Here is a 56172-nt window from a genome sequence, read left to right on the forward strand (position 1 = left end):
GTACGACCCGGACATCGCCAGCGACTGCTACCGGTGCCACCCGGGCAACAACGTGAACTGCTTCCGCGGCCACCACACCGGGAAGACCATCGACGGCCATCCCGTCTGGTGCACCGACTGCCACGGGGACCTCAACCAGCGGGTGGCCGAGGGCCAGCTCCTGGATCCATGGTCCGACCGGACCCTGCCCACCTGTTCCAAGTGCCACAGCTCCACGGGCGAGGGCGACGCCAAGGGTTACCTCAACATGGGGATCTTCGGGCAGTACCTCAACAGCCGCGGCCACCGGAACGACAAGATCCTCTGCTCCACCTGCCACGGCGAGCCGCATGCCCTCTATCCTTCCACCCTGCCGGCGGACAACGCGCAGATCGAGGCGCTCCAGAACGACCCGCGCCCCATCGGCGTCTGCGACACCTGCCACACCGGCAAGAGCAGCACCTGGGGCAAGCCGCCGCACTAGGGCTTGACGCCGGTCGCTCGACCGCGTAAGCAAGGGGGGAGGGTTCGCCCTCCCCCCTTTTTGGGTGCGTCCCGAACGGGTGCCGTCCTTCGGGTGTGCCTGCCCACCGCTTCGAACCGGTACGAGGCATGCCCGGCACCGGCACGCCGGTCATCCAGGAGTGAGCCGCCATGATCCGTTTCGTCCTCTTCGTTTTGTACTTGGCCTTCGCCTCGGCCGCCCCGTGTCCCGCCGCCGGGGGAGCGGCTCCGGCCCCTGACCTCGAAAAGACCGCCGCCCTGCTCGACCGGTGGGCCGCCCGCGACCGGTTCCCCGACTCCGTGAGCTTCGCCTACTACCACGTCTACTCGCGCACGGCCCTCGGCCGGCCCGTGCCGAAGGAGATGGCCGACCGGCTGGCGGCCTTCGTGGCCAAGTGCCAGGGGCCGGACGGGGGGTTCCGCTCCGAGCCGAAGTACGATCCCAGGTCCGGGGTGCTGGAGACCGACTTCGCCCTGCGCGCGCTGGACCTCCTGGGCCGCCGGGACGCCGTGGACGCCAAGAAGGCCGCCGCCTTCCTCGCCGCCATGGCGGACGACTCCGGGGGGCTTCGGCCCGAGCCCGGGGCGGCCCCGTCCCTCGCGGCCACCTGCCGCGGGGTGAGCGCCCTGGCCCGGCTCGGCGCCCTGGACCGCCTGGACCGGAAGCGGACCGCCGCCTTCATCCGGCGGCACGAGGCGGCCGGGGGCGGCTTCGCCATGCTGCCCGGAAAGCCCGCCTCCGTCCGGGCCACGGACCTGGCGGTATCGGCGCTCGCCGAGCTCGGCGCCCTCACGCCGGAGGTCCGCGCCCGTGCCGTGAAGTTCCTGAAGGGGACCCGCTATTCCGGGCTCGTCAAGGGGAAGAAGTTCCGGGGGCTGCCCTTCCTGGAGGCCATGGCGCAGGAGCTTTCGGCCCTGGCCCGGCTCGGGGCCCTGGCGGAGGTGGACACCGCGTCCATCCGCCGGTTCGTCCACTCGCTCTACGTGCCCTACAACGGCGGCTTCGGGCCGCGCCCGGGATACGGGACCACGCCGCCGGCCACCTTCCACGGCCTCTACTGCCTGGTGCGGCTCGGGGATCTTCCCGATCCCGAGGCCGCCGCCCGGCGGCGTTGAGCCGACCGCCGGCGCAAAAAAGATGGTCTCGTAAAAGGTCTTCTGAGTGGAGGCTCGGGAAGAATCGCCAAATGCAAGGCTCAAGAAAGCAGCGCGAGGCTGTAGAGAGGCTTATCAGAGTGGAGGCTCGGGAAGAATCGCCAAATGCAAGGCGCGAGGGAATGAGGCGTACTTGAGCTGCGCCGCAACGACGAGGGCATCCGAAGCAACACGGCAGCCCGCGACTCTTTGCGACGCCATCAGAAAAGGGCCGGGCGTTTCGCCCGGCCCCGTCGTTTCCTGGTGGGCCGTCAGGGTCTCGAACCCCGAACCTACTGATTAAGAGTCAGTTGCTCTACCAATTGAGCTAACGGCCCGATCGTCGGGCTTTACTTACCCACCATCGCGCCGGATGTCAAGGACGACGGCGGCCCGGGCATGCTCCCCGCTCGCGCCGCCTCGCCGCCCGGTTGCCCCGGCGGGCTCTCGGCCTACTTCTCCATGAAGCTCTTGAGGAGCCGGCTGCGGCTCGGGTGGCGGAGCTTTCGGAGCGCCTTGGCCTCGATCTGGCGGATCCGCTCCCGGGTGACCATGAAGTCGCGGCCCACCTCCTCGAGGGTGTGGTCGCACTGTTCCCCGATGCCGAAGCGGAGGCGGAGGACCTTCTCCTCCCGGGGCGTCAGGGTGGCGAGCAGCGACCGGGTCTTCTCCACGAGGTTCTGGGCGGCGGCGGCCTCCTCCGGCGGCGGGACGTTGGGATCCTCGATGAAGTCCGCCAGCATGCTGTCTTCCTCGTCGCCGATGGGCGTTTCGAGGGAGACGGGGTCGCGGGCGATCTTGAGGATCTGGGCCACCTTCTTCTCGGGCAGGTTGAGGCAGGCGGCGACCTCGTCCGGCCCGGGCGTGCGCCCGGTCTCCTGGGTGAGGATCCGGGTGGCCCGGATGACCTTGTTCATGGTCTCCACCATGTGGACCGGGATGCGGATGGTGCGCGACTGGTCGGCGATGGCCCGGGTGATGGCCTGCCGGATCCACCAGGTGGCGTAGGTGCTGAACTTGTAGCCGCGGCGGTACTCGAACTTCTCCACCGCCTTCATGAGGCCGATGTTGCCCTCCTGGACCAGGTCCAGGAGGTGGAGGCCGCGGTTTCCGTACTTCTTGGCGATGCTCACCACCAGGCGCAGGTTGGCCTTGATCAGCTGGTCCTTGGCCCTCTTGACCCGGCGTTCCCCCTCCTGGAGCTGCCGGTGGAAGAGGCGGAGCTGGCCGGTGGTGAGGCCGAAGGCGGCCCAGGTCTCCTCGTCGGGGGCCTCCCGGAATTCCTCGTAGACCACGCGGAAGGTCTCGCAGGCGCTCAGCAGCAGGGGGCGCTCGATCCGCCGTTCCTGGAAGGGGGCGATCATGTGGCGGCGGTTTCGGGCCATCTTCTTCTGGAGGCGGCGGAGCGTCCGCCGGTCGGGGGGGGTGTCGATCCCTTCCTTCCAGAGGGCGAGGTTGGCCGCGTGGCGCCGGGCCACGATCTCGAGGCAGCGGGCAAGGGCCCCGGCGGCGGCCGGGATCTCCCGCGCCTTCGTCCCGTCGTCTTCGGCGGCCTTCTTCCTGGAGGCGGCGGGCGGGCGGATGAGGTCCAGGCCCGTCATGAGGAAGTTCTCCACGGCCCGCGGGCAGCCGAAGGCGGCGGCCAGCATGCGCCGTTCCCCGGATTCCATGGCCTCGGCGATCCGGACTTCGTCGTCGCGGGTCAGCAGCTCCGTGGCCCCCATCTCCCGCAGGTAGATCCGGACGGGGTCCACCGATGGGCCCGCGGCGTGGACCACCTCCTCCGGATCGGGCGGGAGGTCGGCCTCGGGTGCCGCGTCGGCTTCCAGGGGGAAGGCGGGATCCCGGTCTTCCGCGGCATCGTCGTCGAGATGCAGGTCGGGTTCCACGTCGGTTTCGGCGGCCGCCGGGATGTGCTCCGGGGCTTCGCCGGGCAGGATGGGCGGCCGCCGTCTCGGCCGGGAGCGCCCGGCGGAGGCCGCCGGTGGGGTCTTCTCGTGCACCCCCGTGGAATCCTTGGTCGGGTCTCCCATGCTCCCCTCCTTTGGGCAGGGCCCCCCGGGCGCGGCGGGGCGTGTCATCGAAGCGCCTGGATCTGTTCCAGTATCCGGGCCGGATCGCCGGCGGGGTCACTCCGGATTCGGTCCAGGAGTTCCCGCCGAAGCGCCTTCTTCCTTTGTTCTCGGCAATACGTCAAGAGGCGGTGAACCGTCGCCTCGATGTCGTCGCAGGCAGGGGTCTCCTTGGCCAGGCGGGCGGCCAGGGCCTTGAGCTCGGGGAGGCCTTCCAGGCGGAGGAGGAAGGTGGCCAGGTCCAGGGGGCCACCGGCCTCCATGAGGTGGACGAGGCCGTTCCAGAGTTCCCGGTGGTCCGGGTCGTCCAGCCAGTTCTCGAGGCCTTCGCCCGCGAAGGCGGGCACGTGCTCCGGGTGGCAGAGGAGGAAGCCCACCAGGGATTTCTGCGCCGTGGCCTGGACGGCGCCGCCTCCGTGCGCCGCCGCCCGGCGCTCGCGCGGGGCGCCGCGGCGCTCCATCCGCAGGCGCTGGACGAGGCTGTCTTCCCGGAGGCCGGTCCGCCGGCAGACGTGGGCCACGTGGAGGGACTGGCGGACCGGGTCGCGGACGGCCTCGAGGAGCGGGACGAGGTCGTCCACGGCCCGGGCCGTGCCCTCAGGGGTGTCCCCGTGGAGTCGGCGTCCCTGGTCCAGGGCGAAGTCGATCCATGCCGGAGCCGCCTCCGCCAGGGCCCACCAGGCCTTCGGCCCCTCGCGCCGGACGAAGGAATCCGGGTCGTCTCCTTCCGGGAGACACAGGACCCGGACGTTGAGATCCTCCCGGAGCAGGAGGGGGATGGACCGGAGGGCCGCCTTGAGGCCCGCCGGATCGGCGTCGAAGACCAGGATCCATTCCCGGGCATAGCGGTGGAGGAGCCCCGCGTGCTCCGCGGTGAGGGCGGTGCCCAGGGTGGCGGCCACGGCCTCGATGCCGGCCTGGACCAGGGCCAGGAGATCCATGTACCCCTCCACCACGAAGCCCCGGCCGGCCCGCCGCACGGCCTCCCGGTTCTGGTGCAGGCCGTAGAGCACCTCGCCCTTCCGGTAGAGGGGGGTCTCGGGGGAGTTGAGGTACTTGGGCTGGCCGTCCCGGATGAGCCGGCCGCCCAGGGCCACCACGCGGCCGGAGAGGTCGAGGATGGGGAAGACGATCCGCCCGCGGAAGCGGTCGTAGCAGCCGGAACCGCTCCGACGCTCGGCCAGGAGGCCGGCGGCCATGCCGGTGGCCGCCGGGACCCCGGCGGCCTCCAGGCGCCGGGCCAGGAAGTCCCATCGGTCGGGGGCCCATCCCAGGCGGAAACGCCGCCGGATCTCGGGCGCAAGGCCCCGGCGGTCGAGGTAGGCGCGAGCCTCGGCGGCCTCGGGGGCCTTCTCGAGGGCCTCCCGGTAGACCTCGGCGGCCAGCTCGTTGGCTGCCGCCAGCTGCTCCCGCTGGTCCTTTACGGCCTGCTGACGGGGCGAGAGGGGGCGTTCCGGAACGGGGATGCCGTAGCGGGCCGCCAGGGCCTTGACCGCCTCCACGAAGGTGAGGCCCTCCACCTTCATGAGGAACTTGAAGACGTCACCGCCTTCCCCGCACCCGAAGCAGTGGAAGGTCTGGCGGTCTTCGTTGACGCTGAAGGAGGGATCCGTGTCGGCGTGGAAGGGGCAGACGCCCATCCAGCTGCGCCCGGCGCGCCTCAGGGGGAGGTATTCACCCACGATCTCGCGAATCCGGGCGGCCTCGCGGACGCTTCGGATGACCTCTTCCGGGATCATGCTCTCCTTGGCGGGCGGGTGTGGCCCGTTCGCGTCGGCATCCGTGGGTGTCTGAACGACCGGGGAGGAATCACCGGCCTCATATTAACAGCCGCCGTTGGCCTGTCAACGGGAGGGAGGGGCCTCCTTGCCGCCAGGACGGCCGGTTGCCGGTGTCCCGACCTCGAGGCACCGGCGCAGGGCCTCCGGCAAGGAGGTCAGACGGCCGTTTCGGTCCACGGCGGCATGGGTGGTGAAGGCCGCCGCCAGGAGCCGCCCGTCCGCCTCCCGGGTGATCTCGTAGTGGAACCGGAGGGTCACCCGGGTGTGGCGGGCCAGCGAGGTGGCGATCACCAGGTCGTCGTCGTAGCGGGCCGAGGCCTTGTACCGGCAGTAGACCTCGGTCGCCGGGAGGAGGATTCCTTCTTCCCCGAGCTGCCGGTAGGAGAGGCCGAACCGGTGCCGGAAGTATTCCGTCCGCCCCATCTCGAGGAGGCGGAGGTAGTTGCCGTAGTACACCACCCCGGCGGCGTCGGTGTCGCCGTAGATGACCCGGTACGAATGCCGGTGCACGGGCTCGCGGAGGGCGAGGTCCGGGGTGGGGCCTCCCCGGTTCCGGGCGGCGGCCGTCATCGCTTCTTGGGAGAGGGGTCGGCGTCCGCCGGAGGCCGGCCCAGGAGGCGGGGCAGGAGATGGTGCCCGGCCTCCAGGCGGATGCCGGTCTTGGCGGCCTCGGCCTCCGTGAAGGCCGCGCCCTGGTGCTCGGCGGGGTTCAGGCTGTCGTAGAGCACGAAGGGAACCGGTCCGGGGGCGTGGGTCCGGAGCCGGACGGGGGTGAAGTGGTCCGTCACCACCAGCAGCCGGAAGGGGGCCCCGAGGTCCTTGAGGCCCTCGAGGACGGGGAGCACCAGTTCCTTGTCGAAGCGCTCGATGGCGCGGACCTTGGCCTTGGCGTCCCCCATGTGGCCGGCCTCGTCCGGGGCCTCGAGGTGCACCACCACGAGGTCCTTTTCGCGGGCGGCCTCGAGGGCGGCCTGGGCCTTGCCGCGGACGTTGGTGTCGATCCAGCCGGTGGCCCCGGGGACGGAGATCCCCTGGAGGCCGGCCCAGGCGCCGAGGCCCTTGATGAGGTCCACGGCGGCCACCACCGCCCCCTCCACCCCGTAGAGATCCCGCAGGGGGGCGATCCGGGGCCGCCGCCCCTGGCCCCAGGGCCACAGGGCGTTGGCCGGGGGTTTGCCCTCGCGGCGCCGCCGCTCGTTGACCTCGTGGCGATGGAAGTAGGTGACCGCCTTGGTGAGGAGCTCGTAGAGGAGGGGCTCCTCCTCGTAGGCGTACCAGGCCTCCGTGACGTCCTGGCCGGTCACGTCGTGGGGGGGGACGGTGTCGAGGCCCTCCGGCCCGCCCCGCCAGACGAGGAGGTGGCGGTAGCTCACCCCCGGCCGGAGCTCGAAGGACCGGCCCGAGACCAGGGGGGCCAGGCCCGTGACGAGTTCCCGGGCCTCGTCGTCGGTGATGTGGCCGGCGCTGTAGTCCTGCATGACCACCCGGCCCTCGCGAAAGCCCAGGGTGACCAGGTTGCACCGGAAGGCCACGTCCTCGGGGTTCAGGGCCACCCCCATGGCCGCGGCCTCGAGGGGGCCGCGGCCCGTGTAGTGCCTTTCGGGGTCGTAGCCCAGGAGCGACATGTTGGCCACGTCGCTCCCGGGCGGCATGCCCTCGGGGATGGTGGTCACCAGGCCCATCTCGCCGAGCCGGGCCAGGGTGTCCAGGGTGGGGGTCCGGGCGGCCTCGAGGGCGGTCTTGCCGCCGAGCACCGCCTCCGGGTAGTCGGCCATGCCGTCCCCGATGAGGACGACGTACCTGGGCGACTTTTCGGCCGGTTCTCCGGCCCCTTCGGCCGGGGCGGCCGCCGTCTTCGGCTCGTTCATGCGGGTGTCACCTCCGCGTTGGCGGACGCCGCGAGGGTGGCGGGATCCTCGATGCGGATCACCGTGGTCGGGTCCGTCACGACGTCGAGTTCGTCGATGCGGGCGAGGGCCCGGCGCACCCGGGCCTCCTCCGCCTCGTGGGTCAGCATGACGATGGGGACCGCGGCCCGGCTCCGCCGGCCCTTCTGGATCACCGCGGCGATGCTGATGCCGTTGTCGCCCAGGATGCCGGCGATCCGGGCGAGCACGCCGGGGCGGTCCTTGGCGGAGAACCGGAAGTAGTACCGGCACACCAGGGCCTCCATTGGCCGAAGCGGCACGGGGGCCAGGGCCTCGAAGGGGCCGCCGCAGGGCGGAACGCCGGCGGCGATGCCCCGGGCGATGTCCACGATGTCCGCCACCACCGCGCTCCCGGTGGGCATCTGCCCGGCCCCGGGTCCGTGGAGGAGGACCTGCCCCACGGCGTCGCCCACCAGGTAGAAGGCGTTGGCCGCCCCCTCCACCCGGGCCAGGAGGTGGTCGGCCGGGATCATGGTGGGATGGACCCGGAGCTCCAGGCCCTCGGGCCGGTGCCGGGCGATGGCCAGCAGCTTGATCCGGTACCCGAATTCCGCGGCGAAGGTGATGTCCAGCGGGGTGAGGCGCGAGATGCCCTCGGTGGCGATGTCGGCCGGGCCCACCGGGGTGGCGAAGGCCAGCGCGGCCAGGATGGCCAGCTTGTGGGCGGTGTCGATGCCGTCCACGTCGAAGGTGGGGTCCGCCTCGGCGTACCCGAGGCGCTGGGCCTCGGCCAGGGCCTCGTCGAAGGCGAGGCCGTCGTCGGTCATCCGGGTCAGGACGTAGTTGGCCGTCCCGTTCATGATGCCGGCCACCGTCTCGATGCGGTTGGCCACGAGGCCCTCCTTGAGGGTCTTGATGACCGGGATACCGCCGCCCACGCTGGCCTCGAAGCCCACGGCGACCCCCGCCTCGGCGGCGGCCGCGAAGATCTCCGATCCGTGTTCGGCGAGCAGGGCCTTGTTGGCGGTGACCACGTGCTTGCCGGCCGCGATGGCCTGGAGCACCACGGAGCGGGCCGGTTCGATGCCGCCGATGAGCTCCACGAAGACCCGGATGGCGGGGTCGTCCAGGAGGTCCCGCACGTCGGCCGTCACCCGGCCCGGGTCCAGGGGGAGCCCCCGGAGGTCGTCCGGGTGCCGGTCGCAGACACGGGCGAGCTCGAGCCGGGAGCCGGCCCGCCGGGCGAGGAGCTCCGCCTGGTCAAGGAGGATGCGGGCCGTGCCGGTTCCCACGGTGCCGAGGCCGAAGAGCCCGATCTGGCAGACTTTGGTCATGGGGTCGCTCCGGGGGCCGGGGGGCGACGGCCTCGGGTCTCGAGGCGCCGGCCGGTCCCGGCTAATCTAAACACTTCGCCCGGCCTGGGCAAGCTCGGCGGCGATGCTTCCCATCGCCTCGTCGCTGCGGCGTACCATGAGTCCGCCTCGTTCCTCGCGATGGTCGGGCCTCGTCCTTGGTGATTCTCGCTGAGCCATCCTCGCGCCATTGGCTCGGGTGGTTCCCCGGGCCGGGACTTCCGGCGAGGCCGTCGTCAAGCCGACCGCTTCCCGGGAAACTGCGCCGAGGCACCCCGCCGCCTCAAGGGCGTTCCGGGATCGCCCGATAAGAGCGGTGGAATCGGGGCATCCCGCGGGCCGGCCGCCGGGACGCCCACAGGTCGTGCGCAACGAGAGGGGCACCAGGTCCGCCATGAGCCTCGTGGGAGAGGAGAAGATCTTCGTCACGCCGGACGAGGGGGCGGGGCTCGGCCGGCCGCGCCGGTTCGCGGCGGCCCTCCTGAGCTTCGGGGTCTTCGCGGCGGTCTGGCAACTCGGGGTGGCCGCCTTCCACGTCTCGCCCCTGACTCTGCCGGGGCCCGCGGACGTCGCGGCGGGGCTCTGGGAGCTCCTCTGGTCCGGCCGCCTCCTCGATCACGTGGTGGCGAGCCTCTTCCGGGTGACCTGGGGGTATCTCCTCGCCGTGGTCCTGGCCGTGCCCCTCGGGCTCGTGCTCGGGGTCTGGTCCCTGGGCTGGCGGCTCTTCAACCCCGTGATCCAGTTCTTCCGGCCCATCTCGCCCTTGGCCTGGATCCCGCTGGCCCTCACCTGGTTCGGCATCGGCGACCGGCCCGCCATCTTCCTGATCTTCCTCTCGTCCTTCTTCCCGCTCCTGGTCTTCACCATGAGCGGCGTGGCCTGCGTCAAGACCACCTACATCCGGGTGGCCCTCAACTTCGGCATCCGGGGGGTGGAGCTTCTCCGGCGGGTCATCCTTCCCGGTGCCCGGCCGAGCATCGTGGTGGGGCTCCGGATCACCCTGGGGACGGCCTGGCTGGTGATCGTGGCGGCCGAGATGATCGCCGTGAAGTCCGGGCTCGGCTACCTCATCGTGGACGCCCGCAACGCCTTCCGCATGGACCAGGTGGTGGGGGGAATGGTGGTGATCGGCGCCATCGGCCTCGGCCTCGACCTCGTCATCCGCCGCCTCGAGCTGCTGCCGAGCATCCGGTGGCACCAGATGGAGCGATGAGGGAGCTGCGCGCCGAGGGGCTGGTCAAGGCCTACCGGGAACGGCGCCGCATCCCCGGACGCCCGCGCCTGGGGGGCACCGGGGCGGACTACCTCGTCCTCAAGGACATCAACCTCCACCTCAAGGGCGGGGAATTCACTTGCATCCTCGGTCCCTCCGGGTGCGGCAAATCCACGTTGCTCCGCATCCTGGCCGGCTTCGACCGGCCCACCTCGGGCCGGGTCCTCATCGACGGGGAACCCGTCCGGGGCCCGAGCCCCCGCCACATCTTCGTCTTCCAGGAGGACGGGCTCTTCCCCTGGATGACCGCCCGGGAGAACGTGGCCGTCGGGGCCCGGTTCATCCCGGACCCGGCGGAACGGGAGCGCCGGATCCGCGAATACCTCGACCTCGTGGGCCTCGAGGGCTTCGAGGAGCACTACCCGCACCAGCTCTCCGGCGGGATGCGGCGGCGGGCGGAGGTGGCCCGGGCCCTCATCACCAACCCGGAGATCCTTTTCATGGACGAGCCCTTCGGGGCCCTGGACTTCGTCACCCGGCTCCAGATGCGGGAGGAGATGGTGAACGTCCACCTCATGTTCGAGACCACCCTCCTCTTCATCACCCACGACATCGACGAGGCCCTCCACCTCGGCGACCGGATCGTGGTCCTGAGCGACCGGCCGGCCGAGGTGAAGGCCAACATCTCGCTCCCCTTTCCCCACCCGCGGGACCTCGGCTCGGGGGAACTGGCCGATCTCCGCCGCGAGATCTACTTCCTCATGGGCCTCCACGCGGCCCTCTAGGCTCGATCCCGCGGCTTGCCCCCGTTGGGGCGACCGGGTAGTCTCCCTGGATCCGCGGCGGCTTGGAGAGGGCGTCGGGCCGAGTCGCGTGGAACTGCAGGTCATGGGGGTGTGCCCTCCCGCGGCGAGTGCCCCCGCCCTTCGGGACGCCCGATAACGGGCCGTCTGCGGCGTTGGCGACTCGTCGATAATTATGATGGCCTCGTAACAAGCCCCTGGGTGGAGGCCCGGCAAAGATCGCCGAATGCAAGGTGCGGGGATGTCGTGGAATGAGGCGTACTTGAGTTCCGCCGCAATGACGAGGCCCCCGGATCCGTGGCGGCTTTCAGCTCCATTGGGCCGGGGTGCCTGGAATCTCACATGGGCAGACATGATCCTCCGTAACGGACCCACCCCGCCGCCCTTCGGGGCGCCCGATAACGGGTCATCTGCGGTGCTGGCGACTCGTCAGGTATTATCGACATCGTCGCCGCCTTGTCTGGCCCGTTCTTGAACGCCACGGATCCAGGACACCTCCCCATGATCCTCGACGAGTTGCTCCCATCGGTCCGGGCCCCGGCCCGCTACCTCGGAGCGGAGACCAACGCCCGGCGAAAGCCCTGGGACGGCGCCCGGTGCCGCTGGGCCCTGGTCTTTCCGGATCTCTACGAGATCGGGATGTCGCATCTCGGCCTCCACGTTCTCTACCACGTCCTGAACGACCAGCCGGACCTCCTCGCCGACCGGGCCTACTGCCCCGACCTCGACATGGAGCGGCTGTGCCGCGAGCGGGGGGTCCCCCTCTGGGCCCTCGAGAGCCGCCGGCCCTTGGCCGAGTTCGACGTGGTGGCGGTGACGCTCCCCTACGAGCTCTGCTACGCCAACATCCTCACGGTGCTGGATCTCGCCGGCATCCCCCTGCGCGCCGCGGACCGCGGCCCCGGCGACCCCCTGGTGCTGGGCGGCGGCAGCGGCGCCGCCAACCCCGAGCCCGTGGCCCCGTTCTTCGACGCCGTCCTCTTCGGCGACGGCGAGGAGGCCGTGGTGGAGATCGCTCGGGCGGTGGCCGACTGGAAGGCCGCCGGCGGGCGGGACCGGCGGCGCCTCCTGGAGGCGCTCGCCGGCGTCGCCGGGCTCTACGTCCCCGCCTTTCATCCCGTCCGGTCCGACCCGGAGGGTCGTTTCCTGGTGCCGGTGGGGCCCCCGGAGGGGCCGGCCGGGGTGCCCCGCCGCGTCGCGGCCGACCTCGACGCCTTTCCCCCGCCGGCGGCCCCGCTGGTGCCCCTCGTCCGCATCGTCCACGACCGGCTCGGCCTCGAGGTGGCCCGCGGCTGCACCCGGGGGTGCCGCTTCTGCCAGGCCGGGGTGATCTACCGGCCCGTCCGGGAGCGGGACCCGGCCCTCCTCCTCGACCGGGCTGCGGCGGCCCTGGCGGCCACGGGGTGGGAGGAGGTCTCGCTCCTGTCGCTGAGCACCGGGGACTACTCCTGCCTGGAGCCGCTGCTCGCCGCGCTCATGCGCCGCCTCGGCCCCCGCCGGGTCGGGGTCTCGCTCCCCTCCCTCCGGGTCGGGACGCTGACCCCGGCGGTCATGGAGGAGATCCGAAGGGTCCGGAAGACGGGCTTCACCCTGGCCCCCGAGGCCGGGAGCGAGCGGCTCCGCCGGGTCATCAACAAGGGCATCACCGAGGCGGACCTCCTGGACACCGCGGCCCGGGTGTGGGAGATGGGCTGGCCCGCGGTGAAGCTCTACTTCATGATAGGGTTGCCCACGGAGACCCGGGAGGACGTGCTCGCCATCGCGGATCTGGCGCGGCGCGTGCGCGACGCCGGCGGGGCGGGGCGGCGCGGGCGCCAGGTCACGGTGAGCGTGGGGACCTTCGTTCCGAAGCCCCACACGCCGTTCCAGTGGGAAGCCCAGGTGGGGGAGGCGGTGTCCCGGGAGCGGATCGAAGAACTCCGGGCCGCCCTCCGGGGCCGCGGCCTCCGGCTCAAGTGGCACGACCCCCGGCAGAGCTTCCTGGAGGGGGTCTTCAGCCGGGGCGACCGGCGCCTCGCCGACCTGGTGGAGCGGGCCTGGCGCCTCGGGGCCCGGCTCGACGCCTGGTCCGATCACCTTCGGCCCGACCTCTACCGCCGGGCGGCGGCGGATCTCGGGATCGACCTCGAGGCCTATCTCGGCCCCCGGGCCCTCCACGGGCCCCTCCCGTGGGACCACCTCCTTTCGGGTGTCTCCAGGGAGTACCTCCACCGGGAGCGGGACCGGGCCTTCCGGCTCGAGCCCACCCCGGACTGCCGGCGGGGCGGCTGCACCAAGTGCGGCGTCTGCGACTTCCGCCGGGTGCGGCCCGTGGTGCGCCCGGGGGCGCCGGATCTCCCCCAGGAGCCGGCCCCGGCTTCGCCTCCGCCTGCCGGGATCGCCCTCCGCCTCCGGTGGGAGAAGCGGGGGGGCGCCCGGTTCCTCGGTCACCTCGACGCGGCCCGGGCCTTTCACAGGGCGGCCCGCCGCGCGGCCCTCCCGGTGCGGTACTCGGAGGGGTTCCACCCGATGCCGAGGCTGTCCTTCGGGCCGCCGGTCCCGCTCGGGACGGAGAGCCAGGCCGAATGGGCGGTGCTGGTCCTCGAGCGGCCCGTGCCGCCCGGGGAGGTGGCCGAGCGGCTCAACGCCCACCTCCCGGAGGGGCTCCGGGTTGTGTCGGCCGAGCCCGCCGGCGCCGATCGGTCCGTGGCGCCCCCGGCGGAGGTCACCTACCGCCTGGATCTCCCCCGCCCGGTCCCGGACCTCGCCGAGCGGATCGAGGCCTTCCGGGAGGCGGCGGCCTGGCCCGTGACCCGCCGCCGGGGGGATCGGGAGCGGTCGGTGGACGCGCGCCCCCTGGTGGCGGCCCTCGAGCCCTGGCCGGGGGCCGGGGGGGAGGGGACGGCGCTCCGCCTCGTCCTCCGCTCCGTGTCCGGGGCCTCGCTCAAGCCCGCGGAGGTGGCGGCCTCGGTGCTCGGGCTCGACGCGGCGGTCCTCGCGGGCGTGCGGGTCCTCAAGGTGGGGGCGTGAGGGGCGGGGTGTCCCGGGAGGCCGGGTAGTAGGGACATGCCCCGCGCCGGCAGCCGTGGGGGTGGCGCTCGGCGTGCCCGCAGGCCGGGGTGCGGGGGATCGGCAAGGCGACCCCGAAGTAGGCGTGGAGGAACCGGCAGGCCACCTCGATGCACTTGAGGGCGTAGGCCTTGCAGCAGCTCGGCCCGGTGAGGCCGGCCACGGCGGCCGCTGCCGCGGCCGTCACCGCCATGGTCCGGCGCTGCCGCTCGCGGGTGCCGCACTTCGAGCCCAGCAGGGTGGCGAAACACGCCCCCACGGCGGGGATCACCCCGCAGACCCCGGTGAGGCCGCAGTAGCCGCCGATGGCCTGGCGCCGTACCCGTTCCAGGATCTCCGCCTCGGCCGCCGGCGGGATCACCACGGTGCCCTCGGTGTTGAGGGCGGTGACGAGGGCCAGGGCGGCAATGGCGGCGTGGTGGCATCCCAGCATGGGCACGGCGGGGTCGTCGGTGACGACCTGGAAGAGCCGGACCGGGTCGGGCGAGGGATCGGCCCTGTACCGCGCGGTCGCCAGCTCGATCGCCGCCCGGTCGTGGCAATCGTCGCAGACGAAGTGTCCGCCGGGGCACCGGATGGCCCCCATGAAGGACCGGCCGCAGGAGGTACAGGTCATCGGGATCGCCCGGTCGAGGTACTCGAGGGGCGCCCCGCATGTCAGGCAGTTTTCGACAAAGCTCCCGGCTTCGCCGGACCCGGCGGCCCGAACGGGTCGCTGGTCGCCAGCGGTTCAGCAGCGGTCCGGGTGGGTGTCGGCCATGCCGTGCCTCGCGTCCGTGTCTCCGGCGGCGGAAGCCGCCTTTGTTCCATGATACCGCTCCCGGGCCCGGCGGGCCAGCCGGGGGCGGTCAGGCGGGGGGAGCCCCGCGTTTTTCGCCCGGTTCCAGCAGCCCCAGGAGCCCGCCGGCCGCGGCGACCCGATCGGCGAAGGGGGAGGGCGGGGCGAAGCGGAGCGCCGGGCCGCCGGTGGCGAAGAGGCGCCGGCCCTCCAGGTCGAGCACGGCCTCGAGCTCGGTCCCCGGGGGCCAGGGGACCGCTCCCTCCACGCTCCGGTGGGGGATCCCCAGGTTGACGAGGTTCCGGTGGAAGATCCGGGCGAAGCTCCGAGCCAGGACGAGCCGGACGCCCCGCTCCCGGAAGACCTGGGCCGTCACCTCCCGGGAGGAGCCGCAGCCGAGGTTCCGCCCGGCCACGATCACGGCCCCCGGCGGGACGCGCCGGGACCACTCCTCGGAGACGCCCCGGAGGAAGCCCTCGCGGATGCGGGCGGGGTCCAGGCTGAAGTAGTCCGGCGGGTGGAGGAGGTCGGTGGAGACGTCGTCGCCCAGGACGAAGACGGGAACGGTGACGGGGCCGCTCATGTGCCGGGCCTCCTTCCGGGTGCCCCGCGCCGCGGCCCGTCCGGCGCCACCTCCTCGGGCGCGGCGATGCGGCCGGCCACGGCGCTGGCCGCCACCACCGGGGCGGAGGCGAGGTAGGTCTCGCCCCGGCCGGTCCGGCCGGGAAAGTTCCGGTTGGAAGTGGCCACCATGACCTGGCCCCGGCCGAGGATGCCCTTGTCGATGCCGCCGCAGGGCCCGCAGCTCGGGATGCCCACCATGCCCCCGGCCGCCACGATGTCGGAGAGGTAGCCCGCCTCCAGGGCCTCCTGGTAGACCGCCCGGGAGGCCGGGATCACCACGAGCCGCACCCCGGGCGCCACCCGGCGTCCCCGGAGGAGGCGGGCCGCGTCGGCCAGGTCCTCGATGCGCCCCCCGGTGCACGAGCCGATGAAGGCCTGGTGGATGCGTACACCGGCGAGGGCGTCCACCGGCTCGACGTGCCAGGGGGCGGGCGGGACGGCCACCAGGGGCCGGCCGGGAAGGGGGACGGTGAGTTCCCCGTGGTAGGCGGCGTCGGCCTCCGGCGCCAGGGGCGATTCCGGCCACCGCCCCCCCTTGGCCTCGACGTAGGCCCGGGTCACCGCGTCGGGCACCATCAGGAAGAAGGCCGCGCCCATCTCGGCCCCCATGCAGGCCAGGGAGAACCGGGAGTCCATGGAAAGCGGCGGCTCGCACCGGTCCACGCACTCGTAGGCGAGGTCGGCCCCGGCGGGGGCCGGCCCGGTCCGCCGCAGCACGGCCAGGGCGGCGTCCTTGCCGCGGATCCACGGCCCCCGGCGGCCCTCCAGGACGAGGCGCCGGACCTCGGGGGGCGCCATCCATGTCCACCCCGCGGCCATGGCGAAGAGGATGTCCGTGGAGCCCAGGCCCGTGGCCAGGGCCCCCAGGGCGCCGGCGGTCACCGTGTGGGAGTCCGCCCCGATGATGAACTGGCCCGGGCCGGTGGCCGGGTCTTCCACCAGGAGCTGGTGGCAGATGCCGTCGAAGGGGCGGTTTCGGATGCCCGGGAGCCCGGCGGTGAAGTCGAGGTACTTCTGGAGGATCTCGGCCCGTTCCGCGCTGGCCGGGGGCACGAAGTGGTCGGCCGCGGCGAGGATCCGCCCCGGGTGGGCCGGCGGGCGGCCCAGGGCCCGGAACCGGTCCACCAGGAGGGCGCCCGTGGCGTCGTGGAGGAGCAGGTGATCGTAGCGGACGTGGAGGAGGTCTCCCTCCCGGCCGGCGATGTGGGCCTCCAGGATCCGCTCGGTCAGGGTCGCCGGCATCCGGTGACCTCGGCGAGCAGGGCGTCCAGCACCGACTCGGAAAGCCCCAGCCGCGAGCGGTAGAAGCGGCGGCATTCCCGGACGAAGGCCCGGAGTTCCCCGTCCTTGTGCACCTCCTGGAAGGACTTGATCCGCTCGAGGAGACGGCGCTTTTCGGTCTCGGCCAGGCGCACCCCCCGCCGCTCGAGGAGCCACTCGAGGTGTTCGATCCCCGTGTGCTTGCCCAGCACGAAGCCCCGCTCCTGCCCCACCAGGGCGGGGTCGTAGGGTTCGTAGCTCCCCTCCCGGCGCAGCAGCGCCCGCGAGTGGAGCCCGGACTCGCAGCGGAAGGTGTTGAAGCCCGCCACGGGCTTGTGGGGGGCGATGGGGATGCCGGAGACCTCCTCCACCAGTTCGCAGAGGCCCCTGAGGGCCTCGGGGCGGACGTCGGTGGCGAGGCCGAGCAGCTCCCGCGCGGCCACCACGAACTCCTCCAGGGGGGCGTTTCCGGCCCGCTCGCCGATGCCGTTCACGGTGCCCGAGAAGTAGGCGGCCCCCGCGGCCACGGCGGCCAGGCTGTTGGCCGTGGCGAGGCCGAAGTCGTTGTGGCTGTGGACGCCCACCCGGATATCCGGGAAGGCGGCCCGGAGGCGGGCGACCTTCTCCCGCATCCGCCAGGGGGTGAGGGCGCCGACGCTCTCCGCCACGATGAAGTCGCGCACGCCGAGGCCGCGGAGCGCCAGGACGGCCTCGTGCTCCGCGGCTTCGCCCGACCGCCCGGCGTCCTCCAGGACCACCATGCAGGCGAGGTCCAGCCGCAGGGCCTCCTCCACGGCCGCAGAGATGCGGGCCTGGAAGGCCTCGAGGTCCACGGAGCGGATGAGCCCCCGGAGGATCCCGGAGATGGGGAAGAAGAGGAAGACACCCTGGGCCCCGAGGTCCCGGCAGCGCCGCACCTCGTCCGGGTCCGGCCGCACCGTGGCGAAGACCCGGGCGCGGAGCCCCTCGGCGGCGATGCGCCGGAGGGCTTCGGCCTCCTCCCGGGAGACCACGGGGAAGCCGGCGTCGAGGTAGGTGACGCCGGCGGCGTCCAGGGCCCGGGCGATCTCGACCTTCTCCCGGACGGTGAAATAGACCCCGGCGGCCTGTTCCCCGTCGCGGAGGGTGCTGTCGATGGTGAGCACCGGGGGGCGGGCGGCGGGGTCGGCGGCGGTCGGAGCGGTCATGGCTCTGGGTGCAGGGCCTCGAGGGGGAGGACCCGCTTCGGCCGGTAGGCCGAAAGGTCGAATGCACCCGCCATGTTACCGTCAATCTCCACTTCGCTCAAGCGGCACTCGATCCGCCGCCGGGTGTCCGTCGCCTGGATCCGGGTGGGGATCTCCACGCCGGGGGCGGGGGCCCGGTAATCCCCGTAGGTGACCACGGCCCCGGCCCGGCGCCAGGCGAGGAGGCGTCCCGTGGCCGCCTCCAGCCGGAGCTCTCCGTTCTCGAGGGGGAGCCGGACCTCCCCGCCGGTCACCTCCAGCCGGGTGCCCGCCCGGGGCCGCGCCCGGGCGGGGTCCGCCAGCAGGGCCGGAAAGAGGTCGGCCAGGGGGCCGCCGCCCGGCGGGGCCGCCCCGGTCCGCCCCCGGTACAGCGTGCGCCGGGCGGGGACGTAGACGCGGGTTGCCGCGCCGTCCCGGACCATGTCGAAGACCACGCCGCCGAAGGGCCCGTGCACCTGGAGGCGCACCCGGGGCGTCTCTCCCCTCAGATCCGCGACGAGGAGCCCCCGGAGGGTGGAGGGGCGGCCCCGGGGCGGAGGCGAGACGGTGAGGGAGAAGGCGGCCGAGAAGGCGCGGAGCCGCCGCCGCCGTTTCTCCAGATCCCGGAGGACGTCCGCGGGGGTGCGGCCCTCCCAGACCGGGGCCGGTCCCGGGGGCGCGTGCGGCCGGTCCGGGCCGGGGGCGCAGGCCGCAAGGCCCGCCGCCAGGGCCGCGCCGAGGAGGAACCGGGCCGCGGTCTTCATCGGCCGAGCGCCTGCACGCAGTCCCATGCCGTGGTGAACTCCAGGCGGTCGAGGAGGTAGTCCCACGCGCGCCGGGTGGAGCGGAGCCCGAAGCGGAGGACGAAACGCTTGACGAGGGGAAGGCGCGCCCGGGGGCGCTCCCGGACGAACTCCACCGGGTGGAAGTGGAAGACCGCGGGCGAACCCGCGCGGTTCATGGCCCGGGCCCGGGCCACCACGGCGGCGAGCGGCCAGGTCCGAAGCCCCCAGCCCCCGCCGGCGGGGAGCGGCAGGCCCGGGAGGTCGAGGACCAGGGGGGGCAGTTCCACCAACCGGCCGCGGCCCTCCTCCACCTCGAGGACGTGGGCGGAGCGGGGGAAGGCCGGGTTCCCCACGATGGGCAGCGGGGCCCGGCTCGAGTCGTAACGGAAGCCCGCCCGGATGATCTCGTCCACGGCCCAGGGGGCCCGCTGGTTGAGGGACCACTGGGGGGCCCGGAATCCCCGGATCTCCTGGCCGGTGAGTTCCCCGAGCAGGGCCCGCCCCATGGCGAGGTCCCCGGCGAAGGCCGCGGGGGCCGTCTCGTAGACCAGGGTGTGGTCGTAGCCGTGGTAGGCCACCTCGTGCCCCTCGCGGGCGATGCGCCGGACGAGTTCCGGTTGGCGCTCGGCCGAGTAGCCCACCACGAAGAATGTGGCCCGGGTGCGGCGGCGCTGGAGGAGGTCGAGGAGGACGTCCGTGGCCTCGTCCAGGATGGAGGGGAACGCGTCCCACCGCTGCCGGGGCAGGTGGCGGTCCACCTCGCAGACGTGGAACCAGTCCTCCCAGTCGATGCTGAGGACGTTCTTCATGGCCGAAGCTTACCACGGGGCGCCTCCCGGCGCTTGAGCACCGCCTTGAGCTGCGGGTCGTAGGGGAGGGCGGCCAGGGAGAGGAGGCGGGCGAAGAAGGGGGCCGGGTCCTCGGGGTCCAGGAGGTCGCACCGGGTGTCCGGATCCCGCAGCCGCCAAAAGTCCCGGGAGACACGCCCGCGGGCGGCCACCAGGTGAAGGAGGTCCCCCGGGACGAGGCAGCGGGCCTTGAGGCCCGGGCGCGGTGTGGGAGGCTTCGGGAGCGGGAGCCCCACCGCCCACCGGTAGAGGAGCACGGGGAAGTTCACGCCGGCCGCCACGGCCAGGGGGAGGGAGCCCCAGAAGCGGGGGTTCACCTCCAGGATCACCGGGCGCCCGTCCCGGGGATCCACCTTGAACTCCACCATGGCCACCCCGGTGAAGTCCAGCTCGGCCAGGAGCCGCTCGGCCGCGGCCTCGGCCGCCGGGTGCCGGAAGACCTCGCGGAGGGTGCTCGGCCCGCCGCCCGGGGGATACTCCCGGAGCCGGCGGTGGGTGAACCGGGCGTGCGTTCGCCCCCCGGGGCCCATGAGCAGGGAGACCCCGAGGGGGTCCCCGCCGGGGGGGATCCACTCCTGGGCCACGTAGGTCCGCCCCGTCGGCTCGATCCGCTCGAAGGCGCGGCCGAGGTCTTCCTCGGAGCGGCAGTAGTAGAGACCCCGGCCGCCTTCGCCGTACTCGGGCTTGAGGACCAGGGGGAGGCCGGGGTCGTCGAGGAGGCTCCAGTCCCTCGTCCCCCGGGGGAGGAGCCGGGTCCGCGGGACGGGAAGCCCCGCCCGCCGGGCGGCCTCCGCCGCGTGCCACTTGCTGGCCGCCCGGCGAAGCACGGGGTCCGGGGCGAAGGGGAAGCGGACGTGGGGGAGGAACCGGTCGCGGTTTACGCTCACCAGGAGCAGGGTCTGGAGCTCCATGGGGATGAGGACGTCGAAGTCGCCCCGGCGGACCGCGCGCTCCAGGGCGGCGAGGAAGCGGCGCGGCCGGGTGCGCGGCGAGGGGTAGACCACCCGGCGGTGGGCATGGCGCGAGAAGAAGGCGGCGGCGAGCCGGCTGGTCTCGCCCACGGTCACGTGGAGACCGGCGCGGCCGAGGGCCCGGACCGCGGCCACGGTCTTGGTCCAGTGGCCGTCGGTGACCAGGACCCGCCCCGTGAGGAGGAGGGGCCGGCGGGCCTTCGGGGTGTTCGGGGTCGGCTCGGGCATCCCGCCACTATACCCGGGCGCGGGCCTCAGGCCGACAGGCGCCGGGCGGCGGCCTCGAGGGCGTCGCTTCCGGCCGTTCCCAGGACCTCCACCCGGCGGTCGATCCACCGGACCATGCGGGCGAGGGTGTCGGTGGGGTCCAGGCAGACCAGGAGTCGCGCCCCCGCCGAGATGACGGCCCGGACCGTCCGGTCCCAGCGGACGGGCTGCCAGAGCTGGTCGGCCAGGGCGCGGCGGACGGCGCGCGTCCCGGTGAGGGGGGTCGGGTCGTGGCCAGCGAAGAGGGGGACGTCGGGCGGGCGGGCCGGGACGCCCTCCAGGTGCGCCAGGAAGGCGGCTCCCGCCGGTTCGAGATCGGGGGTGTGGTAGGCCCGCTGGAAGGGGAGCCGCTGCACCCGGAGGGCCCCGGCGGCGAGGACGGCGGCCTCGAAGGCCCCGGCGGCCCGGGCCGGGAGGCTCACGATCACCTGGCGGGCGTTGTTCACCAGGGAGATCCAGCCGCCGCCGGCCGCGGCCAGGGCGGCCTCGGCCTCGGCCTCGGTGAGCCCCACCACGGCCACCATGGCGAAGGGCTCCGGGGTGGGGCGGCGGGCCATGAGATCGTGGGCGGTGCGGACGAGGGCCAGGCCCTCCGGGGGGGGGAAGGCCCCGGCGGCCACCGCCGCGGCGTAGAGGCCGGAGCTGTAGCCCGCGGTGACGGACGGCCGGGCCCCCAGTCGGCGGAGGTGGTCTCCCAGGACGTGGCTCAGGGTGTAGACCCCGCACTGGGCCGCGAGGTCGTCCATGGGGGCGGCCTGGTGGAAGGCCGCGTACGGGGGCGCCGAGCGGCCCGCGAGGGCCGTGTAGGCCTCGGCGATCTCCGGGTGGGCGGGATAGAGGCGCTCCGGCGGCGTCTCCGGGACGGCGCCCTGTCCGGGGTAGAGGAAGGCGACGGGTTCCATGTGGCGTATTTATTCAGATGATGGACTCGTAACAAGCCCTCCGAGTGGAGGCTCGGCAAAGATCGCCACGTGCGAGGCGCGGGATGGCGAGGAATGAGGCCTGCTTGGGTACGCCGCCATGACGAGCGCATCCGAAGAGCGCCGCAGCCCGCGACTTTTTGCGGCGCCATCAAAATGTAGCCGGCGGCCCTGCGACAGGATGCAAGAGGACGGGGCGGAATGCAAGGGGGCGGGCGGGGCGCCTCACCCGCCCCGGCGGTCGAGGAGTTCGCGGACCCGGCGGACGGCCTCGAGGAAGGCCGCCTCCCGGCGGCGGGCCTCGACCCGGAGGAGCCGGACGTCGGGGCGTCGCTTCACCGCCGCGATGAGGCCGCCGCCCTTCGCCGCCACCGTGGCCACCACCACCCGGGGGCCGCCGAGGAGATCTTCCACCAGCCGGGCGAAGGCGGGGGAGAGACATTCCATCCGCCCGATCTCGTCCAGGAAGACCAGCGGGGCGGCGCCCTCCGCCAGCCGGAGGCGGGCCAGGAAGGCCTCGAAGCCGGAGAGATCCACCCCGTAGCGGCCGACCCTGGGCGGGCCCTTGAACTTCCGGTGGGCGAGCATCCCCTCCGAGCCGTCGAGCCCCACCAGGCGGAAGCCCTGCCGGGCGCCCTGCTTCCGGACCTCCTCGGTGTAGAAGCCCGCGGGGCGGTAGGGGAGGAAGACCTCGGCCAGCCGCCGGACGAGGGTGGTCTTCCCGCTGCCGGGAAGGCCCGTGACGAGGAGGTGGCGGGGAGGCGGCGTCACCGGGGCCCCCTGCCGGCGGCGGCCGCGAGGTCCGCCAGGATCTCGTCCATGTGCCGGACGGCGAGGGAGAAGTGGCCTTCCCCGGGGAAGAGGCGGGCCCGGCAGCCCGGGATGGCCGCGGCCAGGTGGCGGCCCATGGCGGGTGGCACCGTCCGGTCCGCCCCGCCGTGCCAGACCAGCGCCGGGACGCGGATCTTTCCGGGGTCGAGGCCCCAGGGGCGGGCGTAGATCGCGAGGTCCGAGGCGAGGCCCGCCGCCCCGGGGCGGACGGCCTCCCGGAAGGAGGCGAGGAGGATCCCGGCGGCGGGCGTTCCGCGCAGGACGGCCCGGTCCGGCGGCGGAAGCGCCGCCGCCATGAGGGCGAAGGCCGCCCGTTCGAAGCGCTTCGTCACCGCCACCACGGGGACCGCGAGCGCCGCCGTGAGCCCCGGGGCCCGTCGGGCCGCGGCGAAACCGAGGCGCTGGTGGCGGCGCATGGCCCGGGCGAGCTCCGGCAGGTGCGCGGGGCCGAGGGGGGAGAGCAGACCGGCAGCACGCACGCGGCCGGGGAGGGCGGCTGCGACCGCCGCGGCGTAGGGACCGCCGCCCGAGAGGCCGAGGACGGCGAACCGGGAAAGGCCCAGGGCGTCGGCGCACCGGGCCACGTCTTCGGCCCAGTCGTGGAGGGTGCGGCCGGGCTGCGGATCCGAGGCCCCGTATCCCGGCCGGTCGAGGGCCACCAGGCGGATCCCGGCCCGGGCGGCCGCCTCGTGGGCGAGGCGGGCCTCGATCCGAGACCCCGGAAAGCCGTGGAAGTAGAAGACCGGCCGGCCGGCGGGGTCGCCGTATTCCGCGGCCCCGATCCGGCGTCCGTCCGGGAGGGGGATGCAGCGGCAGCGGTGGGCGGCGTCCATGCAGGGGCTCCTGGCGGGCAAGGTCCGGTCGCGTTCCCGGCCACGGACATATTAGCCCCGGAGCCGCCGGGTTTCAGCCGTCCCGGAACGAAGACGGGGCGGCGGAGTCGCCTCCGCCGCCCCGGGGACGGGCACGATGCCGTTTGCCTATTCGTCGGTGATCTCCCGCCAGTTGACCCGGCTCGATTTCTGGTCTTCCAGCGGGGTGTTCGGCATGTCGATCTCCAGGATCACGCCCCTGTCAGTCTGGACGAAGGCCTTGTCGCCCCGGCTGTTGAGACTCGGCGGCGTGGGAAGCCCCTTGCGCTTCAGGCGTTCTATGACGTTCCTGTTGATGTCCACATAGAGGGGCCCGAAGATGGGTTTATACCAGGGGGTCCCGGTTTGATAGTAGAGGCCGTAGATGTAGTTGTCGCCCAGAGTGACGCAGGGGTCCATGGTCGGCTGATAGGTTGTGTAGAGGAGGGCTCCCCGCAACAGGGCGGCTTGATTGAGGCTGCGCTCCCCGGGCTCGGTGAGCAGCCGGTACCAGCCGTCACGGTAGCCCGTCACGTAGCCGGCGAGGCCGGCGAAGGTGTCCACCTTCAGGGTGCTGTTGGATGGGAGGTCGGGCAGGCAATCGGTGGTGCCGTCCTTGCACGAGAGGTCGCTCAGCCAGGCGGAGGAATTGGATTCCACCAGGATCTGGTCGGTCCGGACGAGGCCTCGCTGGCCGAAGGCGGCGCCCGGCGTTCCGTTGAGGGAGACGGTCTCCCACGTGAGGTGGGTACCGCCCGCCGGGGTGGTCGGCTCCATGACCCCGTAGAAGGCCTGGGTACTGGTGTCGAACTTGTCGAGCACCGGGTCGAAGTAGCGGCCGGTCCCGAAGTAGACCCAGAACCTCCGGCCGTCCGTGGCCACAGTGGGCGCCGCGGTGATGGGCGCCCCGGCATCCAGGAGCGGGACGGGGTTGGGCATGGGCGACAAGAGCCCGGCCCACTCGTAGGGCTTGGTGAGCCGCTGCTGGCCGGTGGTGGCGTTCACGTCCCGCGTCACCAGGCGATAGAGCTTCCCGCCCCAGGATCCGAAGTCGCCGGAAACGGTACCGAAGTAGACCGCGTCCGCCTTGTAGTCAGGGCGGAGCTCCAGGTCGATGGTGATGGGATCCGACACGAAGGAGGCGTTGTCCGGGAGTTCGAAACGACCGGCCTCGTCCATGAAGGAAGGCGGGGCGTCGGGTACCCGGAAGGCCCCCTGCGGCGTGGCGGTGAGACGGTCGAGGGGGAAGACCGCGAGCCTGCCCCGCTGGGTGCTGGTGCCGTTGACCGCGGTGGGGCCGCTTCCAAGGACCAGGTACCAGTGGGTCTCGTTGCCGTCCTTCATCGGGATCATGGTCGGAATGACGGTGGAGTAGCCTAGGTCGGTCTCGTTGCCGCCTATCGTTCGGGTCATCTCGCCGAGGAGGACCGGCGGCTTTTCGGGGTTCGTGATGTCAAGGACGAAGTAGGAAGAGATGGATTCCCTGTTATCGGCCGGATAGTCGGGTGTCCCGTCCTGGTCGAGGTCGAGTTCGCCGTAGCGGATCTTGCCGCCGCCGAAGCGGAGGCCGCCGACGAGGATGGTGCCCCAACCGTAGGGATGATCGGCGTCTTCCGGGAAGATCCGGACGTCGAAGATGCGGGGCCGGAGGTCCACGTAGAACTTGTGCCGGTAATCGGGTTGCGTCAGGCACTTCAAGTGGGGCAGGAGGTTGGTGGGCACGTAGGCCCAGAGCTCCGCCCCCAGCTCGAAGCTGCTGTTTTCGCACTTGCCCGCCGGGTTGATGTGCTGGCAGTACTTCCCCTCGGCGGGGTTGTAGAAACCGCCGTTCACCGCGTGGAGCATGCCGTCGTTGCCGCCGAAGTAGATGACGTAGCGGCGGTTCCGGTACTGGCGGGCGAAGACGGCGTAGGTCCGGTCGTTGTAGAGGAGGTGGTAGTTCTCCGCAGGGCGGCTCACCACCATGGGAGAGGAGTGGACGACGTCGCCGAGGCGCCAGGGGACTTCGCTTTCCAGCGAGCCGTCCTTGTCGGCGTCCACCCAGGCCATGCGGGAGCGCATCCCGGGGAGACCCTCCTCGCCCCGGACCCAGCTGATGATGTCATTCACTTCGTCCAGCGTGGCCGCAGCGAAGTCGAGGTTCACCGGGCCCCGATTGGCGGCGAAGCAGGACGGCGGGAGATCCACGTTCCACTTGTTGGTGGGATAACGTTTCTCGAAGGCGATGACCTCGTTACAGGCGCCGCCCCGGTCCACCACGCCGTCGTTGTCCATGTCGATCCAGGTGAAGATGTAGCGTTCCCTGGAGTTGTGGTCGTAGAGCGGCCGGTTGAGGTCGACGTTCCCCGGGGGGAGGTTGTTCAGCCAGTCGGCGGCGGACCAGAGATAGTGCACCTCGTCGAGGCCCTTGCTCTTGCCGCGGCAGGTTCCGTTGGCGGCGATGGTGCCGTTCACGCAGACCCGGGTGTCCTCCTTGGCGGTGTCGTAGTAGTAGATGATGCGATCGTCCACCGGGTCGAGCTGCTGGTTCTGGTTGGTGTCTTCGTAGATCTGGCCCCGCTTGTCGAGAAGCAGCGCCCGCACGTCCCCCACCCACTTCACCTGGTGGAAGGTGGTGCCGACGACACCCTGGCGACGGGGGTAGAAGATGGCCTGGTAGATGGTGCCTTCACCGCCCCGGGAGGCGGCCACCACCGACGAAGACGTTCCGGAGGAGGCCTGCTGGAGGATCTTGGTGAGGGCCCCCAGGATGGCCGCCGCCATCTGGTTGCCGTCCTGGGCCTCGAAGTAGTTGTCCGGGACGCCGTCGCCGTCCTTGTCCCACTCGGCGCAGCCGGTGGGATGCGGGAGGGGGCCGGAGCAGGCCGAAAGGCCGTTCCCGTAAGGCTGACCGTCGCCGTCCAGGTCTTCGAAGCCGCCGGCCCGCGCGGCCCGCTTCATGGCGTCCTTGGCGGTGGCCGAGTCATCGAAGCAAAAGACCGTGTAGAGATCGATGGTCTGGTTGCCGGGGAGGGTGGCCTCGGGCCGCAGGTCTTCCCGGTGGATCTTGAAGGCGATGTCGTCGAAGAGGTCCGCTCCGCTGTCGCCCTGGAAGGTGGCGTCCACGCACTGGGCGTCGGTGGGGTCGGTGCAGGACTTGACGCCGCTGTCCTGGGTGGCCTCCCCGTCGGAGACGTAGAGGATGAAGGATCGGGCGCACTCCTGGTAGTCGCCGTCGAAGTAGTAGGGGTCCCAGGTGGTGCTGACCGTGTAGTGGCCCGTGCCGTAGGCAGGGGTCTTCTGCTTGAAGTACCGCATGGCCTCGTTCAGGGTCTCGGCCAGGGGGGTCCAGGTGGTGCCTTGCTGGTTGTTGATGGTCTGGATCATGTCCAGGACGACGTCCCCCTGGGGAGTGGTCACGGTGGTGTTGTCGCCGACGTAGTGGAGCACGGTGCCGCCGTCCTCGCCGGCTCCGTAACCCTCGGCGGGGCCGCGTCCGTAGTTGAACCGCATGTAGCCGAAGCGGACCTGGTCCTGGAGCTGCTGGACCACGCCCTGTGGGCGGGTGGGCACTTTGACCGCCACGAAGTAGGTCCCGTCGGTTTCGGCCTCGTTCTCGAAGATGGGGTTGGAGCTGAGGTCCACCGTACGGGCGATGCAGGTTGCCCCGGTCATGTCGGAGGGGCCATCGAAAACGGCGCCTTGGACGTTGAAGGCCGGAACGGCGTCACCGCCGGGGTTCCTGGTGGCCGAATCCGTAAAGTAGGAGTAGATGCCCTGGCGGAAGGGGGTGTAATAAACGTTCTTTGCGGGCGGGACGTAGTTCGGGCTAGGTGGTGTGTCGGAACTCGCATAGTCGTTGAAGATGCGACGATCGTCCCGGTCCTTCTGTGTCCCGATCAGGACGTACTCGCTGGCGTCTCCGGCCAGGCGGCCCCCGGTGAGGACCTTCTTCGCCACGTCGATGCGCCGCATGGTCCACCAGTTCAGCCAGTTGCCCGAGAAGGCCCGAACCGTGCAGTTGGCGGCGAGACAGACGGCGCGCTCCGTGATCGGGGTGGAGGGATCGTCCACCGTGTCTCCGACTTCGTAGAAATAGTGGTGGGTGTTGTCGTACTTGTAGATCCGGTCCGGGTTGAAGATGCCGTAGTAGGCCTTTCCTTCGTCGTAGCCGGTCCAGGCACGGGTGCCGCCTTCCCTGCACCCGGGCACTTCGTGGTAGGCGAATTCGTTCATGCTGCCGGAGTTGTCGAGGATGAGGAGGACGTTCGGAGCGGTGCCGTAGGTCACGAAGATCGGATCCTGGGTATAGTCGCCGCACGTGGCGGCCAGGGCGGTCCCAGACACGAAGGAGAGGAAGAGGAAGATCGACAGCAGGTATTTCGCGAGGTTGTGTTTATGCACGCGCATGGTTCTCCTCCCTTAAGGCTGGGCGGGTCGGATCAGCGTGATCCGGGTGAGGACCTTGGCCTCGAATCGGAAGGGATGCTGTTCATCCATGGAGTGCTGGACGTATTCCACGGCGACCCGGTCGCCGGGACGAAGATCCCTCCATCGCCGGACGAGTCGTTTCCCAAGGTGTTTCGCAGCGCGGGAGGCAATGGAAAACCGGGTCTGCGGGGTGACGTGGAAGGTCGCTTCCCCGAGGATCAGGATGTCCTCGTCGACGCCGCCGACCACGGCGTCGGGGAGGGTGTTGGAGATGGCCTCCTCGGATTTCGCCGGGGAGGGGGGCCCTTCGGTGCCGGCCTGTGTCGGCCGAGGGCCGGGAGAAAGGAATAATGCAGCAAGGACCAGTGCCGGGATGAAGGCGGTGGTCGTCCGGGTGAATGCGTTCATGGTCGGGCCTCCGTGAGATGCTTGCCCTTGGCAGGGATCGTCTGCGTTCTCTCGCTGCAACGGCCGTGCCGGGGGGGAGGGTTATATGTTAAATAAAAACAATAGGATGAATGTATCGAAAGGTATCTTGGGTATGTCGTTCGTTACCCACCTGTGGGTAGCCGGTTACCCACCGGCGCAATGGCGGGGCGGATGCGACCGGGGGACGGCGCGCCGGCCCGGCGCGGCCGCCACGGGCTCCCGGTGCGCCTCCCGGGACACGGGCGGTGGGAGCCGCCGGCGTGCACGCCGGTCTCGAGGGGACGGGAAGTTGGGAAAATATTATATAAAAAACAGCTAGTTACGTACCACGAGGGTAACCCGCCGGGATGGCGGGGAAATCTCCCTTTTTCAAGGCGGGGGGCCGCCGGCTCGATACGTAGGTTAGAGAGATTTCAATCTGGAGGTGCGCCATGCGTGGAAAGGGAGGAGTGCGAAGGCTTCGCCGGCGGGGACCGTCGCCCTTGTGCGCGGCGGTGCTGGCCGCGGCCCTGGCCCTTTCGGGATGCGCCGCCCTGCACCCGGCCGGGACGGCCATGGACCTGAGCATCCACCAGCGGGGCCTGGTCTACGAGGCCGAGGACGGCGAGCCCTCCTTCGACGACGTCATGGCCCTGAACGACCCGGGCGAGCTCTCCGACCTCCTCGACACCCAGGAGGCCGTCCTCCGGGCCTTCTTCCAGTTCGCCTTCTGAGCCTGCCTTCCACCCGCGGCACCGCCGGCCCCGGTATGCCGGCCCGGTCTTTCCCGCTCAGTCCCTCGGGACGGCGATCATGCGCTCCACGGCCCGGAGGGCCTTCACCCGCACCGGCTCCGGCACCGTGACGGCGGGCTCCCCGGTCTCGAGGGCCCGGCGGACGTCCGCCAGGGTGGTGAGCTTCATGTCCGCGCAGACCATGTCGGCGGAGGCCGGGTAGAAGCGCTTTTGCGGGTAGCGCTTCGCCAGGGGGTGGAGGAGCCCCGTTTCCGTGGCCACGATGAATGCCCCGGCGTCGGATTCGCCCGGGTAGGCCAGCATGCCGCTGGTGCTTCGGACCACGTCGGCGGCGTCGATGACCTCCGGCGGGCACTCGGGGTGGGCCATGACCACCGCCCCGGGATGGGCCCGGCGGGCCTCGGCCACGGCGGCGGCGGTGAGGTTGTCGTGGACCGGGCAGTACCCCTCCAGGTGGTGGATCTTCTGGGAGGTGTGGCGCTGGGTCCAGAGGGCGAGGTTCCGGTCGGGCACCATGAGCACCTCCGGGGTCCCCAGCGACTTCACCACCTGGACGGCGTTGGCCGAGGTGCAGCAGATGTCGCTTTCCGCCTTGACCTCGGCCGTGGAGTTTACGTAGGTGACCACGGGTACCCCGGGGAGGGCCGCCTTGGCCTCGCGGAGCTCGTCGGCGGTGAGCATGTCGGCCATGGCGCAGCCGGCGTTGGGGTTGGGGAGCAGCACCCGCTTGTCCGGGCAGAGGGTGGCGCCCGTCTCCGCCATGAAGTGGACGCCGCAGAAGACGATGACGCGGGCGTCGGTCTTCGAGGCCCGGATGGCGAGTTCCAGGGAGTCGCCCGTGAGGTCGGCGACCTCCTGGATCTCCGGGGGCTGGTAGTTGTGGGCGAGGATGATGGCCTGCTTCTCGGCGGCCAGGCGGCGGATCTCTTTCACCAGGGTGTCGGTCATCTGAGGCTCCTTGTGTCAGGGGGCGCCGGTCCGGTAGACCGGGACCCCGTCCGGCGGGGTGAACCGGAAGAGGCCGTCGTCGAGCCGCCGGTTCACGTCCATGCCGCTGAAGACGATGTGGGTCCGGCCGCCCAGGGCGTCTTCCAGCCAGACCTCTTGGATCAGGTGGGAGGCCGGGTCCAGGGTGATCCAGAGCCGCTGCGCCCCGGCCGCTGGCGATCGGGGCGTCAGGCGCAGGGTCCAGTCCGCCCGGGGGCGGTCGGGCGCCGCCGGGGCGATGGCGAAGTGGTCGGCCAGCCGGCCCTTGCCGAAGAAGAATGCCCGGCTCACCTCCGAGGAGAGAAACTCCGCCCGCGGGAGCACCAGGACCTGCCCCGCCTCGGGCTCGTAGATGAAGACGTCCGCCCCCTCCGTCACGATGAGCCGCCGCTCGGGGGCGGTGTACTCCCACCGCATGCGGTCGGGGCGCTTGAAGAAGACCCGGCCTTCCGCGGTGACGGGGCGGGAGGCCCCCGCCGGCCAGGTCTCCTGCCGGAAGGCGGCCGAGAGGGTCCGCGTCTCGTCGTAGCGCTCCTGGAGGAGGGCCGCCAGGCGGTCCGCACCCGGGAGCGGCCCGGCGGCGGCCGGGCCGGCGGCCGCCAGGGCCAGGAGGGCGAGGCCCGCCGCGAGGCCATGGAGCCGTATTCCGTCGTTTCTCATCCCGATTCCCTCTCCGCCCCGGGCTATTCCTCGGGGTAGCCCCGGGCCAAGACCTGCCGGCGCCCCATGCCGTCGGTGGGGCTCACGATGCCGTCGCGTTCCATCTGTTCGATCATTCGGGCGGCCCGGTTGTAGCCCACGCGCAGGCGGCGCTGCACCATGGAGATGGAGGCCTGGCCGCTCCGGGTGACGAGTTCCACCGCCCGGTCGTAGAGGGCGTCCACCTCGCCGCCGGTGCCGCCGGGGGCCTCCTCCCCCCCTTCGCCCTCCACCGGCTCCACCACGGTGGGGTCGTAGTCCGGCTCGCCCTGGTCGCGGAGGAACCCGGCGATCTTCTGGATCTCCCCCTCCGAGACGAAGGCCCCGTGGATCCGTTCCAGGGTGGCCGCGCCGGGCGGAAGCAAGAGCATGTCGCCCATGCCGAGGAGCCGCTCGGCCCCCATCACGTCGAGGATGGTCCGGGAGTCCACCTTGGAGGAGACCTTGAAGGACAGCCGCGCGGGGAAGTTGGCCTTGATGAGGCCGGTGAGGACGTCCACCGACGGCCGCTGGGTGGCCACCAGGAGGTGGATGCCCGCGGCTCGTGCCATCTGGGCCAGGCGCGCGATGCTGGCCTCCACCTCCTTGGACGAGACCATCATGAGGTCCGCCAGCTCGTCGATGACGATCACGAGGCACGGGAGGGGGGTCTCGGCGGCCCGGTTGTAGCCCTCGAGGTTCCGGGCTCCGGCCTCCTCGAGGAGCCGGTAGCGGCGCTCCATCTCGCCCACCGCCCAGCGGAGGGCCCGGGTGGCCTCCTTGGGCTCGCTCACCACCGGGTGGAGGAGGTGGGGGATGCCGTCGTAGAGGGAGAGCTCGATCCGCTTCGGGTCGATCATGAGCAGCCGCAGCGTGTCGGGCCGGTGCCGATAGAGGAGGGAACAGATCATGGCGTTGAGGCCCACGCTCTTCCCCGTGCCCGTGGCCCCGGCGATGAGGAGGTGGGGCATGCGGGCGAGGTCGGTCACCACGGGCCGGCCGACGATGTCCTTGCCGAGGGCCAGGGGGAGCAGGCCCTTGTGGCGCCGGAAGGCGTCGCTCTCGAGGATCTCCTTCAGGAAGACGGTCTCGCGTTCCGCGTTGGCGAGTTCGATGCCGATGACGGCCTTGCCCGGGATGGGGGCCACGATGCGGATGCTGGCGGATTTGAGCGCCAGGGCCAGGTCGTCGGCCAGGGCGGCCACCTTGTTGATCTTGACCCCGGGGGCCGGGGCGAACTCGTACATGGTGACCACCGGGCCCGGGCAGATCTCCACCACCTGGCCCCGCACGCCGAAGTCGTGGAGGCGCCGCTCCAGGGCCTGGGCGTTGGCCAGGTATTCCTCCCGGGCGATCTCCGTCTCGGCCGGGGGCGGGGTCTCGAGAAAGGCGAGGGGCGGCAGGCGGAAGGCCCCGGTCACCGGCGAGACCTTGAATTCCTCCGTGTCGCCGCCCTCCTCGGCCGGCCCGGGAAGCGGGCGCGGGGTGGCGATGTGGGGCACGGAGGCCGCTTCGCCGCCGGCCGGGGCCGGCGGGCGCCGTCCCCCGCTGCGGGCGCGGGGAGGCGCCCCGGCGGGTTCGGGGCGCCTGGCCGCCAGGGCGGCCAGCAAGGCCCAGGCGCGGGCCAGGGTGAGGGGCGTGGCCGCCAGGAGCCCGGCCACCAGGGCCACCAGGAGGAGGAGGGCCGCGCCGGCCCCCCCGAACCACGTGGCGAGGAACCGGGCCAGGGCCCAGCCCGCCAGGCCCCCGGGAAGGCCCGCCCCGGCGGCATCTCCCAGGGTGCCGAGGCCGAGGAGCCCGGCCGTGGCCAGCACCACCGCCGCCCATCCGCCCGCCATCCAGGGGAGCGAGGGCGTCCAGGCCAGGCGCCGCCACCCCGCCCGGAGGGCCAGCCCCACGAAGAGGACGGGCACCCAGTAGGCGGCGTAGCCCAGGACGTCGCGGAGGAAGGCCGCCAGGTGCGCCCCCACCGGGCCCATCCAGTTCCGCGCCGCGTGCAGGGAGGGGTGGTTCCAGGCCGGGTCGTCCGGGGAGTAACTCGCCAGGGCGGCCAGGGTGAAGAGGGCGAGGGCCACGAGGCAGAGGCCGAGGATCTCGGCCCCGAAGGGACGTTCTCCGGCGGGGGAGGCGGTCCGGACTCTGGAATCGTCTCGGGGCATATCGTGGTCTCGGCGCGTCGGCCACGGAATGAACCGTTGGCCGCCACATTATTAGCGCTTTCGCCCCGCTTGCGCCACCCCCGGCCGCGGCGCCGGGGAGGTTGGTCCGGGCGGCGGATTCTGGTACCCTTCGAACGGCGCGGGAGGCGCGGCCGGGCGGGCCGGCCGCCGGTGCCCGGCCGAAAGGGAGCCGTCGACATGAAGATCGCCATCAGTGGAAAGGGGGGGGTCGGCAAGAGCACGGTGAGCGCCTTTGTCGTGGGCGCCCTGGCCGATCGGGGGCGCCGGGTGCTCGCCATCGACGCCGACCCGAGCCCGCATCTGGCCCGACTCCTCGACTTCCCCGGGGCCGAGGAGATCCGCCCCATCGCCGAGATGACCGATCTCCTCCGGGAGCGCTCCGAGCGCGACGGGCCCTTCTATCGATTGAATCCCAAGGTGGACGACCTGCCCGGGCGGTTCATGCGCCGGCGGGGGAACGTGGCGCTCATGGTGCTCGGGGCCATCCAGCAGGGGGGCGCCGGCTGCGCCTGCGCCGACAACGCCGTGCTCCGGAACCTGCTCAACACTCTGCTCTTCGCCCCGGACGAAGACGTGGTCCTCGACATGGAGGCCGGGGTGGAACACCTCGGGCGGGGGACGGTGGCCGGCGTGGACCGCCTCCTGGTGGTGGTCCAGCCCTACCGGGGCAGCCTCGAGACCGCCCGCAAGATCCAGGGCCTCGCCGCCGACCTCGGCCTCTCCCACCTCGGGTTCGTGGCGAACCAGGTCCGGGGGGAGGGCGACCTCGACTTCGTGCGCGGGGAACTCGGCATGGACCCGGTGGGGGTCTTCCCGGCCTCCGACGCGGTCCGCGAGGCGGAGCGGGCGGGGCGCCCCGTGTGGGAGGCGGACTCCGCCCTCCGCGAGGCGGCGGCCCGGCTGCTCGATGGGCTGGGGGCCTAGGCGGCGATGAAGCGCCCGACCGGCACGGAGCGGCCCCACGCCGAGCTGGCCGACGTCCAGAGTCGGAGAGACGACCGGCACATCCCGCTAAGCCGCGTCGGCATCAAGAACATCCGCTATCCCATCACCGTGCTCGACAAGGCCAACGGCACGCAGCAGACCGTGGCCAGCATCAACATGTACGTGAACCTCCCCCACCACTTCAAGGGCACCCACATGAGCCGGTTCGTGGAGATCCTGAACCGGTACCGGCGCGAGATCAACGTCCGGACCCTGGCCGACATCCTGGCCGAGGTGAAGCAACGGCTCGAGGCCGAGGAGGCCCACCTGGAGGTGGATTTCCCCTACTTCATCGAGAAGGCCGCCCCGGTGACCGGCACCCCGGGCCTCGTGGAGTACCGGTGCGGCCTCCACGGGACCCTCTGCCGGACGCTCGACATGCGCCTCGTGGCCCGGGTGCCCATCAACACCGTCTGCCCGTGCTCCAAGGAGATCTCGGATTTCGGGGCCCACAACCAGCGGGGCGAGGTGCGGGTGGAGGTCCGGTTCGACCAGTTCTTGTGGCTCGAGGACGTGATCCGCGTGGTGGAGGCCGCCTCCTCCTCGGAGGTCTATTCCGTTCTGAAGCGGCCCGACGAGAAGTTCGTCACGGAGCAGGGCTACGAGCACCCCATGTTCGTGGAGGACGTGGTCCGTTCCGCCTGCCAGGGCCTGAGGGAGCTGCCCGGGGTGACCTGGTTCAGCGTGGAGGCCGAGAACTTCGAATCCATCCACAACCACTCGGCCTACGCCGCCACCGAGTGGCGGGCCGACTACGGCTGCGGCTGAACCGCCCGGCGGCGCCGCCGGTTCCCCTCGCGCCCCGTCACGCCTCGTTTCCGGGCGAGACCTGGGCCCCGTCGAAGGTGGCCATCTCTAGGTAGATCTTGAGCCCCGCCTCGATGAGGCCCATGGCCAGGGCGGCGCCGGTGCCTTCTCCGAGCCGGAGGTCCAGGTCGAGCACCGGCCTGAGGCCGAGCCGTTCGAGTTGCTTCCGGTGGCCGACCTCCACGGATTGGTGTGCGGCGAACATGTAACCCGCGGCGGCGGGGGCCATGGCCGCGGCCACCAGGGCGCCGGCGGTGGAGATGAAGCCGTCGATCACCACCGGCACGCCCCGGGCGGCGGCGCCGAGCACGAGGCCGCAGATGCCCGCGATCTCGAGGCCGCCCACCGCGGCCAGCACCCCCAGCGGATCGGCCGGGTCCGGCCGGTTCACCTCGAGGGCCCGCTCGATGACCCGGACCTTGCGCCGGTGGGCCTCGTCGTCGATCCCGGTGCCCCTCCCGGTGACCTCCGCCGGGGCCGCGCCGCAGAAGACGGCGGTGAGGGCGCTGGAGGGGGTGGTGTTCCCGATACCCATCTCGCCGGTGGCGAGGAGGCCGATCCCCCGGTCCGCCGCCCCGGAGGCGAGCTCCGCCCCCGCCAGCACCGCGGCCTCGGCCTCCTCCCGGGTCAGGGCGGGCCCGCGGGCCATGTTCCGCGTCCCGGGGCGGACCTTGCGGCGGATGAGCCCCGGCAGTTCCGGCAAGTCGTGGTCCACCCCGATGTCCACCACGTGGACCTCGGCGCCCACGTGGCGGGCCAGGACGTTGATCCCCGCCCCCCCCGCGAGGAAGTTCCGGACCATCTGGTAGGTGACCTCCCGGGGAAAGGCGCTGACGCCTTCCTCGGTGACGCCGTGGTCCGCGGCGAAGACGAAGACCGCCTTCGCCGGGAGCGCCGGGCGGCGTTCCCCCCGGATGAGGCAGTAGCGGAGGGCCAGTTCCTCGAGCCGGCCGAGGCTGCCCCGGGGCTTGGTGAGGTTGTCGAGGTGCGCCTGGATCTCGGGCGCGGGGGATTCGTCCACGGGCCTGACGGCCTGGAGGAGGGAGTCGAGCTGCATCGTGGGTCACCTCAGTCTTCGTGGGGATCTCGGCGTCGCGGCCGCCCGGGCCGCGGTCCCAGGAATACCCCCGGTGTCCGTGGGCGGTCAAGGATGATGGCGTCGCGGGTCTCACCAAGCGGGCTGCTTGGCGGCGGTGCTTCGGATGTTCTCGTCATCGCGATGGAGCCGAGTACGCCTCGTTCCCCGTGATGGTCGCGGCTTGCCCTTGGCTTGGCCATCCCCGCGCCGTGCATTCGGCGCATTCTCTCCCACGCCATCCCCGGCGGATCCTGCGAAGGTCCGGCTAAGGCCCCGCCGGGAGATCCAGGCGGCGTCCGGCCACCACGAGGATCACCCGGGGGCAGACCGCGGCCAGGGCCTGGTGGAGGCGGCCGGCCATGTCGCGGAAACGCCGGCTGGCCGGGTCGGGCGGGACGAGGCCCCACCCCACCTCGTTGGAGACGAAGACGGCGGGCGTGGCCAGCCGGGCGGCCGCCCCGGCCAGTTCGTCCACGGCCGCGGCCGCCCCGGCCGGATCCCGGGCGAGGCGGTTGGCGAGCCACAGGGTGAGGCAATCCACCAGGATCACCCCGTAGCGGCCGTCCGCGTCGGCGAGGGCGCCGGCGAGGTCGAGGGGCTCCTCGAGGGTCTCCCAGGCGGGGCCGCGCTCGGCCCGGTGCCGCGCGATCCGCTCGGCCATCTCCGCGTCCAGGGCCCGGGCGGTGGCCACGAAGAGTCCTCGGGCGTCCGGGCCGACGCGCGCCAGGACGGCCTCGCCCTCCAGGAGGGCCTGCCGGCTCTTGCCGCTTCGGGTCCCGCCCAGGAAGAGGACGGGAAAGGCGGTGGGGGTGGGGGCGGTTCGGCTCATGGGGCGGCGGTGCCGGCGCCAACGAGATGCGGCGGCCGGTGGGGCCGCCGCACGAGGGGGATGAAGGTGAGGCCGTTCACCGGCGCCGCCGCTTCGCCTTGCGGCGCCGCCGCTCGGCGTCCTGCATCTTGCGGCGTCGCTTCACGCTGGGCTTCTCGTAGAAGCGCCGGTGCTTGAGTTCCCGCTGCAGCCCGTCGAGCTGCATCTTCTTCTTGAGCACCTTGAGCGCCTTCTCGAGGTTGCCCTGGACTTCCACAACGATGGCCAAGAAAATCCCCCCTTTCGTCTCCGGAGTCCCCGCCGGGGCGGGGCGCCCGCCCCGCCCGCCGGTTTTGGCGGCCGGGACCGATTCCCGCCACTATAGCGGCCGCCCGGCCGCCGTGTCAACGCCGCCTCGGCGCCGTTGCGGGGCGCGGGGGAAGGTCCTATGGTGTCGAGCCATGGACCGGCGGGCACGCACCATCATGTTCCAGGGCACCGGTTCCGGCGTGGGCAAGAGCGTGGCGGCGGCGGCCTTCTGCCGGGTGCTGGCCCGGCGGGGCGTGCGCGTGGTCCCCTTCAAGGCCCAGAACATGGCCCTCAACTCCTTCGTCACCCCGGACGGCAAGGAGATGGGCCGGGCCCAGGTCTTCCAGGCCGAGGCCTGCGGCTTGGCCCCGGACGTGCGGATGAACCCCATCCTGCTCAAGCCCTCCGCCGACGCCGCCTCCCAGGTGATCGTCATGGGGGAGGCGGTGGGCCACTATTCCGCCAGGGCCTACTACCAGGAGTTCGAGGCCCACCGGCGCGTGGCCCGGGAGGCCTTCGACGCCCTGGCCGCCGAGTACGAGGTGGTGGTGCTCGAGGGGGCGGGAAGCCCCGCCGAGATCAACCTCCAGGACACCGACCTGGTCAACATGGACATGGCGGCCCACGCCCGCGCCCCCGTGGTCCTCGTCGGGGACATCGACCGGGGCGGGGTCTTCGCCTGGATCAAGGGGACCTACGACCTCATCCCCGAGGCCCACCGGGGTCTCGTGGCCGGGTTCCTGGTGAACAAGTTCCGGGGCGACCCGGGGCTCCTCCGGCCCGGCATCGAGGCCTTCGCCCGGCTCGTGCCCGTTCCCTGCCTGGGGGTGCTGCCCATGTTCCGCGACATCGAGGTGGACCAGGAGGACGGGGTCCACGTGGAGGCCCTGGAGCGGCGGGGCGCCCGCCGGCCGATTCGGGTCGTCGTGGTCCGGCCGGAACGGATCAGCAACTTCACCGACTTCGGCAGCCTCGCCGCCGAGCCCGACGTTTCGCTGGTCTTCGCCCGTCGGCCGGAAGAGGCGGAGGGGGCCGACTGCCTGGTGCTGCCCGGCACCAAGGCCACCATGGCCGACCTGGAGATCCTCCGGCGGGCGGGGTGGGGCGAGGCCCTGGCGGCGGCCGCGGCCGACGGGGTCCCGGTGGTGGGGCTCTGCGGGGGCTACCAGATGCTCGGCGAGGAGATCCTGGACCCCGCCGGGGTGGAGGGCGGTCCGGCCCGCGTCGCGGGCTTCGGGCTGCTCCCCGTGGTCACGGAGATGGCGCCGGCCAAGGTCCTCGCCCGGACCCGGGCGGTCACCGCGGGCGGCGGCCTCCTGCCCGGGGGGCTTCCGGCCGAGGGGTACGAGATCCACATGGGCCGGACCCGGGCCTCGGGGGAGGTCCGCCCCCTCTTCGAGGGACGGGGCCCCGGGCTCGGCTGCCGCGCCCCCGGGGGCGACGTCCTGGGGACCTACCTCCACGGCCTCTTCGACGCGGACGGCCTGCGCCACGCCTTCCTGGACGCGCTTCGGCGGCGGCGGGGGCTGGCGCCCCTCGGGGAGCGGCCCGCCTGGCGGGCCGCCCGGGCCGCGCACCTGGACCGGCTCGCCGACTGGCTCGAGGCGCACGCCGATCTTCCGCGCCTCCTCGCGCTGGTGGGGCTGTGAAGGCGGCCGGCGGGGCCGGGCGGGGGGCGGGCGGCCGGCGGGGAGGGGAACCGTGCCGTACGTCCTGACACCGGAGGGGGCCCTGGCCCTGGCGGCGGCGGTGCTGCTGGACCTCGCCCTGGGGGACCCGCGGTGGCTGCCGCATCCCGTCCGCCTCATGGGTCGGCTCATCGCGCGGGGCGAGGCCGCCGCCCGGCGGCTGCCGCTGCCGCCCCGCTGGCAGGGGGCGGTCCTGGCGGGGGGCCTGGTGGCGGCGGCCTGGGGGGCGGGGGCGCTCCTCCCGGCGCTGGCGGGGGCGGTGCACCCCGACCTCCGAACCGGGACGGAGGCGCTGCTCCTCTTCTACTGCCTCGCCCTCCGGTCCCTGGCCGCCGAGGCGGGGGCCGTCCGGAAGGCCCTCGAGGCCGGCGGCCTCGCGGAGGCCCGCCGCCGGCTCTCCCGGATCGTGGGGCGGGATACCGCGGAGCTCGGGCCCGAAGACGTGGCCCGGGCCGCGGTGGAGAGCGTGGCCGAGAACACGGTGGACGGTTTCCTCTCGCCCCTTTGCTACGCCGCCCTCGGGGGGCCGGCGCTGGCCCTGGCCTTCAAGATGGCCAGCACCCTCGACTCCATGGTGGGGTACCGGGACGAGCGCTACCGGGAATTCGGCACCGCCGCCGCCCGCCTGGACGACCTCGCCAACTTCCTCCCCGCCCGGGCCGCGGCCTGGCTGGCGGCCGCCGCCGCCCCCCTCGTCGGCGCCGCCCGGCCCGAGAAGGTCCTCCGGGTGGTCCGCATGGACGCCGCCACCAGCGACAGCCCGAATTCCGGGTTCCCCGAGGCCGCCTTCGCCGCGGCGCTCGGCGTGCGGCTTTCGGGGCCGGCCCGGTACCGGGGCCGGCTGGTGGAGCGGCCCTACATCCTGCCGGAGGGCCGGGAACCCGGGCCCCGGGACATCCGGCGGGCGGTCCGGCTGATGGGGCTCGTGGCGGCGTGCGCCGTGGCCCTGGTCCTTTCTCCGGCGGCCGTGGCCTGGCTGGCGGCCGAGGTCTTCCCCTCGTGACGCCGCCCGCCCGGATCCGTTCTTGACACTGGGTTTTCGAGACGATTAGATGGCCTACGATCGGTGCCGCCTCTCCGAAAGGCCATCCCGTCCGCTTCGAGCGGCCCCGGCGGGGTTCATGTTCCGCCGGCGGGATGCCGATCACGACCTCGACCCACCACGATTTCAGGCGCTCCCCCGGAGCCAGGAGGACACCGCATGCTGGTCAAGGAATGGATGGCGACGAAGCCCATCACCGTGGAGGAGAACACCTCCATCATGAAGGCCACCCAGCTCATGAAGGAACACGGTATCCGCCGGATACCGGTGGTCCGGAAGAACAAGCTGGTGGGGATCGTGAGCGACCGAGACGTGAAGGAGGCGGCGCCCTCCAAGGCGACGAGCCTCGACGTCCACGAGCTCTACTATCTCCTCTCGGAGATCAAGGTGAAGGACATCATGACCCCGGATCCCATCACCCTCCGGGAGAACGACTCCGTGGAGAAGGCCGCGGTCATCATGCTGGAGAACAAGATCTCGGGGCTCCCCGTGGTGAACGACAAGATGCAGGTCACGGGGATCATCACCCAGAGCGACATCTTCAAGGTGATGATCGGCATCACCGGGATCTACCGGGGCCCCATCCAGCTCGGATTCGACCTCGAGGACCGGCCCGGCGCCCTGAACGACCTCCTGGGCGTCCTCGGGGCCCACGAGGCGCGGACGGTGAGCATCTCCTCCTGCCAGGAGCACGGGGGGCCCGGCCGCCGGCAGGTCTACGTCCGGATCAGGGACATGGACGACGCCGACCTCGAGAAGCTGGTGGCCTCCCTCAAGAAGGACTTCCGGGTGCTCTACGTCCTCCGGGAGGACGTCAGCGATATTCCTCGAAAGACTCCGAAGGCTTCTTCCTGAACCAGGGAAAGCCGCCGGGCTTCAGCCACGAGGGCAGGTGCAGGCCGTCCCAGGCGGGCGGGCGAAGCGGCGGGAGGGCATCCACCGGCATGGCCTCCCAGACGACTCCGTCGCGGTCCGGCACCACGATCTCCCCGGTCTTCCGGTTCTCGGGCACGAAGGCCACGCCCTCGGGCACGGGGAAGTCGGTGGCGTTGGCCCCCTCGAGGGCCCGCTGCATGAAGGCCGTCCAGATAGGGCAGGCCACCCGCCCGCCCGTCTCCCGCTTGGCGATGGGCTTCCCGTCGGTGCGGCCCACCCATACCCCGGCCACGAACCGCGGCGTAAAGCCCAGGAACCAGGCGTCGCGGAAGTTGTCCGTGGTGCCGGTCTTGCCGCCCACGTGGCGCCGGAGGGCCCGGGCTCGGCGCCCCGTTCCGTCCTGGACCACGCCCTCCAAGAGATGCACCATCTGGTAGGAGGTGACGGGGTCCAGGGCCTTGGCCTTTTCCGGCACCATCTCCTCCAGCACTTCGCCGGTGCGGCTGCGGACCTCCCGGATGAGCCGGGGGGTGACCGTCTCTCCCAGGTTCGGAAAGGTGGAGTAGGCCTGGACCATCTGGATGAGGGGGACGGCCGAGGAGCCGAGGGCCAGGGAAAGGTCGTTGGCCAGGGGCACGGTGATGCCCATGCGCTTGGCCTGGGCCCGGATGGCGTTCACCCCCACGAGGCCCGCCACCTTGACCGAGATGATGTTGCGCGAGTAGGTGAGGGCGGTCCGGATGGTGATGGGCCCCATGTAGGTCTGGTCATAGTTTTCCGGTTCCCAGGGGGTCTCGATGGTGGCGCCGGGGAGGGTGATGGGTTCCTCCACCAGGAGCGTCCCCGGGGTGATGACCTTGTGCGCCAGGGCCGTGGCGTAGACGATGGGCTTGAAGGCGGAGCCCGGCTGGCGCCGGGCCTGCACGGCCAGGTTGAACTGCGAGGCCGAAAAGTCGCGCCCCCCCACCATGGCGATCACCGCCCCGTCCCGGGCGTCCATGGCCACCAGTGCCCCTTCGAGGGCCGTCTCGAGGCCCGGGTCCTCCGGGTGACGTTTTCGGACCGCGGCGAGTCCCTTCTCCACCTCCTCGTAGGCGGCGGCCTGCCACCGCGGGTCCAGGGTGGTGACCACCCGGAGGCCCTCGGTCTGGACCCGGTCCGGGCCGTAGCGGGCCTCCAGGCGCCGGCGGACCTCGGCCAGGAAGTACTCCGACCCGGGCGGCTGCACGAGCTCCTCCGGCTTGATCTCCACGGGGTAGGCCCTGGCGGCGGCCGCCTCCTCCGGGGTGATGTAGCCTTCGGCCACCATCCGGTTCAGGACGTAGGCCTGGCGCCGGAGGGCCCGGTCGAGGTGCCGGGTGGGGGCGTAGCGGCTCGGGGCCTGGGGGAGGCCGGCCAGGATGGCGCACTCGGCCAGATTCAGCTCCTCCACGTGCTTGCCGAAGTAGGTCCGGGCCGCGGCCTCCACCCCGTAGGCGCCTTCTCCGAGGTAGATCTGGTTGAGGTAGAGGGTCAGGATCTGGTCCTTGGTGAGGGCGGCGTCGATCTGCCAGGCGAGGATGGCCTCCTTGATCTTCCGGATGAGCTTCTTTTCCGGCGTGAGGAGGAGGGATCGCGTCACCTGCTGGGTGATGGTGCTCGCCCCCTGGACGATCTCGCCGGCCTGGAGGTTCTTGATGGCCGCCCGGATCACGCTCCAGAAGTCCACGCCGGGATGCTCGTAGAAGCGGGCGTCTTCGGCGGCCAGGAAGGCGTGGACCAGGGTCTCCGGGATGCGGGCCCGGGGGACGGGCCAGCGCTTCTCGCGGTAGATGTAGTCGATGGGCGTCCCGTTGGCGTCGAGGATCTCGGTGACCGTGGCGGGCCGGTAGGTCCGGATGCGCGAGATGTCCGGGAGCCCCAGGATCATGTAGCCCACCACCCCGGCCCCGACCAGGGCCATGGCGGCGAAGGCCGCGGCCAGGAGCGGGGTCACCAGGACCCGGAGGTTGCGGGTGGCGAAGGGATCCGGCGATTCGGTGGACGTGAACGTCATGGGGAGGCGGCCGGCCGGGATCCGGGGTGGGCGCCCTTGCACGGGGGCCGCGTCCCCGCCAGCCGAACCTGTGCCAAGATAATGGAAGGCGGCCCGGGGTGCAAACGCCGCCGCGCGGGGCGCGCGGGAATTGAAGCCCCCGGTTCCGTGTGTTAAAGGGGAGGAGCTTCGCCGTCGGGGCGTGGCGCAGCCTGGAAGCGCATCTGCTTTGGGAGCAGAGGGTCGGAGGTTCAAATCCTCTCGCCCCGACCAAAAGACTTCTCGATCACGTCCCCCGGGGCCGACATCCCATGGAACTCTGGTACACGGAACGTCATCTCCCGGACGCGGGGCTCACCCTGCGGGTCCGCGAGACCCTCTACACGGGGCGCTCCGCCTTCCAGTCCATCGAGGTGCTCGACACCCCGGCCTTCGGGCGGATGCTCCTCCTCGACGGGCTCGTCATGCTCACCGAGCGCGACGAGTTCGTCTACCACGAGATGATCGCCCACCCGGCCCTCTTCACCCATCCCGCGCCGCGGGACGTCCTCGTCGTCGGCGGGGGCGACGGGGGGACCGTCCGCGAGGTCTTGAAGCACGGCGGGGTCCGCCGGGTGGTGCTCTGCGAGATCGACGAGATGGTGGTGGAGGTGGCCCGGCGTTTCTTCCCGGAGGTGGCGTCCGGGCTCTCCGGCGACCCGAGGGTGGAGATCGCCTTCGAGGACGGGGCCCGCTACGTGGAGGCCCACCCGGGGGCCTTCGACGTGATCCTGGTGGACTCCACCGACCCGGTGGGGCCGGCTGAGGCCCTCTTCGCCGAGGCGTTCTTCCGGGGCTGCCGGGGCGCGCTCCGGGAGGGGGGGCTCCTCGCGGCCCAGTGCGAGTCCCCCTACTACCACCTGGACGTCATCCGGCGGGTCCGGTCGGGCCTGGCCGCGGCCGGGTTCCCCGTGGTCCGGTTCTACACGGGCGGCATCCCCACCTACCCGAGCGGGACGTGGTGCTGGGTGATGGCGAGCCTCGGCCCTGACCCCGTCCGCGACTTCGATGCCGCCCGGGCGGCTGCCGCCGGGCTGGCCACCCGCTACTACTCCCCCGGTCTCCACGCCGGGGCTTTCGCGCTCCCCCGGTTCCTCGCCGAGGCGGTCACCCCCGCATGAAGGACCGCGCCGCCCTCACCGAGGTCCTCGACCGGGAACTCGCGGCCCTGATCCGCCCCTACCTCCCCCGGGTGGCGGCGGCCGTCCTGGTAAGCCTCCTGCTCTCGGCCCTGAACGGTGCCATCGCCTGGTTCTTCAAGCCCTTCACCAACGCCGTGGTGGGGGCGCACGACTACGCGCTGGTGGCCTGGGTGCCGCCCATCGTGGCCGCGGCGTTCACGGCCCGGGGCTTCCTCGCCTACCTCTACGCCTACCTCATGCGCTCGGCGGGCATCAAGCTGGTGCGAGATACCCGGGTGCGGCTCTACCGCCACCTGGTGCGGCTGCCCGTCACGGCCCTCGGCACCGAGACCTCGGCCCGGGTGATCTCCCGGCTCCTGAGCGACACCGGCATCCTGCGGCTCCTGGTCTCCGACACCATCCTCACGGTCTTCAAGGAAGTGCCCTCCATCCTCACCCTCCTCGCCGTGGCCTTCTACCGTCGCTGGGACGTGACGCTGCTCGCCCTGGTGGTGGCGCCGGCCATCGGCGCCGGCACCCACCGCTTCGGCAAGGGGGTCAAGCTCAAGCGGAAGCAGGCCCAGCAGACCATCGCCCAGCTCACCCACCGGATCGCCGAGGCCACCGCCGGGGCCAAGGTGATCAAGGTCTTCGGCCGCGGCCGCGAGATGGAAGAGCGCTTCGCCGCCGACAGCCAGGTCCACTACCGCCAGGAGCTCAAGATCGTCCGCCTGAAGGAGATGACCAAGGTCCTGGTGGACGTCTGCACGGGCTTCGGGCTCGCCTTCGTCATCTGGTACGGGCAGTACCTGGTCTCCGCCGGGACCATCACGGTGGGTGACTACGCCTCGGCCCTGGTGGCCATCCTCATGCTCTTCGGGCCGGTGAAGAAGGTGGGCGGCTCCTATGCGGTGCTCCAGGAGATCCGGGGGGCCAAGGAGCGGATGAACTGGCTGGAGGGGCTCGCCGAGGAGACGGACGGCGACGTGCCGCTTCCGGCCTTCCGGAGCGAGATCCGCTTCGAGGGGGTGACCCACCGCTACCGGCCGGATGCCGAACCCGTCCTCCGGGGGATCGACCTCGTCATCCACAAGGGGGAGGTCCTGGCGGTGGTGGGGCCCAGCGGCGCCGGAAAGACCACCCTCATCGACCTCATCCCCCGCTTCATGGACCCCACCGAGGGGCGGGTCCTGGTGGACGGCATCGATCTCCGGCGGGTACGGCTCGCCGACCTCCGGGCCCTCATCGGCCTGGTCGGCCAGGACGTGATCCTCTTCAACGACACCGTCCGAGAGAACATCGCCTTCGGCCGGCCGGACGCCACCGACGAGGAGATCCGGGAGGCGGCGCGGCGGGCCTACGCCCACGAGTTCATCCAGGAGCTGCCCCGGGGTTACGAGACCCTGCTCGGGGAGCGGGGGCTCAACCTCTCGGGCGGGCAGCGGCAGCGGATCGCCATCGCCAGGGCGATCCTCAAGTCGCCGCCCATCCTCATCCTGGACGAGGCCACCTCCGCCCTGGACTCGGTCTCGGAGACCCTGGTCCAGCGGGCCCTGGACGAGCTCATGCAGGGGCGGACCACCATCGTGGTGGCCCACCGGCTCTCCACCATCCGGAACGCGGACCGCATCGTCGTCCTCGACCACGGCCGCATCCGGGCGGAGGGGCGGCACGAGGACCTCGTGGCCGGCAGCGGGGTCTACCGGGAACTCTATGCCACCTTCGAGGCCGGGAGGGGCGGGGCTGCGGGGGAAGAGACGGGTGACTGAGACTGCGGGCCTCTTCCGCGGCGGGGTGGACGTGGCCGGGCCGTGGCGGGAGCGGCTCGAGGCGGCCGGGCTCGACACCCTCGCGGCCCTGGCCGCCGCCCCGGGCGAGGCCCGGTTGCGGGCGGTCCCCGGCCGGGAGACGCTCCGCCTGCGCCTCGCCGACGGGACGGCCCTCTACCTCAAGCGCCACCGGCGGCCGGCGGGGCGGGGGGCGGTGGCGGCGGTGCTGGGGGCGGCCCGGCGCGAGTACGACGCCCTCGGGGCCCTGGCCGCCGCCGGGATCCCCGTTCCGGAGGCCGTGGCCTGCGGCGGGGGCCTCCTGGGGGATGCCGCGGTGGCGGTCGTCGTCACCCGGGAGATCCCGGGCGGGGAACAGGCCGACTGCCTCCTCGGCCGCCGCCGGGGCCGGCCGGGCCGCTGCCGGTGCCCGGAGCTCGCCCCCCGGGACCGCCCCCGGCTCCTGCGCCGGATCGGGGACCTGGCCGGCCGCCTCCACCGGGCGGGCTGGGTCCACCAGGACCTCTACTTCTGCCACTTCTTCGCCGTGGCCGCCGACCCGGACCTGCCCGTCTACCTCATCGACCTCCAGCGGGTGACCCGGCCCGGCGGGCTGCGCTTTGCCGGCCGCCGGTTGAAGGACCTCGGTGCCCTGGACTTCGCCGCCTGGGAGTGCGCGCTCACCCGGCCGGAACGTGCCGAGCTCTGGGCGGCCTACCGCGAGGCCGCGGCTCTTCCCCGGTGGCGCCTCGGGCCGTACCTGGCCGCCGCCCGGGTGAAGGCGCTCGGCATCCGGCGCCGGGACCTGCGGCGCGCCCGGGAGGGACGGCCGTGAAGGTGGCCGTCCAGATCGAGCACCTCGACCCCGCCCGTGGCGGGGCCGAGACCTACGCGGCGCTCTTGTGCCGGGACCTCGTCTCCCACGGGATCGACGTGGAGGTCCAGGCCGCGAGTTGGCGGGATCCGCCGCCCGGGGTCCGCATGGTGCGGGTCCCGGTCCGGGGGGCGACCCGGTGGCGGCGCTGGATCTCCTTCTGCGAGGGGTGCCGGCGGCTCGCCCGGGCCGGGGGCGCCGACCGGGTGCTCGCCATCAACCGCGGCGGCGGCATGGACGTCTTCCAGCCCCACGGGGGGACCGTGGCCGGGAGCCAGCGGCAGAACGTGCGCCGACGCCGGGGGGCCGTGGCCCGGGCGCTGTGCCGCGCCGCCTACCGGCTGGGCCCCAAGGCCGTGGCCGCGCGGCGGATCGATGCCGCCATGTACGCCTCCGGCGCGGTCCCCGTGGCCTTGAGCCGCATGGTGGCCGACGACATGGTCCGGGTGCACGGCGTGCCGAGGGACCGGATCCGCCTCCTCTACAACGGGGTCGACACCGAGCGGTTCCACCCGGAGGTCTTGGCCGGCCTCCGCGACGAGGCGCGGCGGGCCTGGGGGCTTCCCCCGGAGGCCGTGGTCTTCGCACTGGTGGCCCACAACTTCGCCCTGAAGGGGGTCGACGCCCTGGTCCGGGCCGCGGAACGGCTGGCCCCGGGGCGCGACGTCCGCTTCCTGGTGGCGGGCCGGGGGCGCCCGGGGCCCTATCTCCGCCGGGCCCGCCCGGAGGCCCGGCGCCGCTTCGTCTTCACCGGGCCGGTGCCCGAGGTGGAGCGGGTCTACGCCGCCGCCGACGCCTACGTCCATCCCACGTGGTACGATCCCTGTTCCCTCGTGGTCCTGGAGGCCATGGCCGGCGGGCTGCCCGTGGTGACCACCCGGTTCAACGGCGCCGGGGAGCTGGTGGAGGAAGGGGTCGCCGGGGTCGTCCTCGAAAGCCCCGCCGACCTGGAGGGGCTGGCCCGGGCCCTCGGGGACCTCCTCGACGGGGACCGACGGCGGGCCATGGGGCGGGCGGCGCGCCGGATCGCCGAACGCCACCCCTGGAGCCGGCACTTCACCGAGCTCCGGCGGATCCTCCTGGAGGCCGGGCCGTGAAGGTCAGCGTCTGCCTTCCCACCTACAACCGGCGGGACCTCGTGGCCGAGGCCGTGGCCAGCGTCCTGGCCCAGGAGGGGGTGGCGCCCGGCGATCTGGAGGTGCTGGTGGTGGACGACGGGAGCAGCGACGGGACGGCGGACCTCCTCGAGGAACGGTTCGGGGGGCGGATCCGGCTCATCCGTCGGCCCAACGGCGGGGACGCCGCCGCCCGGAACACGGCGCTCCGGGCGGCCACCGGCGACGTCGTCGCCTTCCAGGACTCCGACGACCTCTGGCACCCGGACAAGCTGCACCGCCAACTCAGGCTCCTGGCGCACCGGCCGGAGGTCGGTCTCGTCTACAGCCCGAAGCGGACCGTGGATCTCGCCGGCCGCGAGGTCCATCCCCCGAGGGTCCGCTGCCACCGGGGCCGGGTGACCGCGGCCCTCTTCCGGGAGATCTTCGTCCCGACGCCCGCCGTGGTCGTGCGCCGGGAGGTGGTGGACCGGGTGGGCGGCTTCGACGAGACCCTGCCCGTGGCCTCCGACTACGACTACTGGCTCCGGGCCTCCCTCGTCACCGACTTCGACTTCGTCCCGGAACCCCTGGTGACCTGCCGGAAGCACGGGGGCAACCTCACCGCCGCCGACGCCCTTCGGAACCAGGAGGCCCTCCTGGCCGTGCTCGAACGGTTCCGCCGGGCCCACCCCTCGGCCGTCCCCCGGGCGGTGGTGCGCCGGCGCCTGGCGCGCGAGTACTTCAAGACGGCCCGGGCGTGCGCGGCGGCCGGGCGCGGCGCCGCGGCCCGGGCCGCCGCCCGGCGGTCCTTGGAATACGGCTTTTCGCTCCGCGCGGCCCTCCTCGCCGCGCGCCCGTTGCGGGAGAAAGGGCGATGAGGACCCGGCCGGCGGACCTTCCCGGCTCGGCGGACCTCGATCGGCTCCGCTGCGGCCGCCTCCCCCCGGGCTGGGAGACGGTGCCCGCCTCCCGGGACGCCTGGGTCGCGCGGCGGCGCGATCCCCCGGGGCTCTTCTTCAAGGCGTTTCACCCGAGGTCCGGCATGGAGGTGGTGAAGGCCCTCCTCCGGGGCGGCCGGGCCAGGCGCTTCGTGCGCGGGACGGAGCGGCTCCGGTCCCTCGGCTTTCGGGTCCCGGAGGTCCTGGCCTGGGGCGGCGGCCGGGACGGCGGCGGGTGGGTGCTCACCGCGGCCGTCCCGGGGGAGGGGGCCTTCGATTACTGGCGCCGCCGCCTGGCCGGGGCCCCCGCCGCCCGGCGGCGGGCCTTTCTCGCCGCCCTGGCCGGCGAGGTGGCCCGCCTCCACGGGGCGGGCGTCCGCCACGGTGACCTCCGGCTCGACAACGTGCTCGTCGTCCCCGAGGGGGAGGAGTGGCGGTTCTGGTGGCTGGACAACGAGCGAACCGGCCGGCTCCTCGGCACCTTCGGGCCGTGGGGGCGCCGGAAGAACCTCGTCCAGATGAACATGGCCGAGGATCCGGGGCTCACCGTGCGCGACCGGCTCTACTTCTTCCGCCGTTACGCCGAGGCGGCCGGCCTGCGCCCCGGCGAGGCGCGGCGGCTCCTCCGGGCCGTGGCCCGCTGGACCGCCCGCCGGCGCGCGGCGACCGGGTCCCGGGGGTGAGCGCCGTGGCCGGGCGGATCCGGGTCCTCCACGTCCTCGCCCGTTACAAGGGGGACTACCCCCTCTTCAACCGGGTGGTCCGCGGCCTGGATCCCGCCGTCTTCTCCCACGTGGTCTGCTACCTCTCCGGCCCGGTGCCGGCGGACGAGGAACTCCGGCGCTCTGGGTTCGACGTGCGCGTGATGCCCTACGGGGCCCGGCAGCTCCGCCGCTTCCGGCCGGGGCTCGTCCGGCGGCTCCGGCGGCTTGCCCGGGAAACCGGGGCCCACGTGGTCCATGCCCACCGGTACCGGCCCACCCTCTACGCCCTGCTGGCCGCCCGGGGCCTTCCGGGTCTCCGGGTGGTGGCCTCGGTCCACGGCCTGAACCGGTTCCGGTCGGCCTCCCGCCGGCTGGCCGACCGGCTCCTCTGGCCCGGGCTCGACCGGGTGGTGGCGGTCTCGGAGGGCGTGCGGCGGGATGTCCTGGCGGCCCATCCCTGGTTCCCGGAGGCCCGGGTCCGGGTGATCTACAACGGGATCGACGTGGCCGCCTTCGCCCGACCCGGGGTGGACAGGGCCGAGGCGCGGCGCCGGCTGGGGCTCCCGGCGGAAGGGTGGATCTGGGGAACGGCGGGGCGGCTTTCGCCCGTGAAGGGCCACGACGTCCTCCTTCGGGCCTGGGCGGAGGGCGGCCTCGGCGCCCGGGGGGCGTCCCTCGCCCTGGCCGGGGCGGGGCCCCTCCGGGACGGGCTCGAGGTCCTCGCCGCCGATCTGGGGATCCGGGGACAGGTGGCCTTCCTCGGAGAGCTGCGGGATATGCCGCTTTTCTACGCGGCCCTGGACGGGTTCGTCTTCCCCTCCCGCCACGAGGGCTTCGGGCTCGCCCTGGTGGAGGCCCTGGCCGCTGGGCTTCCCGCCGTGGCCTCGGCGGTGGGGGGGATCCCCGAGGTGCTGGGCCCGCTCCCGGCGGCGGGCGCCGCCGCCCTGGTGCCGCCGGATGATCCCGGCGCCCTGGCGGCGGCCTTGGCGCGCTTCATGGAGGCCGACGCCGCCCGCCGGGGCACGGCCGCCGCGGCCGCCCGGGCGCGGGCCGGGGTCTTCGACGCGGCCCGGATGCTGGCCTCCCTCGCCGATCTCTACCGGGAGCTCGTGCCGTGAGGAGCGGCGGTCTCCAGACCTGGGGCGGTCGGCCGGTCCGCGTCGGCCCGCACCCGGAGGCCGGGCGGATCCTCGCGGCCTTCCCCTCCTGGGCGGCCTTTCGGGCTGGCGGCACCGTGGCGGCCTTCAAGCGGGACCGCAAGACCTCTCTCTCCTGGTGGTCGGCCCCGGGGTTTGCCGGCCTGGCCCTCAAGTTCTACCACGACCGGTTCCCCGCCCCGCCCGGATGGCCCCTGGCCGTGGGCCGCGCGGGCCGGAGCTGGCGGGCCGGCGCGGTCCTCGAGGCGGCGGGGGTCCCGGTGCCCCGGCGGGTCTTCCTCGCCCGGGTCGGCCCCCGGACCCGGGTCCTGGCCCTGGAGCGCCTGGCGGGCGCCCGGCCCCTGGTGGACCTCGTCCGGGCCGGGGCGGCCGGGCCGGGGCTCTTCCACCGGGTGGGGGAGGCGGTGGGCCGGATGCACGCCGCCGGGGTGATCCACGGGGACCTCAAGTGGGTGAACGTGCTGGCGGTGCCCGGAGGGGAGGAGTCGGCCCCCGGCCGGGTCTGGCTCCTCGACCTCGACGCGGCCCGGCGGCCGCGGCTCCGGCGGGGTCTCTTCCGGGGCGCGGTCCGGGACGTGGCGCGGTTTCTCCGGGCGGCGGCCGAGGCGGGGGCCTCGGGGACCGAGACGGCGGCCTTCTCCGAGGGGTACCGGTGGAGCGCCCCCTTCGAAGGGTCGGAGGCGGTGGTGGCCGCGGGCGCGCAAGAGGCGGAGCGGTGGGCGGCGAGACGCGCCGGGAGCTGAGGCCGGGGTTGCGCCCCGAGGCCCCAGGGGGCAAAATGGCCGATCACGCCGGGTCGGCCCCCGGCCCGAACCCCATGCAACGGCTCCTGACCCCAGCCCCGGACCGGGAGGCGCCCGGCCCCGTTCCGCGCTAAGATCCGTGCTCTTCAATACCTACGAATTCATCTTCGCCTTCCTGCCCGCGGTGCTCGCGGGGTACTTCCTCCTCGGGCGGCTCCGGCTCACCCTGGCGGCCCGGCTCTACCTCCTCGCCGCCTCGCTCTTCTTCTACGCCTACTGGAACCCCGTCTACCTCGTCCTCATCCTCTCGTCCATCCTGGTGAACTACCTCGTGTGCCTGGGGTTCTGGCGGGGCGTGGGGCGCCGGAAGGCCCTGCTCGTGGCCGGGCTGGTCTTCAACCTCGGCCTCCTCGGGGTCTTCAAGTACACGGACATGGCGATCGGGACCGCCAACGGGCTCTTCGGCCTCCACCTGCCGCTCCAGCATCTTACGCTCCCGCTGGCCATCAGCTTCTTCACCTTCCAGCAGATCGCCGCCGTGGTGGACACCTACCGGGGGACGACCCGGCCCTGCGCCCTCCACGACTACGCTCTCTTCGTCTCCTTCTTCCCCCAGCTCATCGCCGGTCCCATCGTCCACTACACCGAGATGGTGCCCCAGTTCCGGCGCCTTCGGGCCTTCGTCTTCTCCAACCGGAACGTGGCCATCGGCGCGGGGTTCTTCCTCATGGGGCTCTTCAAGAAGGCCATCATCGCCGACGGCATCGCCGCCTACGTGGGCCCGGTCTTCGGGGCGCTCTCCTACGACCACCTGCCGAGTTTCATCGAGGCATGGGGCGGCACCCTGGCCTATACCTTCCAGGTCTACTTCGATTTTTCCGGCTACACGGACATGGCCATCGGCCTCGGGCGCATGTTCAACATCCGGCTGCCGCTCAACTTCGACTCTCCCTACAAGAGCCGGTCCATCCGGGAGTTCTGGCGCCGCTGGCACATCACGCTCTCCCGCTTCCTGCGCGATTACCTCTACATCCCCCTCGGGGGCAGCCGGTGCAGTTTCCCGCGGCGGCTCTTCAACGTGATGGCCACCATGCTGCTCGGGGGGCTCTGGCACGGTGCGAACTGGACCCTGGTGCTCTGGGGGGCCTTCCACGGGGCCATGCTCTGGATCCAGCTGCTCTGGTCGAAGCTCCATCGGCCGCTTCCGGGGCCGGTGGCCTGGGCGGTGACCTTCACCGGGCTCGCCTTCTCCATGGTGCTCGTCCGGGCCCCCGACCTCGCCACCACCATGGCGGTCTGGAAGGGGATGTTGGGGTTCAACGGCTTCGCCCTGCCGCTCAAGCTGCTCCACAAGTGGGGCCCCGTCGCCGCCTGGCTCGCCGACCACGGCGTGACCTTCACCACGCTGGCGCCGTATTGGCGGAGGAGCAAGGAGATCCAGCACCTGGCCGCGTGCCTGGTGCTGGTCTTGGCCTTCCCGAACTCCCAGGAGATCTTCGCCCGCTACTTCCGTCCCAGCCGGCTCTGGGCCTTCGCCTACGCCGCCTGCGCCGTGGTGGGGATCCTCGCCCTCACCAAGGTCTCCGAGTTCCTGTACTTCCGGTTCTGAGGCCCGCCATGCCCGCCTACCGCCGCTTCCTCCTCACCTTCCTCGCCTTCTGGGCCGGCCTCACCCTCCTCGTGGGCGGCATCACCTACGTGGTGGACCCGTACGGGATCAACTGGCGCTTCGTCCGCAAGGGCTTCAACCTCAACAAGGCCATGTACCAGAAGGGGGTCCGGCTGACCAAGGCCTACTACCTCCCGGTCTTCCGGCCGCACGCCCTGCTGGCGGGGACCTCCCGCGCCGAGTACGGGCTCTGCCCCGAAAACCCCCTCCTCGACCCCTGGCGACCGGTCTACAACGTGGCCATCACCGCGGGGAACATGTACGAGGTCCGGCGCTACATCGAGCACGCGGTCCAGAACGCCGACGTCCGGCTCATCGTCCTCGGCCTCGACCTCGTCTCCTTCGGGACCATGAGCAACAGCCCGGACTTCGACGAGCGGCGCCTGGGCCGCACGCCCTTCTTCATGAAGATCCGGGAGTGTTACCTCTCCTGGAACGCGGTCAAGGGCGTGATCCGCACCATCAAGCGCAACCGCCGGTACCCGGACGAGATCACCATCACCCGGGAGGGCTGGCGCACTCCCTACAAGACCGACCGTGACATCGCCGAGGGGCGGACGACCCTCCGGCTGGAGTTCGAAAAGAGCGAGCTCGACTACTTCCGCTTCAGTTATTACCGCTTCCGCTTGAGCCCCGAGCGCTTCGAAGACCTCCAGGCCGTCATCGACCTGTGCCGGCGCCGGGGGATCCGGCTCCTCGCCTTCATCTCACCCGCCCACGCTCGGCAGTGGGAGGTGCTGCACCGGAGCGGGGCCTGGCCCCAGTGGGAGGAGTGGAAGCGGCGCCTCGTCCGGATGCTCCCGGTGTGGGACTTTTCCGGGTTCAACTCCGTCACGGTCCACGACCGGTACTACCTCGAGTCCTCCCACTACCGGAAGGAGGCGGGGGACCTGGTGCTGGCGCGGCTCCTCGGGGCGGATGCCGCCGTGCCCGCCGACTTCGGCGTCCTGCTCACCCCGGGGAACATCGAGGCGCACCTCGCCCGGATCCGCCGGGACCGGGAACGCTGGGCCGCCGCCCACCCGGAGGACGTGGCCGACATCGCCCGCCTCCAGCGCGAGGTGGAGGCCGAGCGGACCCGGAGCGGGCCGGGGGGCGGGGTCGAGGAGGAGGACGACGGCTGATGGGGCATCCCGCGGTCACCGTGGTCATCCCGTCCCACAACCACCGGCCCTACCTGGAGCGGGCGGTGGAGAGCGCCCTGGCCCAGACCTGGCCGCGCACCGAGGTCCTCGTCATCGACGACGGGTCCACGGACGGGAGCCGGGAGCTGCTCGAACGCCTCCATGCCGAGCGGGGCGGTTTCCGGCTGGTGTTCCAGGACAACCGCGGCCTCGTCCGGACCCTCAACCGGGGGCTCCGGGAGGCCACCGGCGAATTCTGGTGCGAGCTGGCCTCGGACGATTATCTTCCGCCCGAGAGCGTGGAGAAGCGGGCCCGGTTCCTCCTGGACCGGCCGGACCACGTGGCGGTCTTCGGGGACGGGATCTCGGTGCAGGGAGAGGCGGAGACCGGCCGGTCCATCCTCGATGAGAAGCGCCGGGGGCTCTTCGCCGCCGGCGATCCCATCCGCCGGATGCTGGAAGGGGTCCTGCCCGTCTTCGCCACCGGGCTCTTCCGCCGCGGGGTGCTGCTCCGCATGGGCGGCTTCGACGAGCGGTTCCGGTTCTACGAGGACCTCGACACCCCCGTCCGCCTCGTGCTGGAGGGGAAGGTGGGCTTCCTGCCCGAGCCGGTCCTCTACCGGCGGGAGCACGGGGGGAACGTCTCCCGGGTGACCGACCACGTCCGGCTCGAGAAGGCCCTCTGCTACCGGCTCCTCCTGGAGGATCCCCGCCTGGCCGCCTACCGGCGCCTGCTCCGCCGCCGGCTCCGCCGGTCCATCCTGGCCCTGGGCCGGTCCGTGGCCCGGCGGGGCGGGGGGAGCGGGCCGGAACACCGGGTGCTTCGCGGCGCCCTGGGACTTTGCCTGTGCGATCCGCGCCTGCTATGGTACGTTATCCGCTGGGGCTGGCTCCGCGGGTAAAAAAGTGTTCAGGAGAGATTCGTGCCGGTTCGAACGGCGCATCCCCCCGTTGTCGTGACAGGTGCCCACCGCTCCGGGACCAGCATGGTGGCGAGGCTGCTCGGGCGGCTGGGGCTCGTCCTGGGGGCCGACCTCCAGGGAGACGCCGAGTCCCGTTTCTTTCTCGGCCTGAACGACACCCTCCTCTTCCTCAACAACTGCTTTTGGGACAACCCCGGCCCCATGGCCTACCTTGCGGAGAGGCCGGAATTGCTCGAGGACTACGCCCGGTGCGTGGAACGGGAACTCGAAGGTCTCGGCGCCCGGCGTTTCCTCGGGCGCCGGTGCCTCTGGCGGTGCCGTCCTCTGGAGCACGTCCCCGGGCCCTGGGGCTGGAAGGACCCCCGGGCCGTGCTGACCTTGCCGGTGTGGCTCCGGGTGTTTCCCGAAGTCCGCGTCGTCTACCAGGTGCGGAACGGGGTGGATGTGGCCCGGAGCCTCGTGGTGCGAGAGCGCCGGGCCGAGGAAGACCGGCGCCGCCGGCTGGCCCGTCGCCTCCGTCGTCGGTCCTTCCGGGGAACCCTCAGGGAGTCCGGTCTCCGGGGCTCGCTTCGCTGTGCCACCCTGGAGGGGGCCTTCTCCTTGTGGGAGGATTACGTCGAGATCGCGGAGCGGAACCTGTCGGCCATGCCGGCGGACCGGGTCTTCCGCCTCCGGTACGAGGATTTCGTCGGTTCGGCCCCGGCCGGGTTGTCCCGCCTGGCCCGCTTCTGCGGCCTGGACGGGGTGGGCCCGGAAGCGATACGGGAGGCCTGCACGGACCTAAGAGGGGACCGGGCCTTTGCCTATCGCCGGGATCCGGAGCTTTCGGCCTTCTTCGAACGGGTCCGCGAGACCCCGTGGATGCAGCGGCTGGGCTACGGCGGCGACGGGCGGCGGGACGCCGTCTCCGGGGGCGCGGAGGCGGCCAAGGCCGCCGAATTCCGGGAGGCCGGTCCTCGTCGCGACCAGAGGGCGCCGTGAGGCCCCGGCGGCTGTTTCGGCGGCTGGGCGAAGGATGGCGCCGCTGGAGATGGTCGCGGCGCCTCGCGCACCTCGGGCGGGGGGCGCGGCTGGAGCGGTCCGTTCGGATCATGAATCCCGGCGCGGTCCACGTGGGCGAGGGCGTGGTCATACGGCGGGGTTGTTTCCTCCGTGCCCACAGGGGCCCCGGGCTCCGCATCCGGATCGGCGACGGGAGCTCCCTGAACGAGCGCTGCCGGATCAGCGCCGCCGAGGAGGTGACCATAGGCCGCCACGTCATGGTCGCCGCCGAGGTCTTCATCGTTGACCACGACCACGTCTTCGACCACCCGGACCTTCCGCCGGCGCTGGTCCGGGAGGTCCGGTCCCGGCCCGTCCGAATCGACGACGGGTGCTGGCTGGGCTTTCGGAGTATCGTGCTCAAGGGGGTGCGCGTGGGGCGCCGGAGCGTGGTGGGGGCCGGCGCGGTGGTGACCCGGGACGTGCCGCCCGAATCCCTGGCGGTGGGGGTCCCGGCCCGGGTGGTCGCCCGGCGCGACCCGCGTTCCGGCAAGTGGGTGAAGGTGGCCGGCGGGCGGGATGGTCCGGGGGACGGCGTTTCCCCCGGCCGCCTTGACAAGGCCGGCCCGGGCCGGTAAATATCCGGGTATCGGTTGCGGGGTGGAGCAGTCTGGTAGCTCGTCGGGCTCATAACCCGAAGGTCAGAGGTTCAAATCCTCTCCCCGCTACCAAATTTTGCAGGAACGGCCGGCCTCCCTTGGGCCGGCTTTTTTGATGGCGTCGCGAGAATCACCGATGAAGTCGGTGCTTCAAAGCCCCTCGTCCCTCCGCAGTCCCAGGAATGCCTCGTTCCTCGAGGTGATCGCGCCTTGCCATTCGGCGATCTTTGCCGAGCCATCCACTCAGAGGACTTTTTGC

Annotated in this window: 47 protein-coding genes, 3 tRNA genes and 1 pseudogene; 26 read left to right on the plus strand and 25 right to left on the minus strand. The window is 72.4% G+C overall.

Features of this window, described 5'->3' with window-relative positions:
• Both HCU62_RS03410 and HCU62_RS03415 read left to right on the plus strand, forming a co-directional pair.
• Positions 1–463, plus strand: a pseudogene (locus HCU62_RS03410) (cytochrome C); the annotation flags it as partial.
• Positions 464–633: 170 nt separating this feature from the next.
• Positions 634–1599, plus strand: coding sequence for a prenyltransferase/squalene oxidase repeat-containing protein (locus HCU62_RS03415; protein WP_163297997.1), 966 nt, complete (start codon positions 634–636; stop codon positions 1597–1599).
• 280 nt (positions 1600–1879) lie between these two features.
• On the opposite strand, the gene HCU62_RS03420 is transcribed toward HCU62_RS03415, so the two are convergent.
• The 6 genes from HCU62_RS03420 to HCU62_RS03445 form a co-directional block, all read right to left on the minus strand.
• A tRNA-Lys gene (locus tag HCU62_RS03420) sits at positions 1880–1955 on the minus strand.
• A gap of 114 nt (positions 1956–2069) precedes the next feature.
• Positions 2070–3650 carry an RNA polymerase sigma factor RpoD gene (gene rpoD / locus HCU62_RS12900; protein ID WP_374001933.1) on the minus strand — a complete coding sequence of 527 codons (1581 nt, stop codon included), beginning with the start codon at positions 3648–3650 and terminating at the stop codon, positions 2070–2072.
• A gap of 44 nt (positions 3651–3694) precedes the next feature.
• Positions 3695–5428: a DNA primase gene (gene dnaG / locus HCU62_RS03430; RefSeq protein WP_163297998.1), complete on the minus strand. Its 1734-nt coding sequence runs from the start codon at positions 5426–5428 to the stop codon at positions 3695–3697.
• A 105-nt stretch (positions 5429–5533) separates the two neighbouring features.
• Complete coding sequence (locus tag HCU62_RS03435; protein ID WP_163297999.1) at positions 5534–6040, minus strand: acyl-CoA thioesterase; 507 nt, start codon at positions 6038–6040, stop codon at positions 5534–5536.
• Positions 6037–7338 (minus strand): cofactor-independent phosphoglycerate mutase, encoded by a 1302-nt coding sequence (locus HCU62_RS03440; protein WP_163298000.1) that lies wholly within the window; start codon positions 7336–7338, stop codon positions 6037–6039. Before HCU62_RS03440 ends, HCU62_RS03435 begins: the two co-directional genes overlap by 4 nt.
• Complete coding sequence (locus tag HCU62_RS03445) at positions 7335–8672, minus strand: homoserine dehydrogenase (protein WP_163298001.1); 1338 nt, start codon at positions 8670–8672, stop codon at positions 7335–7337. Before HCU62_RS03445 ends, HCU62_RS03440 begins: the two co-directional genes overlap by 4 nt.
• A 412-nt stretch (positions 8673–9084) precedes the next feature.
• On the opposite strand from HCU62_RS03445, the gene HCU62_RS03450 reads away from it, so the two are divergent.
• From HCU62_RS03450 to HCU62_RS03460, 3 genes are all read left to right on the plus strand, one after another.
• Positions 9085–9903 carry an ABC transporter permease gene (locus tag HCU62_RS03450; RefSeq protein ID WP_163298002.1) on the plus strand — a complete coding sequence of 273 codons (819 nt, stop codon included), beginning with the start codon at positions 9085–9087 and terminating at the stop codon, positions 9901–9903.
• Complete coding sequence (locus tag HCU62_RS03455; protein WP_163298003.1) at positions 9900–10688, plus strand: ABC transporter ATP-binding protein; 789 nt, start codon at positions 9900–9902, stop codon at positions 10686–10688. Before HCU62_RS03450 ends, HCU62_RS03455 begins: the two co-directional genes overlap by 4 nt.
• 489 nt (positions 10689–11177) lie before the next feature.
• A complete protein-coding gene (locus HCU62_RS03460; RefSeq protein WP_169755432.1) occupies positions 11178–13715 on the plus strand; it encodes a TIGR03960 family B12-binding radical SAM protein in 2538 nt (845 codons plus the stop codon).
• On the opposite strand, the gene HCU62_RS03465 is transcribed toward HCU62_RS03460, so the two are convergent.
• The 12 genes from HCU62_RS03465 to HCU62_RS03520 form a co-directional block, all read right to left on the minus strand.
• Positions 13699–14370 carry a DUF5714 domain-containing protein gene (locus HCU62_RS03465; RefSeq protein ID WP_163299913.1) on the minus strand — a complete coding sequence of 224 codons (672 nt, stop codon included), beginning with the start codon at positions 14368–14370 and terminating at the stop codon, positions 13699–13701. The two genes, HCU62_RS03460 and HCU62_RS03465, sit on opposite strands and share 17 nt — an antisense overlap.
• A gap of 232 nt (positions 14371–14602) precedes the next feature.
• On the minus strand, positions 14603–15115 hold the full coding sequence (locus HCU62_RS03470; RefSeq protein ID WP_163299915.1) for a 3-isopropylmalate dehydratase small subunit: 513 nt from the start codon (positions 15113–15115) through the stop codon (positions 14603–14605).
• The gene (locus HCU62_RS03475; RefSeq protein ID WP_169755433.1) at positions 15112–16398 is read right to left on the minus strand and encodes a 3-isopropylmalate dehydratase large subunit; all 1287 of its coding nucleotides are present in this window, start codon (positions 16396–16398) and stop codon (positions 15112–15114) included. Before HCU62_RS03475 ends, HCU62_RS03470 begins: the two co-directional genes overlap by 4 nt.
• Entirely contained in the window at positions 16383–17603 is a 1221-nt protein-coding gene (locus tag HCU62_RS03480; protein WP_169755434.1) for a homocitrate synthase/isopropylmalate synthase family protein, read from the minus strand. Before HCU62_RS03480 ends, HCU62_RS03475 begins: the two co-directional genes overlap by 16 nt.
• Positions 17600–18385: a hypothetical protein gene (locus HCU62_RS03485; RefSeq protein ID WP_169755435.1), complete on the minus strand. Its 786-nt coding sequence runs from the start codon at positions 18383–18385 to the stop codon at positions 17600–17602. Before HCU62_RS03485 ends, HCU62_RS03480 begins: the two co-directional genes overlap by 4 nt.
• Positions 18382–19215, minus strand: coding sequence for a polysaccharide deacetylase family protein (locus HCU62_RS03490; protein WP_163299806.1), 834 nt, complete (start codon positions 19213–19215; stop codon positions 18382–18384). The genes HCU62_RS03485 and HCU62_RS03490 overlap by 4 nt, the downstream gene beginning before the upstream one ends.
• Positions 19212–20453 carry a carboxylate--amine ligase gene (locus HCU62_RS03495; protein WP_163299808.1) on the minus strand — a complete coding sequence of 414 codons (1242 nt, stop codon included), beginning with the start codon at positions 20451–20453 and terminating at the stop codon, positions 19212–19214. Before HCU62_RS03495 ends, HCU62_RS03490 begins: the two co-directional genes overlap by 4 nt.
• Before the next feature lie 26 nt (positions 20454–20479).
• Positions 20480–21394 (minus strand): ACP S-malonyltransferase, encoded by a 915-nt coding sequence (locus HCU62_RS03500; RefSeq protein WP_169755436.1) that lies wholly within the window; start codon positions 21392–21394, stop codon positions 20480–20482.
• A gap of 243 nt (positions 21395–21637) precedes the next feature.
• Positions 21638–22183, minus strand: a complete 546-nt coding sequence (locus tag HCU62_RS12505) for a nucleoside-triphosphatase (protein ID WP_163298503.1) — start codon at positions 22181–22183, stop codon at positions 21638–21640.
• Positions 22180–23076, minus strand: a complete 897-nt coding sequence (locus HCU62_RS03510; RefSeq protein WP_163298502.1) for an alpha/beta fold hydrolase — start codon at positions 23074–23076, stop codon at positions 22180–22182. The genes HCU62_RS12505 and HCU62_RS03510 overlap by 4 nt, the downstream gene beginning before the upstream one ends.
• A gap of 147 nt (positions 23077–23223) precedes the next feature.
• The gene (locus HCU62_RS12805) at positions 23224–27477 is read right to left on the minus strand and encodes a pilus assembly protein (RefSeq protein WP_163298501.1); all 4254 of its coding nucleotides are present in this window, start codon (positions 27475–27477) and stop codon (positions 23224–23226) included.
• Between the two features lie 18 nt (positions 27478–27495).
• Positions 27496–27912, minus strand: coding sequence for a hypothetical protein (locus HCU62_RS03520; protein WP_163298500.1), 417 nt, complete (start codon positions 27910–27912; stop codon positions 27496–27498).
• A gap of 452 nt (positions 27913–28364) precedes the next feature.
• On the opposite strand from HCU62_RS03520, the gene HCU62_RS03525 reads away from it, so the two are divergent.
• Complete coding sequence (locus HCU62_RS03525; protein WP_163298499.1) at positions 28365–28646, plus strand: hypothetical protein; 282 nt, start codon at positions 28365–28367, stop codon at positions 28644–28646.
• Between the two features lie 57 nt (positions 28647–28703).
• Here HCU62_RS03525 and nadA read toward each other — a convergent pair whose 3' ends face one another.
• From nadA to HCU62_RS03540, 3 genes are read right to left on the minus strand one after another with little or no spacing between them, the layout of a single operon-like run.
• Positions 28704–29615, minus strand: coding sequence for a quinolinate synthase NadA (nadA, locus tag HCU62_RS03530; RefSeq protein ID WP_163298498.1), 912 nt, complete (start codon positions 29613–29615; stop codon positions 28704–28706).
• Positions 29616–29630: 15 nt separating this feature from the next.
• Positions 29631–30314, minus strand: coding sequence for an outer membrane lipoprotein periplasmic chaperone LolA (gene lolA / locus HCU62_RS03535; protein WP_163298497.1), 684 nt, complete (start codon positions 30312–30314; stop codon positions 29631–29633).
• Positions 30315–30337: 23 nt separating this feature from the next.
• Positions 30338–32491: an FtsK/SpoIIIE family DNA translocase gene (locus HCU62_RS03540; protein WP_163298496.1), complete on the minus strand. Its 2154-nt coding sequence runs from the start codon at positions 32489–32491 to the stop codon at positions 30338–30340.
• A gap of 198 nt (positions 32492–32689) precedes the next feature.
• On the opposite strand from HCU62_RS03540, the gene HCU62_RS03545 reads away from it, so the two are divergent.
• Both HCU62_RS03545 and folE2 read left to right on the plus strand, forming a co-directional pair.
• Complete coding sequence (locus HCU62_RS03545) at positions 32690–33436, plus strand: ATP-binding protein (protein ID WP_163298495.1); 747 nt, start codon at positions 32690–32692, stop codon at positions 33434–33436.
• A gap of 45 nt (positions 33437–33481) precedes the next feature.
• Positions 33482–34264 (plus strand): GTP cyclohydrolase FolE2, encoded by a 783-nt coding sequence (folE2, locus tag HCU62_RS03550; protein ID WP_163298505.1) that lies wholly within the window; start codon positions 33482–33484, stop codon positions 34262–34264.
• A gap of 37 nt (positions 34265–34301) precedes the next feature.
• On the opposite strand, the gene cobT is transcribed toward folE2, so the two are convergent.
• The 3 genes from cobT to rpsU all read right to left on the minus strand — a co-directional run bounded on the left by cobT (position 34302) and on the right by rpsU (position 36472).
• Positions 34302–35360 carry a nicotinate-nucleotide--dimethylbenzimidazole phosphoribosyltransferase gene (gene cobT / locus HCU62_RS03555; protein ID WP_169755437.1) on the minus strand — a complete coding sequence of 353 codons (1059 nt, stop codon included), beginning with the start codon at positions 35358–35360 and terminating at the stop codon, positions 34302–34304.
• 286 nt (positions 35361–35646) lie between these two features.
• Entirely contained in the window at positions 35647–36210 is a 564-nt protein-coding gene (cobU, locus tag HCU62_RS03560) for a bifunctional adenosylcobinamide kinase/adenosylcobinamide-phosphate guanylyltransferase (protein ID WP_169755438.1), read from the minus strand.
• Between the two features lie 76 nt (positions 36211–36286).
• The gene (rpsU, locus tag HCU62_RS03565) at positions 36287–36472 is read right to left on the minus strand and encodes a 30S ribosomal protein S21 (RefSeq protein WP_163299965.1); all 186 of its coding nucleotides are present in this window, start codon (positions 36470–36472) and stop codon (positions 36287–36289) included.
• A 178-nt stretch (positions 36473–36650) separates the two neighbouring features.
• On the opposite strand from rpsU, the gene HCU62_RS03570 reads away from it, so the two are divergent.
• The 3 genes from HCU62_RS03570 to HCU62_RS03580 all read left to right on the plus strand — a co-directional run bounded on the left by HCU62_RS03570 (position 36651) and on the right by HCU62_RS03580 (position 40083).
• Entirely contained in the window at positions 36651–38147 is a 1497-nt protein-coding gene (locus tag HCU62_RS03570) for a cobyric acid synthase (protein ID WP_169755439.1), read from the plus strand.
• 52 nt (positions 38148–38199) lie between these two features.
• On the plus strand, positions 38200–39189 hold the full coding sequence (gene cbiB / locus HCU62_RS03575) for an adenosylcobinamide-phosphate synthase CbiB (RefSeq protein WP_169755440.1): 990 nt from the start codon (positions 38200–38202) through the stop codon (positions 39187–39189).
• Positions 39190–39387: 198 nt separating this feature from the next.
• Complete coding sequence (locus tag HCU62_RS03580; protein WP_163299344.1) at positions 39388–40083, plus strand: CBS and ACT domain-containing protein; 696 nt, start codon at positions 39388–39390, stop codon at positions 40081–40083.
• Here HCU62_RS03580 and HCU62_RS03585 read toward each other — a convergent pair.
• Positions 40043–42139: a penicillin-binding protein 1A gene (locus tag HCU62_RS03585; protein ID WP_163299345.1), complete on the minus strand. Its 2097-nt coding sequence runs from the start codon at positions 42137–42139 to the stop codon at positions 40043–40045. The two genes, HCU62_RS03580 and HCU62_RS03585, sit on opposite strands and share 41 nt — an antisense overlap.
• Positions 42140–42314: 175 nt before the next feature.
• Between HCU62_RS03585 and HCU62_RS03590 the strand changes: the two genes are divergently transcribed.
• The 15 genes from HCU62_RS03590 to HCU62_RS03660 all read left to right on the plus strand — a co-directional run bounded on the left by HCU62_RS03590 (position 42315) and on the right by HCU62_RS03660 (position 55985).
• Positions 42315–42391: transfer RNA gene (locus HCU62_RS03590), tRNA-Pro, on the plus strand.
• 38 nt (positions 42392–42429) lie between these two features.
• On the plus strand, positions 42430–43278 hold the full coding sequence (speE, locus tag HCU62_RS03595; RefSeq protein ID WP_163299346.1) for a polyamine aminopropyltransferase: 849 nt from the start codon (positions 42430–42432) through the stop codon (positions 43276–43278).
• Positions 43275–45047, plus strand: a complete 1773-nt coding sequence (locus tag HCU62_RS03600; protein WP_163299347.1) for an ABC transporter ATP-binding protein — start codon at positions 43275–43277, stop codon at positions 45045–45047. The genes speE and HCU62_RS03600 overlap by 4 nt, the downstream gene beginning before the upstream one ends.
• The gene (locus tag HCU62_RS03605; RefSeq protein ID WP_169755441.1) at positions 45040–45879 is read left to right on the plus strand and encodes a lipopolysaccharide kinase InaA family protein; all 840 of its coding nucleotides are present in this window, start codon (positions 45040–45042) and stop codon (positions 45877–45879) included. Before HCU62_RS03600 ends, HCU62_RS03605 begins: the two co-directional genes overlap by 8 nt.
• Entirely contained in the window at positions 45876–47015 is a 1140-nt protein-coding gene (locus tag HCU62_RS12810) for a glycosyltransferase family 4 protein (RefSeq protein ID WP_163299523.1), read from the plus strand. The genes HCU62_RS03605 and HCU62_RS12810 overlap by 4 nt, the downstream gene beginning before the upstream one ends.
• Positions 47012–47893 (plus strand): glycosyltransferase, encoded by an 882-nt coding sequence (locus HCU62_RS03615; protein ID WP_163299525.1) that lies wholly within the window; start codon positions 47012–47014, stop codon positions 47891–47893. Before HCU62_RS12810 ends, HCU62_RS03615 begins: the two co-directional genes overlap by 4 nt.
• Positions 47890–48636, plus strand: coding sequence for a lipopolysaccharide kinase InaA family protein (locus HCU62_RS03620; RefSeq protein ID WP_163299527.1), 747 nt, complete (start codon positions 47890–47892; stop codon positions 48634–48636). The genes HCU62_RS03615 and HCU62_RS03620 overlap by 4 nt, the downstream gene beginning before the upstream one ends.
• Positions 48633–49775 (plus strand): glycosyltransferase, encoded by a 1143-nt coding sequence (locus HCU62_RS03625; protein WP_163299531.1) that lies wholly within the window; start codon positions 48633–48635, stop codon positions 49773–49775. The genes HCU62_RS03620 and HCU62_RS03625 overlap by 4 nt, the downstream gene beginning before the upstream one ends.
• On the plus strand, positions 49772–50557 hold the full coding sequence (locus HCU62_RS03630; RefSeq protein ID WP_169755442.1) for a lipopolysaccharide kinase InaA family protein: 786 nt from the start codon (positions 49772–49774) through the stop codon (positions 50555–50557). Before HCU62_RS03625 ends, HCU62_RS03630 begins: the two co-directional genes overlap by 4 nt.
• A gap of 139 nt (positions 50558–50696) precedes the next feature.
• On the plus strand, positions 50697–52166 hold the full coding sequence (locus HCU62_RS03635) for an MBOAT family O-acyltransferase (protein WP_163298425.1): 1470 nt from the start codon (positions 50697–50699) through the stop codon (positions 52164–52166).
• Between the two features lie 8 nt (positions 52167–52174).
• A complete protein-coding gene (locus tag HCU62_RS03640) occupies positions 52175–53350 on the plus strand; it encodes a hypothetical protein (RefSeq protein WP_163298426.1) in 1176 nt (391 codons plus the stop codon).
• On the plus strand, positions 53350–54252 hold the full coding sequence (locus HCU62_RS03645) for a glycosyltransferase family 2 protein (protein ID WP_163298427.1): 903 nt from the start codon (positions 53350–53352) through the stop codon (positions 54250–54252). The genes HCU62_RS03640 and HCU62_RS03645 overlap by 1 nt, the downstream gene beginning before the upstream one ends.
• Before the next feature lie 21 nt (positions 54253–54273).
• Positions 54274–55254 carry a sulfotransferase gene (locus tag HCU62_RS03650; RefSeq protein WP_163298428.1) on the plus strand — a complete coding sequence of 327 codons (981 nt, stop codon included), beginning with the start codon at positions 54274–54276 and terminating at the stop codon, positions 55252–55254.
• A 110-nt stretch (positions 55255–55364) separates the two neighbouring features.
• A complete protein-coding gene (locus HCU62_RS03655; protein WP_163298429.1) occupies positions 55365–55892 on the plus strand; it encodes an acyltransferase in 528 nt (175 codons plus the stop codon).
• A gap of 16 nt (positions 55893–55908) precedes the next feature.
• A tRNA-Met gene (locus HCU62_RS03660) sits at positions 55909–55985 on the plus strand.
• The last annotated feature ends 187 nt before the right edge of the window (positions 55986–56172 follow it).

It is taken from the genome of Dissulfurirhabdus thermomarina, assembly GCF_012979235.1.
Taxonomy (GTDB): Bacteria; Desulfobacterota; Dissulfuribacteria; order Dissulfuribacterales; family Dissulfurirhabdaceae; genus Dissulfurirhabdus; species Dissulfurirhabdus thermomarina.

Excerpts from the sequence above, each read along its gene's own strand:
- cobU (WP_169755438.1), bottom strand. The coding sequence starts at position 36,210 with ATGAGCCGAACCGCCCCCACCCCCACCGCCTTTCCCGTCCTCTTCCTG.
- HCU62_RS03435 (WP_163297999.1), bottom strand. The coding sequence starts at position 6,040 with ATGACGGCCGCCGCCCGGAACCGGGGAGGCCCCACCCCGGACCTCGCC.
- HCU62_RS03510 (WP_163298502.1), bottom strand. The coding sequence starts at position 23,076 with ATGGACGCCGCCCACCGCTGCCGCTGCATCCCCCTCCCGGACGGACGC.
- dnaG (WP_163297998.1), bottom strand. The coding sequence starts at position 5,428 with ATGATCCCGGAAGAGGTCATCCGAAGCGTCCGCGAGGCCGCCCGGATT.
- HCU62_RS03600 (WP_163299347.1), top strand. The coding sequence starts at position 43,275 with ATGAAGGACCGCGCCGCCCTCACCGAGGTCCTCGACCGGGAACTCGCG.
- HCU62_RS03455 (WP_163298003.1), top strand. The coding sequence starts at position 9,900 with ATGAGGGAGCTGCGCGCCGAGGGGCTGGTCAAGGCCTACCGGGAACGG.
- HCU62_RS03495 (WP_163299808.1), bottom strand. The coding sequence starts at position 20,453 with ATGCCCGAGCCGACCCCGAACACCCCGAAGGCCCGCCGGCCCCTCCTC.
- HCU62_RS03520 (WP_163298500.1), bottom strand. The coding sequence starts at position 27,912 with ATGAACGCATTCACCCGGACGACCACCGCCTTCATCCCGGCACTGGTC.
- HCU62_RS03415 (WP_163297997.1), top strand. The coding sequence starts at position 634 with ATGATCCGTTTCGTCCTCTTCGTTTTGTACTTGGCCTTCGCCTCGGCC.
- HCU62_RS03645 (WP_163298427.1), top strand. The coding sequence starts at position 53,350 with ATGGGGCATCCCGCGGTCACCGTGGTCATCCCGTCCCACAACCACCGG.
- HCU62_RS03640 (WP_163298426.1), top strand. The coding sequence starts at position 52,175 with ATGCCCGCCTACCGCCGCTTCCTCCTCACCTTCCTCGCCTTCTGGGCC.
- lolA (WP_163298497.1), bottom strand. The coding sequence starts at position 30,314 with ATGAGAAACGACGGAATACGGCTCCATGGCCTCGCGGCGGGCCTCGCC.
- HCU62_RS03585 (WP_163299345.1), bottom strand. The coding sequence starts at position 42,139 with ATGACGTTCACGTCCACCGAATCGCCGGATCCCTTCGCCACCCGCAAC.
- rpoD (WP_374001933.1), bottom strand. The coding sequence starts at position 3,650 with ATGGGAGACCCGACCAAGGATTCCACGGGGGTGCACGAGAAGACCCCA.
- HCU62_RS03475 (WP_169755433.1), bottom strand. The coding sequence starts at position 16,398 with ATGCCGGCGACCCTGACCGAGCGGATCCTGGAGGCCCACATCGCCGGC.
- HCU62_RS03445 (WP_163298001.1), bottom strand. The coding sequence starts at position 8,672 with ATGACCAAAGTCTGCCAGATCGGGCTCTTCGGCCTCGGCACCGTGGGA.
- nadA (WP_163298498.1), bottom strand. The coding sequence starts at position 29,615 with ATGACCGACACCCTGGTGAAAGAGATCCGCCGCCTGGCCGCCGAGAAG.
- HCU62_RS03440 (WP_163298000.1), bottom strand. The coding sequence starts at position 7,338 with ATGAACGAGCCGAAGACGGCGGCCGCCCCGGCCGAAGGGGCCGGAGAA.
- HCU62_RS03540 (WP_163298496.1), bottom strand. The coding sequence starts at position 32,491 with ATGCCCCGAGACGATTCCAGAGTCCGGACCGCCTCCCCCGCCGGAGAA.
- HCU62_RS03470 (WP_163299915.1), bottom strand. The coding sequence starts at position 15,115 with ATGAGCGGCCCCGTCACCGTTCCCGTCTTCGTCCTGGGCGACGACGTC.
- HCU62_RS03525 (WP_163298499.1), top strand. The coding sequence starts at position 28,365 with ATGCGTGGAAAGGGAGGAGTGCGAAGGCTTCGCCGGCGGGGACCGTCG.
- HCU62_RS03545 (WP_163298495.1), top strand. The coding sequence starts at position 32,690 with ATGAAGATCGCCATCAGTGGAAAGGGGGGGGTCGGCAAGAGCACGGTG.
- HCU62_RS03450 (WP_163298002.1), top strand. The coding sequence starts at position 9,085 with ATGAGCCTCGTGGGAGAGGAGAAGATCTTCGTCACGCCGGACGAGGGG.
- HCU62_RS03480 (WP_169755434.1), bottom strand. The coding sequence starts at position 17,603 with ATGACCGCTCCGACCGCCGCCGACCCCGCCGCCCGCCCCCCGGTGCTC.
- HCU62_RS03620 (WP_163299527.1), top strand. The coding sequence starts at position 47,890 with ATGAGGACCCGGCCGGCGGACCTTCCCGGCTCGGCGGACCTCGATCGG.
- HCU62_RS03485 (WP_169755435.1), bottom strand. The coding sequence starts at position 18,385 with ATGAAGACCGCGGCCCGGTTCCTCCTCGGCGCGGCCCTGGCGGCGGGC.
- HCU62_RS03490 (WP_163299806.1), bottom strand. The coding sequence starts at position 19,215 with ATGAAGAACGTCCTCAGCATCGACTGGGAGGACTGGTTCCACGTCTGC.
- speE (WP_163299346.1), top strand. The coding sequence starts at position 42,430 with ATGGAACTCTGGTACACGGAACGTCATCTCCCGGACGCGGGGCTCACC.
- HCU62_RS03655 (WP_163298429.1), top strand. The coding sequence starts at position 55,365 with ATGAATCCCGGCGCGGTCCACGTGGGCGAGGGCGTGGTCATACGGCGG.
- HCU62_RS03465 (WP_163299913.1), bottom strand. The coding sequence starts at position 14,370 with ATGACCTGTACCTCCTGCGGCCGGTCCTTCATGGGGGCCATCCGGTGC.
- HCU62_RS03570 (WP_169755439.1), top strand. The coding sequence starts at position 36,651 with ATGGACCGGCGGGCACGCACCATCATGTTCCAGGGCACCGGTTCCGGC.
- HCU62_RS03580 (WP_163299344.1), top strand. The coding sequence starts at position 39,388 with ATGCTGGTCAAGGAATGGATGGCGACGAAGCCCATCACCGTGGAGGAG.
- HCU62_RS03500 (WP_169755436.1), bottom strand. The coding sequence starts at position 21,394 with ATGGAACCCGTCGCCTTCCTCTACCCCGGACAGGGCGCCGTCCCGGAG.
- cobT (WP_169755437.1), bottom strand. The coding sequence starts at position 35,360 with ATGCAGCTCGACTCCCTCCTCCAGGCCGTCAGGCCCGTGGACGAATCC.